The 56,408-nt window shown below is 72.0% G+C and carries 54 protein-coding genes (2 of these 54 cut by a window edge); 31 read left to right on the top strand and 23 right to left on the bottom strand.

The window, feature by feature from the left end:
* The 4 genes in view from truB to AAD528_RS15130 are tightly spaced (at most 47 nt apart) and all read left to right on the top strand, a layout consistent with a single transcriptional unit that may run on beyond the window.
* A protein-coding gene (truB, locus tag AAD528_RS15145) for a tRNA pseudouridine(55) synthase TruB (RefSeq protein ID WP_345752916.1) crosses the window boundary here: on the top strand, positions 1-392 show its 3' end. It extends 508 nt beyond the left edge of the window; only the last 392 of its 900 coding nucleotides appear in the window; its start codon lies off the left edge, out of view; its stop codon occupies positions 390-392.
* Positions 389-757 (top strand): hypothetical protein, encoded by a 369-nt coding sequence (locus AAD528_RS15140; protein WP_345752915.1) that lies wholly within the window; start codon positions 389-391, stop codon positions 755-757. Before truB ends, AAD528_RS15140 begins: the two co-directional genes overlap by 4 nt.
* Positions 758-804: 47 nt before the next feature.
* The gene (locus tag AAD528_RS15135) at positions 805-1,287 is read left to right on the top strand and encodes a hypothetical protein (RefSeq protein WP_375339636.1); all 483 of its coding nucleotides are present in this window, start codon (positions 805-807) and stop codon (positions 1,285-1,287) included.
* Entirely contained in the window at positions 1,284-2,261 is a 978-nt protein-coding gene (locus tag AAD528_RS15130; protein WP_345752914.1) for a bifunctional riboflavin kinase/FAD synthetase, read from the top strand. Before AAD528_RS15135 ends, AAD528_RS15130 begins: the two co-directional genes overlap by 4 nt.
* A gap of 167 nt (positions 2,262-2,428) precedes the next feature.
* On the opposite strand, the gene deoC is transcribed toward AAD528_RS15130, so the two are convergent.
* A complete protein-coding gene (deoC, locus tag AAD528_RS15125; RefSeq protein ID WP_345752913.1) occupies positions 2,429-3,148 on the bottom strand; it encodes a deoxyribose-phosphate aldolase in 720 nt (239 codons plus the stop codon).
* 88 nt (positions 3,149-3,236) lie between these two features.
* Here deoC and AAD528_RS15120 point away from each other — a divergent pair, with 88 nt between their 5' ends.
* The 4 genes from AAD528_RS15120 to AAD528_RS15105 all read left to right on the top strand — a co-directional run bounded on the left by AAD528_RS15120 (position 3,237) and on the right by AAD528_RS15105 (position 9,864).
* Positions 3,237-5,519, top strand: a complete 2,283-nt coding sequence (locus AAD528_RS15120; protein WP_345752912.1) for a heavy metal translocating P-type ATPase — start codon at positions 3,237-3,239, stop codon at positions 5,517-5,519.
* A 78-nt stretch (positions 5,520-5,597) separates the two neighbouring features.
* Positions 5,598-6,275, top strand: a complete 678-nt coding sequence (locus AAD528_RS15115; protein WP_345752911.1) for a hypothetical protein — start codon at positions 5,598-5,600, stop codon at positions 6,273-6,275.
* A 303-nt stretch (positions 6,276-6,578) separates the two neighbouring features.
* Complete coding sequence (locus AAD528_RS15110) at positions 6,579-8,723, top strand: DEAD/DEAH box helicase (protein WP_345752910.1); 2,145 nt, start codon at positions 6,579-6,581, stop codon at positions 8,721-8,723.
* Between the two features lie 115 nt (positions 8,724-8,838).
* Positions 8,839-9,864 (top strand): 6-phosphofructokinase, encoded by a 1,026-nt coding sequence (locus tag AAD528_RS15105; RefSeq protein ID WP_345752909.1) that lies wholly within the window; start codon positions 8,839-8,841, stop codon positions 9,862-9,864.
* 168 nt (positions 9,865-10,032) lie between these two features.
* Here the strand turns inward: AAD528_RS15105 and AAD528_RS15100 are convergent, their stop codons facing one another.
* Both AAD528_RS15100 and AAD528_RS15095 read right to left on the bottom strand, forming a co-directional pair.
* Positions 10,033-10,971, bottom strand: a complete 939-nt coding sequence (locus tag AAD528_RS15100) for an endonuclease domain-containing protein (RefSeq protein ID WP_345752908.1) — start codon at positions 10,969-10,971, stop codon at positions 10,033-10,035.
* 219 nt (positions 10,972-11,190) lie between these two features.
* Complete coding sequence (locus tag AAD528_RS15095; protein ID WP_345752907.1) at positions 11,191-13,335, bottom strand: S9 family peptidase; 2,145 nt, start codon at positions 13,333-13,335, stop codon at positions 11,191-11,193.
* Between the two features lie 197 nt (positions 13,336-13,532).
* Between AAD528_RS15095 and AAD528_RS15090 the strand changes: the two genes are divergently transcribed.
* From AAD528_RS15090 to AAD528_RS15075, 4 genes are all read left to right on the top strand, one after another.
* Positions 13,533-14,798 carry an inorganic phosphate transporter gene (locus AAD528_RS15090; protein ID WP_345752906.1) on the top strand — a complete coding sequence of 422 codons (1,266 nt, stop codon included), beginning with the start codon at positions 13,533-13,535 and terminating at the stop codon, positions 14,796-14,798.
* A complete protein-coding gene (locus tag AAD528_RS15085; protein WP_345752905.1) occupies positions 14,795-15,121 on the top strand; it encodes a peptidase in 327 nt (108 codons plus the stop codon). Before AAD528_RS15090 ends, AAD528_RS15085 begins: the two co-directional genes overlap by 4 nt.
* A gap of 28 nt (positions 15,122-15,149) precedes the next feature.
* Complete coding sequence (locus AAD528_RS15080; RefSeq protein ID WP_345752904.1) at positions 15,150-16,061, top strand: phosphodiesterase; 912 nt, start codon at positions 15,150-15,152, stop codon at positions 16,059-16,061.
* Between the two features lie 88 nt (positions 16,062-16,149).
* Positions 16,150-17,607, top strand: a complete 1,458-nt coding sequence (locus AAD528_RS15075) for an aspartate ammonia-lyase (RefSeq protein WP_345752903.1) — start codon at positions 16,150-16,152, stop codon at positions 17,605-17,607.
* A 4-nt stretch (positions 17,608-17,611) separates the two neighbouring features.
* On the opposite strand, the gene AAD528_RS15070 is transcribed toward AAD528_RS15075, so the two are convergent.
* The 4 genes from AAD528_RS15070 to AAD528_RS15055 all read right to left on the bottom strand — a co-directional run bounded on the left by AAD528_RS15070 (position 17,612) and on the right by AAD528_RS15055 (position 21,962).
* Positions 17,612-18,262 carry a response regulator gene (locus AAD528_RS15070; protein ID WP_345752902.1) on the bottom strand — a complete coding sequence of 217 codons (651 nt, stop codon included), beginning with the start codon at positions 18,260-18,262 and terminating at the stop codon, positions 17,612-17,614.
* The gene (locus tag AAD528_RS15065) at positions 18,259-20,268 is read right to left on the bottom strand and encodes a sensor histidine kinase (protein ID WP_345752901.1); all 2,010 of its coding nucleotides are present in this window, start codon (positions 20,266-20,268) and stop codon (positions 18,259-18,261) included. The genes AAD528_RS15070 and AAD528_RS15065 overlap by 4 nt, the downstream gene beginning before the upstream one ends.
* Before the next feature lie 22 nt (positions 20,269-20,290).
* Positions 20,291-20,953 (bottom strand): hypothetical protein, encoded by a 663-nt coding sequence (locus AAD528_RS15060; RefSeq protein ID WP_345752900.1) that lies wholly within the window; start codon positions 20,951-20,953, stop codon positions 20,291-20,293.
* 139 nt (positions 20,954-21,092) lie between these two features.
* Positions 21,093-21,962 (bottom strand): fumarylacetoacetate hydrolase family protein, encoded by an 870-nt coding sequence (locus tag AAD528_RS15055; RefSeq protein ID WP_345752899.1) that lies wholly within the window; start codon positions 21,960-21,962, stop codon positions 21,093-21,095.
* Positions 21,963-22,069: 107 nt separating this feature from the next.
* On the opposite strand from AAD528_RS15055, the gene AAD528_RS15050 reads away from it, so the two are divergent.
* From AAD528_RS15050 to AAD528_RS15025, 6 genes are all read left to right on the top strand, one after another.
* A complete protein-coding gene (locus AAD528_RS15050) occupies positions 22,070-23,272 on the top strand; it encodes a PrsW family intramembrane metalloprotease (protein ID WP_345752898.1) in 1,203 nt (400 codons plus the stop codon).
* 189 nt (positions 23,273-23,461) lie between these two features.
* Positions 23,462-23,833: an FKBP-type peptidyl-prolyl cis-trans isomerase gene (locus tag AAD528_RS15045; protein ID WP_345752897.1), complete on the top strand. Its 372-nt coding sequence runs from the start codon at positions 23,462-23,464 to the stop codon at positions 23,831-23,833.
* 135 nt (positions 23,834-23,968) lie between these two features.
* Positions 23,969-24,517 (top strand): YceI family protein, encoded by a 549-nt coding sequence (locus tag AAD528_RS15040; protein WP_345752896.1) that lies wholly within the window; start codon positions 23,969-23,971, stop codon positions 24,515-24,517.
* 129 nt (positions 24,518-24,646) lie between these two features.
* Positions 24,647-25,012 carry a YciI family protein gene (locus AAD528_RS15035; protein ID WP_345752895.1) on the top strand — a complete coding sequence of 122 codons (366 nt, stop codon included), beginning with the start codon at positions 24,647-24,649 and terminating at the stop codon, positions 25,010-25,012.
* Positions 25,009-25,362 (top strand): YciI family protein, encoded by a 354-nt coding sequence (locus tag AAD528_RS15030; RefSeq protein WP_345752894.1) that lies wholly within the window; start codon positions 25,009-25,011, stop codon positions 25,360-25,362. The genes AAD528_RS15035 and AAD528_RS15030 overlap by 4 nt, the downstream gene beginning before the upstream one ends.
* A 17-nt stretch (positions 25,363-25,379) precedes the next feature.
* Positions 25,380-26,600 (top strand): RNA polymerase sigma factor, encoded by a 1,221-nt coding sequence (locus AAD528_RS15025; protein WP_345752893.1) that lies wholly within the window; start codon positions 25,380-25,382, stop codon positions 26,598-26,600.
* Here AAD528_RS15025 and AAD528_RS15020 read toward each other — a convergent pair.
* Positions 26,573-27,871, bottom strand: a complete 1,299-nt coding sequence (locus tag AAD528_RS15020) for an MFS transporter (RefSeq protein ID WP_345752892.1) — start codon at positions 27,869-27,871, stop codon at positions 26,573-26,575. The two genes, AAD528_RS15025 and AAD528_RS15020, sit on opposite strands and share 28 nt — an antisense overlap.
* 186 nt (positions 27,872-28,057) lie before the next feature.
* On the opposite strand from AAD528_RS15020, the gene rpsO reads away from it, so the two are divergent.
* The 4 genes from rpsO (at position 28,058) to efeB (ending at position 32,257) form a co-directional block, all read left to right on the top strand.
* Positions 28,058-28,327: a 30S ribosomal protein S15 gene (rpsO, locus tag AAD528_RS15015; protein WP_005048780.1), complete on the top strand. Its 270-nt coding sequence runs from the start codon at positions 28,058-28,060 to the stop codon at positions 28,325-28,327.
* A gap of 414 nt (positions 28,328-28,741) precedes the next feature.
* Complete coding sequence (efeU, locus tag AAD528_RS15010) at positions 28,742-29,659, top strand: iron uptake transporter permease EfeU (protein ID WP_345752891.1); 918 nt, start codon at positions 28,742-28,744, stop codon at positions 29,657-29,659.
* Between the two features lie 35 nt (positions 29,660-29,694).
* Positions 29,695-30,957 (top strand): iron uptake system protein EfeO, encoded by a 1,263-nt coding sequence (gene efeO / locus AAD528_RS15005; RefSeq protein ID WP_345752890.1) that lies wholly within the window; start codon positions 29,695-29,697, stop codon positions 30,955-30,957.
* A gap of 1 nt (position 30,958) precedes the next feature.
* Complete coding sequence (gene efeB, locus AAD528_RS15000; RefSeq protein ID WP_345752889.1) at positions 30,959-32,257, top strand: iron uptake transporter deferrochelatase/peroxidase subunit; 1,299 nt, start codon at positions 30,959-30,961, stop codon at positions 32,255-32,257.
* Between the two features lie 12 nt (positions 32,258-32,269).
* Here efeB and surE read toward each other — a convergent pair whose 3' ends face one another.
* From surE to AAD528_RS14980, 4 genes are all read right to left on the bottom strand, one after another.
* Positions 32,270-33,013 (bottom strand): 5'/3'-nucleotidase SurE, encoded by a 744-nt coding sequence (gene surE, locus AAD528_RS14995; protein WP_345752888.1) that lies wholly within the window; start codon positions 33,011-33,013, stop codon positions 32,270-32,272.
* Complete coding sequence (locus tag AAD528_RS14990; RefSeq protein ID WP_345752887.1) at positions 33,010-33,912, bottom strand: PfkB family carbohydrate kinase; 903 nt, start codon at positions 33,910-33,912, stop codon at positions 33,010-33,012. Before AAD528_RS14990 ends, surE begins: the two co-directional genes overlap by 4 nt.
* 332 nt (positions 33,913-34,244) lie before the next feature.
* Positions 34,245-35,258: an isopenicillin N synthase family dioxygenase gene (locus AAD528_RS14985; RefSeq protein ID WP_345752886.1), complete on the bottom strand. Its 1,014-nt coding sequence runs from the start codon at positions 35,256-35,258 to the stop codon at positions 34,245-34,247.
* A 68-nt stretch (positions 35,259-35,326) separates the two neighbouring features.
* The gene (locus tag AAD528_RS14980) at positions 35,327-36,472 is read right to left on the bottom strand and encodes an acyltransferase family protein (RefSeq protein ID WP_345752885.1); all 1,146 of its coding nucleotides are present in this window, start codon (positions 36,470-36,472) and stop codon (positions 35,327-35,329) included.
* A 142-nt stretch (positions 36,473-36,614) separates the two neighbouring features.
* Here AAD528_RS14980 and AAD528_RS14975 point away from each other — a divergent pair, with 142 nt between their 5' ends.
* A complete protein-coding gene (locus AAD528_RS14975) occupies positions 36,615-37,952 on the top strand; it encodes an LLM class flavin-dependent oxidoreductase (RefSeq protein WP_345752884.1) in 1,338 nt (445 codons plus the stop codon).
* Between the two features lie 19 nt (positions 37,953-37,971).
* The gene (locus tag AAD528_RS14970) at positions 37,972-38,619 is read left to right on the top strand and encodes a CE1759 family FMN reductase (RefSeq protein WP_345752883.1); all 648 of its coding nucleotides are present in this window, start codon (positions 37,972-37,974) and stop codon (positions 38,617-38,619) included.
* A 1-nt stretch (position 38,620) separates the two neighbouring features.
* Here AAD528_RS14970 and AAD528_RS14965 read toward each other — a convergent pair whose 3' ends face one another.
* From AAD528_RS14965 to AAD528_RS14955, 3 genes are read right to left on the bottom strand one after another with little or no spacing between them, the layout of a single operon-like run.
* Entirely contained in the window at positions 38,621-39,907 is a 1,287-nt protein-coding gene (locus tag AAD528_RS14965) for an MFS transporter (RefSeq protein ID WP_345752882.1), read from the bottom strand.
* 60 nt (positions 39,908-39,967) lie between these two features.
* The gene (locus AAD528_RS14960) at positions 39,968-40,555 is read right to left on the bottom strand and encodes a DedA family protein (protein WP_345752881.1); all 588 of its coding nucleotides are present in this window, start codon (positions 40,553-40,555) and stop codon (positions 39,968-39,970) included.
* A 43-nt stretch (positions 40,556-40,598) separates the two neighbouring features.
* On the bottom strand, positions 40,599-41,801 hold the full coding sequence (locus AAD528_RS14955) for a MalY/PatB family protein (protein WP_345752880.1): 1,203 nt from the start codon (positions 41,799-41,801) through the stop codon (positions 40,599-40,601).
* 167 nt (positions 41,802-41,968) lie between these two features.
* Here AAD528_RS14955 and AAD528_RS14950 point away from each other — a divergent pair, with 167 nt between their 5' ends.
* Positions 41,969-43,921 carry a GDSL-type esterase/lipase family protein gene (locus tag AAD528_RS14950; RefSeq protein ID WP_345752879.1) on the top strand — a complete coding sequence of 651 codons (1,953 nt, stop codon included), beginning with the start codon at positions 41,969-41,971 and terminating at the stop codon, positions 43,919-43,921.
* A 5-nt stretch (positions 43,922-43,926) separates the two neighbouring features.
* Here the strand turns inward: AAD528_RS14950 and AAD528_RS14945 are convergent, their stop codons facing one another.
* Complete coding sequence (locus AAD528_RS14945) at positions 43,927-44,109, bottom strand: hypothetical protein (RefSeq protein ID WP_345752878.1); 183 nt, start codon at positions 44,107-44,109, stop codon at positions 43,927-43,929.
* A 361-nt stretch (positions 44,110-44,470) separates the two neighbouring features.
* Between AAD528_RS14945 and AAD528_RS14940 the strand changes: the two genes are divergently transcribed.
* The 4 genes from AAD528_RS14940 to AAD528_RS14925 all read left to right on the top strand — a co-directional run bounded on the left by AAD528_RS14940 (position 44,471) and on the right by AAD528_RS14925 (position 49,209).
* Positions 44,471-46,732, top strand: a complete 2,262-nt coding sequence (locus AAD528_RS14940; RefSeq protein ID WP_345752877.1) for a polyribonucleotide nucleotidyltransferase — start codon at positions 44,471-44,473, stop codon at positions 46,730-46,732.
* 176 nt (positions 46,733-46,908) lie between these two features.
* On the top strand, positions 46,909-47,934 hold the full coding sequence (locus AAD528_RS14935) for an aldo/keto reductase (protein ID WP_345752876.1): 1,026 nt from the start codon (positions 46,909-46,911) through the stop codon (positions 47,932-47,934).
* A gap of 178 nt (positions 47,935-48,112) precedes the next feature.
* Positions 48,113-48,715: a histidine phosphatase family protein gene (locus AAD528_RS14930; RefSeq protein ID WP_345752875.1), complete on the top strand. Its 603-nt coding sequence runs from the start codon at positions 48,113-48,115 to the stop codon at positions 48,713-48,715.
* Positions 48,716-48,855: 140 nt separating this feature from the next.
* Entirely contained in the window at positions 48,856-49,209 is a 354-nt protein-coding gene (locus tag AAD528_RS14925; protein ID WP_345752874.1) for a hypothetical protein, read from the top strand.
* A gap of 58 nt (positions 49,210-49,267) precedes the next feature.
* Here AAD528_RS14925 and AAD528_RS14920 read toward each other — a convergent pair whose 3' ends face one another.
* Together AAD528_RS14920 and AAD528_RS14915 are read right to left on the bottom strand one after the other, a co-directional pair.
* Positions 49,268-50,812, bottom strand: a complete 1,545-nt coding sequence (locus tag AAD528_RS14920) for a P-loop ATPase, Sll1717 family (RefSeq protein ID WP_345752873.1) — start codon at positions 50,810-50,812, stop codon at positions 49,268-49,270.
* A 73-nt stretch (positions 50,813-50,885) separates the two neighbouring features.
* On the bottom strand, positions 50,886-51,362 hold the full coding sequence (locus AAD528_RS14915; protein WP_345752872.1) for a GNAT family N-acetyltransferase: 477 nt from the start codon (positions 51,360-51,362) through the stop codon (positions 50,886-50,888).
* Positions 51,363-51,449: 87 nt separating this feature from the next.
* On the opposite strand from AAD528_RS14915, the gene dapB reads away from it, so the two are divergent.
* Together dapB and AAD528_RS14905 are read left to right on the top strand one after the other, a co-directional pair.
* Complete coding sequence (gene dapB / locus AAD528_RS14910; RefSeq protein WP_345752871.1) at positions 51,450-52,256, top strand: 4-hydroxy-tetrahydrodipicolinate reductase; 807 nt, start codon at positions 51,450-51,452, stop codon at positions 52,254-52,256.
* Positions 52,253-52,696 carry a hypothetical protein gene (locus AAD528_RS14905; RefSeq protein WP_345752870.1) on the top strand — a complete coding sequence of 148 codons (444 nt, stop codon included), beginning with the start codon at positions 52,253-52,255 and terminating at the stop codon, positions 52,694-52,696. The genes dapB and AAD528_RS14905 overlap by 4 nt, the downstream gene beginning before the upstream one ends.
* A gap of 12 nt (positions 52,697-52,708) precedes the next feature.
* Here the strand turns inward: AAD528_RS14905 and AAD528_RS14900 are convergent, their stop codons facing one another.
* The 5 genes from AAD528_RS14900 to AAD528_RS14880 form a co-directional block, all read right to left on the bottom strand.
* On the bottom strand, positions 52,709-53,587 hold the full coding sequence (locus AAD528_RS14900) for a TIGR01777 family oxidoreductase (protein ID WP_345752869.1): 879 nt from the start codon (positions 53,585-53,587) through the stop codon (positions 52,709-52,711).
* Between the two features lies 1 nt (position 53,588).
* On the bottom strand, positions 53,589-54,011 hold the full coding sequence (locus AAD528_RS14895; protein WP_345752868.1) for an OsmC family peroxiredoxin: 423 nt from the start codon (positions 54,009-54,011) through the stop codon (positions 53,589-53,591).
* 78 nt (positions 54,012-54,089) lie between these two features.
* Entirely contained in the window at positions 54,090-54,668 is a 579-nt protein-coding gene (locus AAD528_RS14890) for a DUF4395 domain-containing protein (protein ID WP_345752867.1), read from the bottom strand.
* Positions 54,661-55,101, bottom strand: coding sequence for a TlpA family protein disulfide reductase (locus tag AAD528_RS14885; RefSeq protein WP_345752866.1), 441 nt, complete (start codon positions 55,099-55,101; stop codon positions 54,661-54,663). Before AAD528_RS14885 ends, AAD528_RS14890 begins: the two co-directional genes overlap by 8 nt.
* 105 nt (positions 55,102-55,206) lie before the next feature.
* On the bottom strand, positions 55,207-56,408 hold the 3' portion of the coding sequence (locus AAD528_RS14880; RefSeq protein ID WP_345752865.1) for an esterase-like activity of phytase family protein. It continues 1,090 nt past the right edge of the window; only the last 1,202 of its 2,292 coding nucleotides appear in the window; its start codon lies off the right edge, out of view; it ends in the stop codon at positions 55,207-55,209.

Raw genomic sequence — 56,408 nt, 5'->3', positions numbered from 1 at the left:
ACGCGACCGTCGACTGCTCGTCGGGCACGTACATCCGGGCCCTCGCGCGCGACCTCGGCGCGGACCTCGGCGTCGGCGGCCACCTCACGATGCTGCGGCGCACGCGGATCGGGCCGTTCCGCATCGCCGACGCGCACGACCTCGACGCCCTCGCCGACCGGCCCACTCTGCTCGAGCCCGCCGAGGTGGCCGCGCGCGTGCTGGGGCGGCTCGACGTCACGGCGGACGAGGCCCGCGACCTGCGTCACGGCAAGCGCCTCGACGGCGCCGCGGAGCGGATCGCGGGCGGCAACGCGGCCGCGATCGATCCGGACGGCGTGCTCGTCGGGATCGTGGAGCGCCGCGGCGACGCGCTCAAGAGCGCCATGAACATGCCGGAGGTGCGGGCATGATCCTGTGGTTCACGATCGTCCAGCTCGCGGTCGCGGTCGCGGCGGGGCTGCTGGCCGTCGTCCTGGGACTCGCGGGCCGGCGCCCCAGCGATCTCACGGTAGGCGCCCTCGCGCTCGTCGAGCTGCTGCTGATCGCGCAGGTCGTGGTCGCGATCGTGGCGCCGCTGGCCGGCAACCCGCCCACGGGCAGCGCGCTGGAGTTCTGGACGTACCTGGTCTCGGCCGTGCTGCTGCCGGCGGCGGGCGTCGTGTGGGCGCTGATCGAGCGCAGCCGCTGGAGCACCGTGATCATGGGCATCGTCGCGCTGTCGGTCGCGGTGATGGTGTGGCGCATGCAGGTGATCTGGACGGTCCAGGTCGCCTGATCGGCCCGGCTGATGCGCGGACGCGCGCGCCTAGACTGGAGGGCGCTATGAGTGCCCCGTCTTCCTCGAACACGTCTTCCGCGAACGACGCGGCGCCGTCGCGCCGCATGACCGGCATCGGCCGGGTCCTCGTCATCGTGTACGCCGTGATGGCGCTCGCGGCCACCGGCCGTTCGTTCGTGCAGATCGCGGAGCGGTTCCACGAGGCGCCGCTGGCGTACTCGCTGTCGGCGGCGTCGGCCGTCGTGTACATCCTCGCCACCCTCGCGCTGGTGTTCTCGCGCCGGCCCGGCTGGTACGCCGTCGCGTGGGTCGCGATCTGCTTCGAGCTCGTGGGCGTCCTCGTCGTCGGCACGCTCTCGGTCGTGCTGCCCGAGCTCTTCCAGCACCCGACGGTGTGGTCGCAGTACGGCATCGGCTACGTGTTCATCCCGCTCGTGCTGCCGTTCTTCGGGCTGTGGTGGCTGGTCACGCACCGCGCCGCGCCGACCGGCGCCCGCGACGAGACGCCCGCCGAGGCTGTCCGGTGATCCTGTTCGAGGACGTCGCGGACGTCCCCGCCGATTTCGGGCCGACCGTCATCGCGATCGGCAAGTTCGACGGCGTCCACGCGGGCCACCGCGCGCTGATCGAGAAGATGCTGGTCGATGCGGCGTCGACGGATGCGCGCACGGTCGCGGTCACCTTCGACCGCAACCCGCTGTCGATCATCGCGCCCGAGCGGTGCCCGCGCTCGCTCGTCGGCGTGACGCAGAAGGTCGAGCTGCTGGGCCGCACCGGCATCGACGCCACGCTCATGCTGCGCTTCGACGAGGCGCTCGCGTCCGAGGAGGCCGAGACGTTCGTGCGGCGCGTGATCGTCGCGGGCCTGCGCGCGCAGCGCGTGCTGGTCGGCAGCGACTTCCGCTTCGGCCGGGGCGGTGCCGGCGACGTCGAGCTGCTGCGCCGGATGGGGGATGAGCTCGGCTTCGCGGTCGACGAGGTCGCGGACGTCGCGAGCGCCGACGACGGGCGCCGCGTGTCGTCGACCTGGATCCGCGAGCTGCTCGACTCCGGCGACGTCGAGCGCGCGGCGAAGCTGCTGGGCCGGTACCCCTCGGTCTCCGGCGAGGTCGTGCACGGGCTCAAGCGCGGACGCGAGATGGGCTTCCCGACCGCCAACCTCTCGCCCCAGGCGGAGGGCTACGTCCCGGCCGACGGCGTCTACGCCGGCTGGCTCATCGAGCGCTCGCCCGAGGGCGTCCTGCGATCCGGCGTCCGCTACCCGGCCGCGATCTCGGTCGGCACGAACCCGACGTTCGACGACGTCGACGTGCCGCAGGTCGAGGCGTACGTGATCGACGAGGCGGACCTGGACCTGTACGACCGCCGCGTCGAGATCGAGTTCGTCGCCCGGATCCGCGGCATGGTCGCGTTCGAGGGCGTCGAGAAGCTCATCGAGCAGATGACGGACGACGTGGTCCGCGCCCGCCTCGCCCTGACGGAAGCGACCTCCGGCCGCTGATCTTCTTCTTCCTCGCACGCTTCGGGGCACGGGGATGAGATGCGCTCACTCGTCGGTCGCCGCGCTCGGTCGTCGGGGCCGCGGGGTACGAGGGGACGCGTGGGGCTCAGGCGTCTCGTCCGCCCCGCCGATCCGACGACCGAGCAGCGGATCCGACGAGCAAGCGCTCAGTAGCTGCTGTCGTCCTCCGCGCCGGAGGCGGTGCGACCCTCGGCGCGGGCGCGCAGCTCACCCAGGATCGTCGCGCTCGCGCTGGTGCCCAGGCGCGTCGCTCCCGCGTCGAGCATCGCGATCGCGGACTCGAGGCCGCGGACACCGCCGGAGGCCTTGACCTGGACGGCCGGGGAGACGCTGTCGCGCATGAGCTTCACGTGCTCGACGGTCGCGCCGCCGCCCGCGAAGCCCGTGGACGTCTTCACGAACGTCGCGCCGCCGGCCTCCGTGAGGCGGCTGCCGCGGGCGATCTGCTCGAGGTCGAGGTAGCTGGTCTCGAGGATGACCTTGCTGACGGAGCCGGCGGCGGCCTCGACGACCGCGGCGATGTCGGCCGTGACGAGGTCGTCCTCGCCCGAGCGCAGGCCGCCGATGTGCACGACCATGTCGAACTCGACCGCGCCGTCGTCCTTCGCGCGCCGCAGCTCGGCGACCTTCGCGGCGGTCGAGGTGGTGCCGTGCGGGAAGCCGATCACGGTGCCGACCGCGACGCCCGTGCCGTCGAGGCGGCGGACGGCGTAGGGGATGTCGGACGGGCGCACGCACACGCTGAACACGCCCCACTCGGCGGCGATGTCGAGCTCGCGATCCACGTCGGCGCGCGTGAAGTCCGGCTTCAGGATCGCGTGGTCGATGGTCGCGGCGACAGCCGCCTCGGTCAGCTCGATGCTCATGGCTCCAGCCTACTTCGCGTCTCCCGTGGGAATACCCCAGGGGGGTATCATGGTTCGCGACTGGTGAACCCACCGGAAGGGGACATCCATGAGCCACACCGTGCAGGACGACCGCCGCGACGTCGTCCTCGAGATCCAGGGCATGACGTGCGCGAGCTGCGTCGCTCGCGTCGAGAAGCGCCTCCAGCTCGTGCCGGGCGTCGACGCCGCCGTGAACCTCGCGACCGAGTCGGCCAAGGTGCAGGCGCCCGCCGGCATCGCGGACGAGGCGCTGGTCGAGGCGGTCAGGTCGGCCGGCTACGACGCGACCGTGCGCCAGGCGGCGAGGCCGCATGCGCACGACGCGGGCGACCACGCCCACGCGGATCGCGGCGCCCATGAGGCACACGGCGCCCACGAGGAGCACGGCGCCCACGAGGAGCATGGCGGCCACGTCCACGACGTCGAGGACGCGCCGGGCGAGACGCCGCTGCGCATCCGCCTGATCGTCGCCGCCGCGCTGAGCGTGCCGATCCTGCTGATCTCGATGATCATGCCGCTGCAGTTCCCCGGATGGCAGTGGGCGTCGCTCGCGCTGAGCCTGCCGGTCGTGCTCTGGGCCGGGTGGCCGTTCCACCGCGCGACGCTGCGCAACGCGCGCCACGGCGCGGCGACCATGGACACGCTCATCACGCTCGGCACCATGGCGGCGCTGCTGTGGAGCGCGTGGGTCACGATCACGGGCGGCATGCACGTGTACTTCGAGGTCGCGGCGGTCGTGACGACCTTCCTGCTGCTCGGGCGGCTCATCGAGCAGCGCTCCAAGCGACGCGCGGGTGCGGCCCTGCGCGCGCTGATCGATCTCGGCGCGCGCGAGGTCGTGCTGGCAGACGCGGACGGCCGCGACGGCACCACGGTCCCGGTGGACCGCCTGCAGCCCCGGGACCGCTTCGTCGTGCGGCCCGGTGGCACGATCGCGACGGACGGGGTCGTGGAGCACGGCGAGGCCGCGGTCGACGCGAGCATGCTCACCGGCGAGTTCGTGCCCGTGGCGGTCGGCCCCGGCGCGGTCGTCACGGGCGGCACGATCGCCACGGACGGGCGCCTCGTGGTGCGCGCCACGGCGGTCGGACCCGACACGCGCCTCGCGCGCATCGCGGCGCTCGTGGAGGACGCCCAGGCCGGCAAGTCCCGCATCCAGCGCCTCGCCGACCGGATCTCCGGCGTCTTCGTGCCCGTCGTGATCGGTCTGGCGCTGCTGACGCTCGTCGGCTGGCTCATCGCGGGACAGGGGCTCGAGGCGGGGTTCATCGCGGCCGTGGCGGTGCTGATCATCGCGTGCCCGTGCGCGCTCGGCCTCGCGACGCCCGTCGCCATCCTCGTGGGCACGGGGCGCGGCGCGCAGCGCGGCATCCTGATCACCGGTCCCGAGGCGATCGAGAGCGCCGGGCGGATCGACACGGTCGTGCTCGACAAGACCGGCACCGTCACGAGCGGTCGGATGAGCGTGCACGACGTCGCGCTCGGGCGCGGCGCAGACCACGACGAGGTGCTGCGGGTCGCCGCGGCGCTCGAGTCCGGATCGGAGCACCCGATCGCCCGGGCCGTCACGGCCGCCGCCGAGGGGCTCGAGCTGCCCGCAGTCTCGGGCTTCCGCAGCCACGCCGGGCACGGCGTGACCGGCACGGTCGCCGGCCGCGACGCGTTCGCGGGCAGCCTGGCGCTCGCCGCCGGCCGTGGCGCGCGCGTGCCGGACGAGCTCGCCGCGGTCGCGCGGGACGCCGCCGCGACGGTCGTGATCGTCGGATGGGCCTCGGCCGCGGGCATGAGCGCCACGGCGCGCGCCGTGATCCTGGTCGCCGACACCGTGCGCGACGACAGCCCCGCCGCGATCGCGGGGCTGCGCGACCTGGGGCTCGACGTCGTGCTGCTCACGGGCGACGGCGAGGGCGTCGCCCGGGCGGTCGCGGACGAGGTCGGCATCCGGACCGTGATCGCGGGCGTCTCGCCCGAGGGCAAGGTTGCCGAGATCCGCCGGCTCCAGGGGGAGGGGCGCCGGGTCGCGATGGTCGGCGACGGAGTGAACGACGCCGCGGCGCTCGCGACGGCCGATCTCGGCATCGCGATGGGCGGCGGCACCGACGCCGCGATGCACGCGAGCGACATCACGCTCGTGCGCGAGTCGCTCGCCGCCGCGGTCGACGGCGTGCGGCTCTCGCGGCGCGTGCTCGCGATCATCCGCGGCAACCTGTTCTGGGCGTTCGGGTACAACGTGGCGGCGATCCCGCTGGCCGCGCTCGGCCTGCTGACGCCGATGATCGCGGGCGCCGCCATGGCGTTCTCGAGCGTCTTCGTGGTGCTCAACAGCCTGCGGCTGCGCACCTTCCGCTGATCCGCGGCGGGCGGGCGTCGGGCGCCCGTCGGCGTGCCCGCCCGCATGACGGCGCGGACGGTGAGGCAGGATGGGGCCATGCGCCCCGCTCGTCTCGCCGCCCGCGTCTCCGTCCTCGGGACGATCGGCCTCGCCGCCCTCGCGCTCGCCGCGTGCCAGCCGACGCCCGAGCCCGTCGAGTCGCCCGTGCCGACCAGTGAAGCGCCGAGCGAGGCGCCGAGCGACGCCCCCAGCGCGTCGCCCTCGGCCGTGCCCGAGCCGAGCACCTCGGCCGAGCCGAGCCCCGAGCCGACCGAGTCCGCCGAGGCCGGCGCGCTGCCCGCCGAGTGCGAGGCCGCCTACTCGCCGGAGATGACCGACTGGCTGTACGACTCGTTCGGCCAGCTGAACCCGGCCGAGGCCGATCCGGTGCCCAGCTCGAAGGTCGTGGACCTGCTCGACGTGATCCAGGGCGCCGAGAACCTCAACTGCTACTGGACGCCGCCGGGCGAGACCGCCCTGGTCTCCAACGCCGCGATCGTCCCCGCCCAGCACGACCAGTTCGTGCGCGACGTCCTCACGCAGAACTTCCCGGGGTGCGACGCGAGCGGCGAGGTCGTCGACTGCGAGCGGCAGGGCGAGCAGCAGAAGGGCATGGTCGAGATCGAGCACGTCGTGCTCCGCGGCGACCTGATGCTGACCACGTACGCGTTCAACGCGGACCCGGCGGTCGTGCAGTCCGCGGTCGACGACATGCTCGCGCACCTTCGCGGCTGATCCGGATCCGCGGACCGGGCCATCCGGGATTCCGTGCGATTCTCGCCATGGCGGGGCGGGGCATGCCCTAGACTGGGACACACAGGTTTCCGCCGCCCGACGCGTCGTCGACGTCAGAGAGATCCTCTCGCAGGCCGGCGCACGTGCGACGACCGGGAACCGCGTCCGCTTCGTCGTGTCGCGCGTTCAGCGCGGCACTGTCAGCCCGCGATGTCGCTGCGTCGCAGGCCCGGCGGACGCCAGCACGACTCCGACCGCAGGCCGATACGCCTCGGTCGCGACGGTCTCTAGCTCAGGAGGAGCATGCCGACCACGGCACCCGCGCGACAGCGCAGAAAGTCCTCGTCCGCGCGCCGCGACGACGAGGCCCCCCTCATCCCGATCCTCGCCCGCAAGGTGCGCGAGGTCGAGGCGAAGGCCCAGCGCGGAAAGCTGGGCCCCACCAACCGCACCAAGTTCCAGGTGATCGCGTTCCTCGTGCGCGAGGAGCGCGCGCGGGTCAAGGCCGACACCGAGGTCACGGACGCCGCGCGCGCCGAGCTGCTGAAGCGGCTCGACGGCGTCGCCACGATCCTCGCCAAGACGGCCGCGCGCGACACCTCGCTCATCCAGCTGCTCGAGGTCGACCAGGCCACGTCCCCCGTCGCGCGCCGCATGCGCCGCGACTGGCTGCTCGAGTCGGGCGCGGAGCTGGCGCCCGAGGAGCTCGTGATCGCCGACGTCAAGCCCGTGCTGCAGACGACCCTGGTGCCCCCGGCCGCGGCCGAGCGCCAGGTGACACCGCCGCAGATCGAGGCGCGCGTCGAGTCCAACCCCTTCCTCGCGCCGGACCTGGCGCACCGCGACGGCGGCGCGACGCCGCGTCGTCGTCTGGACGGCTGGGAGCTGATGGGCCCGCTGTACAAGGCGTTCGAGCAGGGCGCCGGCGGCGGCGCGGCCACGATGCCGCTGCCCGAGGTCCCCGAGTTCGACCGGCTCTCGCCCAAGGGCCTCGAGGTCATGGCGCACCAGTCGCGCTTCCTCGAGGCCGTCCGCGCCGGGCACCGCACGTTCCTGCTGGCCGATGAGCCGGGCCTCGGCAAGACCGCCGAGTCGGTGCTCGCAGCGTCCGTCGCGAACGCCTACCCGCTGGTGGCCATCGTCCCGAACGTCGTGAAGATGAACTGGGCCCGCGAGGTCGAGCGCTGGACGCCGCACCGCCGCGCCACCGTCATCAACGGCGACGGCCAGGACATCGACGCGTTCGCCGACGTGTTCATCGTGAACTACGAGATCCTGGATCGGCACCTCGGCTGGCTCGCCAAGATCGGCCTGCGCGGCATGGTCGTCGACGAGGCGCATTTCATCAAGAACCTCACGTCGCAGCGCTCGCAGAACGTGCTCGCCCTCGCGTCGAGCATCCGGGAGTCGACGCCGGGTGGCGACCCGCTCCTGCTGGCCCTCACCGGCACCCCGCTCATCAACGACGTCGAGGACTTCGACGCCATCTGGCGCTTCCTGGGCTGGACCACGGGCGACAAGCCAGGGCCCGAGCTGATGGAGAAGCTGGACGCGACGGGCCTGACGCCCGCCGACAAGTCCTTCTACCCGGAGGCGCGCGACGCGGTGATCTCGATGGGCATCGTGCGGCGCCGCAAGAAAGACGTCGCGAAGGACCTTCCCGACAAGCTCGTCGCCGACCTGCCGGTGCAGCTGGACGACGAGTTCGGCCGCAGCATCCGCGAGGCCGAGCGCGAGCTCGCGGCACGCCTCGTGGCCCGCTATCGCCGGATCATCGAGGCCCGCGGCGAGCGGGGACTGGCGCCGGGCGAGATCGACGAGGACATCGTGCGCCTCGTCGCCCAGGGCGAGCTCGACGAGTCCAAGGCCGCCGGCGGCGACGGCTCCAACGTATTCACGATGGTGCGCCGGATCGGCCAGGCGAAGGCCGGCCTCGCGGCGGACTACGCCGCGCAGCTGCAGCGCTCGGTCGGCAAGGTCGTCTTCTTCGCGAAGCACATCGACGTGATGGATCGGGCCGAGGCGCACTTCGCGGCCGTCGGCGTGAAGAGCGTGTCGATCCGCGGCGAGCAGAGCTCGACCGCGCGCCAGGAGGCGATCGACGCGTTCATGGGCGACCCCGAGGTCGGAATCGCGGTCTGCTCGCTCACGGCGGCGGGTGTCGGCGTGAACCTGCAGGCCTCGTCGAACGTCGTGCTGGCCGAGCTCAGCTGGACCGCGGCCGAGCAGACGCAGGCGATCGACCGCGTGCACCGGATCGGTCAGGACGAGCCCGTCACCGCGTGGCGCATCATCGCCGCGCACACGATCGACACCAAGATCGCCGAGCTCATCGACCAGAAGCAGGGCCTCGCGGCGCGGGCGCTCGACGGCGAGGCCGTCGACCCGACGTCGAGCGACTCGGTGCAGCTGGCCGCGCTCATGCACGTGCTGCGGAGTGCTCTCTAGTCTCACGAGTCTCACGCGGGCGCACGAGCGCCCGCATGCTCGCGCCGGCGCGCTCGCACGGCGGTGATGCGCCGACCGGCTTCGGCATCGTCGGCGATCGGCTAGCGTCGGGATCATGAAGATCGGAATCCTCACGTCCGGGGGTGACTGCCCCGGACTGAATGCGGTCATCCGCGGCATCGTCCTCAAGGGCACCACCAGCTACGACCTCGAGTTCGTCGGAATCCGCGACGGCTGGCGCGGCGTCGTCGAAGCGGACTTCTTCCCGCTCACCCGTCACGAGGTCAAGGGCCTCGCGAAGGTCGGCGGCACCATCCTCGGCACGAGCCGCACGAACCCCTACGAGGGGCGCGGCGGCGCCGACAACATCAAGGCGACCCTCGCAGAGCACGGCATCGACGGCATCGTCGCGATCGGCGGCGAGGGCACCCTGGCCGCCGCGGACCGGCTCTCGAAGGACGGCGTGCCCGTCTTCGGCGTGCCCAAGACGATCGACAACGACCTCGGCGCGACGGACTACTCGTTCGGCTTCGACACGGCCGTGAACATCGCCACCGAGGCCATGGACCGCCTGCGCACCACGGGCGACTCGCACCAGCGCTGCATGGTGGCCGAGGTCATGGGCCGTCATGTCGGCTGGATCGCCCTGCATGCGGGCATGGCGGCCGGCGCCCACGTGATCTGCATCCCCGAGGTGCCGCTGTCCATCGAGGAGATCACGGCGCAGGTCACGTCGGCGTTCGAGCGCGGTCGCGCGCCGCTCGTCGTGGTCTCCGAGGGCTTCAAGCTCAAGGGCCAGGAGGAGGCGTACAGCGACAAGGGCCTCGACGCCTTCAACCGCCCGCGCCTGGGCGGCATCAGCGAGGTGCTCGCGCCCGAGATCGAGCGCATCACCGGCATCGAGACCCGCGCGACCGTGCTGGGCCACATCCAGCGCGGCGGATCGCCGTCCGGCTTCGACCGCGTGCTCGCCACCCGCCTCGGCCTGCACGCCGCCGACGCGGTGGTGCAGCAAGCGTGGGGCGAGATGGTCGCCCTGCGCGGCACCGACATCGTCCGCGTGCCGTTCGCCGACGCGCTCGGCGAGCTGCACACGGTGCCGCAGTCCCGCTACGAGGAGGCAGCGGCCCTCTTCGGCTGAGCCTCGACGACGGAAGCCCCTCGGTGCGTGCGGCGCCGAGGGGCTTCCGTCGTCCGTGGCCAGTGCCTGCGGACATGTCCCACTTGGGGCCGGTATGCGCTCATCCGCGTCCCAGTTCGCGCCGAATCGCGGCCGAAAGCGGCCGGAAATGGGACACGGACCGGCGGATCAGCCGGGCCAGCCGCATTCGCGCAGCGCGTCGCGCACCATCCGCACCGCCGCGGGGCGCGGGCCGCGGACATGGTGATCGAGGAGCCGGATGTGACGCCATCCGGTCTGCCGGATCGCCTCCCAGCGGTCGGCATCCTTCGCGAACTGCGACGGATCCGCGTGGTGCCGACCGTCGTATTCGAATGCGAGCCCGTACTCGGGGTACGCCGCGTCCAGGCGGGCGACGAAGCGTCCGCGCGCGTCGAGCAGGCGGTACTGCAGCACGGGTTCGGGCAGCCCGGCGCGGGTGATCAGCAGTCGCGACCGCGTCTCGCCGGCCGACTCCGACCCGATCCGCACCTCTCGGAGCGCGCGCGTCAGCCGACCGTCGGTCACGTCTCCCATGAGCTCGACCTCCGCTTCGAGTTCGCCGATGGTGGCGAGGCGGTTCTTCGGCAGGACGAGGAAGTCGGCGGCGGCGATCAGGTCATCGAGCGCCCAGAGGGTGCCCGTCTGACGCCACGCACGGACGGCGTCTTCGACTCGGAAGCCGGCGGGCGTCGTCACCCAGGCCAGTTCGCGCACCTGCAGCCGGTGGCCGATGACGCCGCCGATGCGGGGCTCCCGGCGCGGCCGATGCGCCGATACGTGGAGCTCGACCGAGGACGCCGGTTCGGGGCGAGGCGCGCCCTGCAGGGCGAGCGAGGTCGCGTGACTGTAGAACTGCCATGGCTTCAGGCGGGGTGCGTACTTCCAGGCGGCCACCGCCAGTTCGTTGCGCCGTCCGTCGTAGGGCTCGGTGAAGAAGACGGGGATCTCGCCGGCGATCCGCACGCCCCGGTAGGGGACCTCCAGGTCTCCGGCCCGCAGGCGCTTCGCGCTGATGCCGCGCTCGGCGGCGTCCGACACGAGGAAGCGAGCGGGAGCACCAGTGGGCAGCGGGGCGGGAGTGCGCATGGCGACGAGCCTTGCGGCCACGGTGAGTCGAGAGTCCTCGATTCACCGATCTGGGAGCTCACTCGCACCGGGAGGGGGTTGTGGACGAGGCGCCGCGCGGCCGTGTCCCACTTGGCGCCTGAATACGCTGCGGGAAGGGCGGCAAGTGGGACACGGATGACCGCAGACGGGCGCCACGTGGGACACGCCCCGGGGTGGACCGGGGATCAGGCCCGGGGATCAGGCGTCCGCGACGCCGAGCACGTCGAACAGCCACGCGAGCTGGAAGGCGCGCTCGCGCCACGCGTTGTAGCGGCCGCTGACGCCGCCGTGGCCGGCCACCATCTCGCACTTGAACAGGGCGTTCGCGCCCACGTCGCGCAGGCGCGCGACCCACTTGGCGGGCTCGACGTACAGCACGCGCGTGTCGTTGAGCGACGTCATCGCCAGGATCCGCGGGTACGTCACGCCCTCGCGCACGTTCTCGTAGGGCGAGTACGACTTCATGTACTCGTAGACCTCCGGGTCGTGCAGCGGGTCGCCCCACTCGTCCCACTCGATCACCGTCAGCGGCAGGGACGGATCCAGGATGGTCGTGAGCGCGTCGACGAACGGCACGTCCGCGAGCACGCCCGCGAACAGCTCGGGCGCGAGGTTCGCGATCGCGCCCATCAGCAGGCCGCCGGCCGATCCGCCCTCCGCGACCAGGCGATCCGGCGCCGTGTATCCCTGGGAGACGAGGTGGCGCGCGACGTCCACGAAGTCCGTGAACGTGTTGCGCTTCGCGCGCAGCTTGCCATCCTCGTACCACTGCCGGCCCATCTCGCCGCCGCCGCGCACGTGCGCCACCGCGAAGACGATGCCGCGGTCGAGCTCGGACAGACGCGCGACCGAGAACGCCGGGTCGATCGAGTGCTCGTACGAGCCATAGCCGTACAGGTGCATGGGCCGGACGGCCGCACCCGGCTCGCCGAACGAGCGCTTCCACACGAGCGAGACGGGGATGCGGGTGCCGTCCTGCGCGGGGGCCCACACCCGGGCCTGACCGTACTCCTCGGGGTCGTAGCCGCCGAGCACCTCGACCTGACGACGCAGGATCATCTCGCGCGTCTCGAGGACGTACTCGAACACGGATCCGGGCGTGGTGAAGGAGCCGTAGCCCAGGCGCAGCACGGGCGGGGCCCACTCGGGGTTGCTGCCGAGGCCCGCGGCGAACAGCGGCTCGTCGAAGTCGATCTCGGTGAGCGCGTGCGTGCGGTAGTCGAGCAGCGCGACGCGGGGGAGCCCGTCGCGGCGGTACTCGACCACGGCGAAGTCGCGGAAGCAGTCGATGTCGAGCAGGCGCCGACCCGGCTCATGCGCCAGGACGGTCTCGACCACGTCGGGCGCGCCGACGCGGGCGCGCACGAGCTCGAAGTCGAGCGCGCCGTCGTTGTGCAGGATGTAGAGCCAGTCCTCGCCGTCGATCACCGCGTGGTCCACGCCGTACTCGACGCCCTCGCGACGCGGCCACACCACCTGCGGTGCGGCATCCGGATCCGTCGCGACGGTCGCCGCGTCGAGCAGCGAGACCTCGCTCGTGATGCTCGATCCGGACTCCACCACGAGGAAGCGGTCGCTGCGCGTCACGCCCGCGCCGACCCAGAATCGGTCGTCCGCGTCGTGGTAGATCTCGCGGTCGTCGTCGCGGCTCGCCGAGCCCACCGGGTGCAGCCAGGCCCGATCCGGGCGCCACGCGTCGTCGACGGTCGTGTACACGATGTGCGTGCCGCCGGGCAGGAAGGCCGCCCCCGACGAGGTGCCCTCGATCACGTCGGGCAGGATCGCGCCGGTGCGGAGGTCCTTGATCCGGATCGTGTAGCGCTCGTCACCGGCGACGTCCACCGCCCACAGCATGAGCGCGCCGTCCTTGGACACGTCGAACGATCCCAGAGAGAAGAACTCGTGGCCGTCGGCCTCGGCGTTGGCGTCGAGCAGCACCTGCTCGCCCGGCACCTCGACCTCGGGGCTGAGCACCGGGGGAGTCCAGTCGTCGGGGCCGGCGATGGGCGCGCGGCACTGCAGTCCGTACTGCTTGCCGGCGATCGTGCGGCCGTAGTACCACCAGCCGTCGCGGCGGCTCGGCAGGCTCAGGTCGGTCTCGCGCACGCGTCCCTTGATCTCCTGGAACACGCGCCCGCGCAGCGGCTCGAGGTGGGCGAGCGCCGCGTCGGTGTGGGCGTTCTCGGACTCGAGGTGCGCGATGACCTCGGGGGAGTCCTTCTCGCGCAGCCACTCGTACGGGTCGTCGAAGGTGTCGCCGTGGTGGGTGCGGGCGGACGGGCGCCGGTCGGGGCGCGGGGCGGGGACGGAGGAGGCGTTCGGGGTGGACGCGCTGGCGATCATCCGACAACGCTATCCGCCGCACGGCCGGGACGGCCCCATCGCGCGGGCGACGTGCGCGCGATGGGGCCGCGGTTTGACCGCTTCCGCCGCCGGTGCGAGGATCGGTGACTGTCTGGTTGCCAGATCGTGAACACACGGCGAACTCTTCGTTCGCGCTTCTCGGATCCCTCGGATCCCCGCATCACGGAAGGCGGACGGTGGAAACCGCAGCCCTCATCGTCGCGCTCGTCATCGCGCTGGCGCTCTTCTTCGACTTCACCAACGGCTTCCACGACACCGCGAACGCGATGGCGACCCCCATCGCCACGGGCGCGCTGAAGCCCAAGACGGCCGTCGCGATCGCCGCCGTCCTCAACCTGGTGGGCGCGTTCCTCTCGACCGAGGTCGCCAAGACCATCTCGGGCGGGATGATCCGCGAGGACCAGATCTCGGGCGCGGTGTTCCCCTCGCTGGTGTTCGCGGGCCTGATCGGCGCCATCACCTGGAACATGCTGACGTGGCTGCTCGGCTTGCCGTCGAGCTCCTCCCACGCCCTGTTCGGCGGCCTCATCGGCGCCACGATCGTCGGCATCGGCGCGCAGGGCATCGACTTCGGCGTGGTGGTCTCGAAGGTCGTGCTGCCCGCCGTGCTCGCGCCGCTCACCGCGGGGATCATCGCGTACATCGTGACCAAGATCGCCTACGTCGTCACGCGCCGCTACGACGGCAAGCCCGACGGCCGCGACGGCTTCCGCTGGGGCCAGATCTTCACGTCCTCGCTCGTCGCGCTCGCCCACGGCACGAACGACGCGCAGAAGACCATGGGCATCATCACGCTCGCGCTGATCGCCGCGGGCTGGCAGGACCATCCCGAGCCCGAGTGGTGGGTCATCCTGTCGGCCGCGGCCGCGATCGCGCTCGGCACGTACGTGGGCGGCTGGCGGATCATCCGCACGCTGGGCAAGGGCCTCACGGACGTCAAGCCCGCGCAGGGCTTCTCGGCGGAGACCTCCACGGCCGCGACGATCCTCGCCTCGAGCCACCTCGGATTCGCACTGTCCACGACGCAGGTCGCCTCGGGCTCGGTGATCGGATCGGGCCTCGGACGTCGCGGATCGGAGGTGCGCTGGCGCACGGTCGGCCGGATCGCGGTGGGCTGGCTGCTGACGCTGCCCGCGGCGGGCGTCGTCGGCGCGCTGGCGGCGCTGCTCGTGGTGTGGTCGCGGTCGCTCGGTCTCGGCGCGACGGGCGTCGTGATCGACGCGATCATCGCGTTCGCGATCATCCTGTTCCTGTTCCTGCGCTCGCGCCGCGACGAGGTGCACGCGGGCAACGCCATGAGCGAGGTCGCCGCGTCCGGTCACGCCGTCAAGGTCGACGAGAACCCGCCGCCCACGCCCCGCCAGCAGCGCGCGATGTCCGAGAAGGCACGCCAGAAGGCGGCGGCGAAGCAGCAGGGCGGCCGCGAGGGAGACGACAAGTGACCATCGACTGGAGCGCCTTCGTCCTCGTCTTCGCCGCGGCGCTGATCGGCGCGGTCGTCGTGGTCGGCTTCTACGCCCTCGGCCTGCGGTTGCTCGCGCGCAGCGGCCGCGTGCCCGTGGTCGCGCCCGCCACCTTCACCGACGCGATCACCGTGCTGTCGCCCAAGCAGATCGCCAAGGCGGCGAAGGCCGCCGCCAAGGCCGCCGCGAAGAGCCCGCTGACGGACGCGCAGAAGCGCCTCTCGCTGCTCGGCGCGTACGCGTGCTTCGTGCTGTGCGCGCTCGCGGTGGCCTCGGGCATCTTCCTGATCGTCCTGGGCTGAGGTCGCTGGGCCCACCTAGTCTGGAGCCATGCAGTTCGGTCAGCACGCGCCCGCCCACCGGACGATCGTCCATCTGAGCGACACCCATCTGCTGGCGCGCAACGCGCCGCTCGGCGGACGGTACGACACCGAGGCGAACCTGCGGCGCACGCTCGAGCGGCTCGAGCAGCTCGCCGCCGACGGGGCGGTCCGACCCGACGCGCTGGTGTTCACGGGCGACCTCACCGACCTCGGCGAGCCCGAGGCCTACCTGCGCCTGCGGGAGCTGGTGGAGCCCGCGGCGGCGCGCCTGGGCGCGCCGATCGCATGGGTCGCGGGCAACCACGACGAGCGCCCGGAGATGCGCCGCGACCTGCTCGGGCTCTCGGCCGACGAGACGCCCGTCACCGGCGTGTGGGACCTCGGCGGCCTGCGCCTGATCGCCCTCGACAGCTCGGTGCCGGGATGGCACCACGGCGAGATCGACGCGGCCCAGCGCGAGTGGCTGCGCGAGGTGCTCTCGACGCCCGCCCCGCTCGGCACGATCCTGGCCCTGCATCATCCGCCCCTGCCGAGTCACGTGCCGCTGTTCGGCATCCTCGAGCTGCGCGATCAGGCCGCGCTCGCCGAGGTGATCGCCGGATCCGACGTGCGCGCGATCCTCGCGGGGCACCTGCACTACTCGATGAGCGGCACGTTCGCGGGCGTCCCCGTGAGCGTCGCCTCCGCGTCCTGCTACACGATGGACGTCGCGCGGCCGCCGCTGCGCGTGAACGGGATGGACGCCGGCCAGAGCTTCCACCTGGTGCACGTGTACGACGACACGATCACCCACACGGTCGTCCCGGTCGACGCCGACGATCCGGCCGGCTTCTTCACGCCCGAGTGGTACGAGCGGATGGCGCAGCTGACGCCGCAGCAGCGCCTGGAGGCGTTCTCGCGCAAGCCGCCCCGCGCGTGACCCGGGTGCGGGCCAGGGGCGTCGCCTAGGCTCGACGGGTGGCCTCCTCGACGGCGAGGAGGCTGGCCGCGAACCCACAAGGAGCACGATGGCTGACAGCTCGACCACCCGCATCGAGACCGACTCGCTGGGATCCATGGAGATCCCCGCCGACGTCCACTGGGGCATCCACACCGCCCGTGCGATGGAGAACTTCGACATCTCGAAGCGTCCCATCGCGGTGTACCCCGAGCTCGTCGTCGCGCTGGCGATGGTGAAGCAGGCGGCGGCGCGCGCGAACCGGGAGATCGGCGTGCTCGCGCCGGCGAAGGCGGATCTGATCGACCGCGCCGCGCAGCGCGTGATCGACGGCGAGTTCCACGACCAGTTCGTCGTCGGGGTGATCCAGGGCGGCGCCGGGACGTCGACCAACATGAACGCGAACGAGGTCATCACCAACATCGCGCTCGAGCTGGCGGGCCGGGAGAAGGGCGACTACGCCTTCCTGTCGCCGATCGACCACACGAACCGCAGCCAGTCGACGAACGACGTCTATCCGACCGCCATCAAGGTCGGCATCTCGCTCGTGCACGTCTCGCTGCTGACGGAGATCGACCTGCTGCGCCGCGCCTTCCTCGCGAAGGCGCGAGAGTTCCACGACGTGCTCAAGGTCGGCCGCACGCAGCTGCAGGACGCCGTGCCGATGACCCTCGGGCAGGAGTTCCACGGCTTCGCCACGACGCTGGGGGAGGACCACCAGCGCCTCGCCGAGAACTCGTCGCTGCTGACGGAGATCAACCTCGGCGCCACCGCGATCGGCACGGGCGTCACGGCCCCGCACGGCTACGCGGAGGCGGTGCGCCGCCACCTGTGCGAGATCTCGGGCCTGCCGCTGACGACCGCCACCGACCTCGTCGAGGCCACCAGCGACACGGGCGCGTTCATGTCGTTCTCCTCGTCGCTCAAGCGCAACGCCATGAAGCTCTCGAAGATCTGCAACGACCTGCGGCTGCTGTCGTCGGGCCCGCAGGCGGGCCTCGGCGAGATCAACCTGCCCGCGCGCCAGGCAGGGTCCAGCATCATGCCGGGGAAGGTGAACCCGGTCATCCCGGAGGTCGTGAACCAGGTCGCTTTCTCGGTCGCGGGCGCCGACATGACGGTGACCATGGCGGCCGAGGCCGGGCAGCTGCAGCTGAACGCCTTCGAGCCGGTGATCGCCCACTCGATCCTGCAGTCGATCACGTGGATGCGTCAGGGCATGCGCACGCTGCGCGTCAACTGCGTCGACGGGATCACCGCGAACCGCGAGCGCCTGGGCGCGATGGTGGGATCCTCGGTGGGCGTGATCACGGCGCTCACGCCGTTCATCGGCTACGCCGCGGCGGCCGCGCTCGCCAAGGCCGCACTGCTGACGAACCGCAACGTCGCCGACCTGGTGGTCGAGGCGGGCCTGATGGACCGCGCCGAGGTAGACAAGCAGCTCTCGCCCGCGCGCCTGTCCGGCATCGAGGCGATCACGGCCGCGCTCCCGATCATCTCGCCGGAGGACATCCCGACGACATCCTGAGGAGTCAGGACCCAGGGGCGCTGGCGCCCAGGCCCGCGTCGCGCGCGAGCGAGATCGCGTGCGCGCGGTCGCGGGCTCCGAGCTTGAGGAAGATCGACGACACGGAGTTCTGGACGGTCTTCACGGAGACGCCCAGCAGCTCCGCGACCGCCTGGTTCCCGAGCCCGCGAGCCATCCGCTCCAGCACCTCGTGCTCGCGGTCGGTGAGCGCGGGGAAGACGCGCGAGCGACCGGAGTCCGCGTGTGACAGGGCGATCTGGGCCGCCCCGGCGTCCAGGACGAACTGGCCGTCGGCGACGGCGAGGATCGCGTGGATGATCGACTCGGGCGGGGCGTCCTTCGACAGGAAGCCGCGCGCACCGGCGCGCAGGGCCTGTCGCACGTGGAGGCCGTCGGAGTACATGGTCAGCACGATCGCGGCGGTGGCCGTCCCTTCGGCGGCGAGCCGCGCGATCACGGATGCGCCGCCCTCGCCCGGGATGCCGAGATCGACGAGAGCGATGTCCGGTCGAAGCGCCGCCGCCGCCGCCACCGCGGCTTCGGTGTCGGCGGCCTCGCCCACGACCTCGATCTCGGGCACCTGCGCGAGGAGCGCCTTGATCCCCTCCCGGAACACGGCGTGGTCCTCGACCACGAGGAGACGGACCGGGGTCACGGCGTCGCCCGGATCCGCGCGCGCACGGTCGTGCCGCCGCGGTCTGCGCTGTCGATCGCGAACGCGCCGTCCAGCTCCTCGACCCGTCGCCGCATCGAGGTGAGCCCCATGCCGCTCACGTAGGGAGACGGCATCCCGCGGCCGTCGTCCGCGACCTCGACGACGAGATCGTCCGCGTCGCGCACGAGCGACACGAGGACGCGGGTCGCCTCCGCATGCCGGATGACGTTCGCGAGCGCCTCGAGAACGACCAGATGCGCCGCCTGCTCGACCTCGGGCGGCAACGGCCGATCACATGCCGCCTGCAGCGAGATCCGCGGGCCCCCGGCCGCGTTGAGGGCGTCGACGTGCTCCGCAGTCGCGCCGACGAGGCCGGCCTCGGCGACGGGACTGCGCTGCATGTCGTGGGCGAAGCGGCGCGCATCGCTCGCCGCGAGACGCAGGCGCTCGGCGAGACGCGCGGCCGACTCGGCTTCGGGCGTCCCGGCGGGCAGCGATCGCCGCAGGGCCTCCGCGGTGAGTCCGGCGCCTGCGAGCAGCGGCGCGAAGCCGTCGTGCAGATCGCGGCCGATGCGCGCGCGCACCTCGGCGGCGCCGCGGATCGCCGCCTGGCGCGCGGCCGTCAGCTCCGCGTCGCGCCGGACGCCGAAGATCACGACGGCGGAGTGCTCGGCGAGGTGCGCGAGGAGGACCTCGTCGCCCCTCGTGTAGCGCTCACCGGGGGAGCGTCCCGCGAGCCTGACCTCGCCGAGCCGTTCGCCGCGGTGCTCCAGCGGCAGCACGATGACGGGCTCGGTCGGCGTCCCCGCGGCGGCGACCTCGACGAGCCGCCCGTCGCGATGCAGGTGCAGGCTCCCGGAGGTGGCGCGGACCGCGTCGATGAACGTCATCAGGATGGCCCGGCCCACGGCCGGCTCGTCTCCGTGATCCGTCGACTCGCGCAGCCGGACGATCGCGTCCAGTGGGGAGCCGCGCGACCCGACGATCGCGCGCTCCAAGCGGCGCTGGAGGCCCCGGCGGACGGGCTCCGCGAATGCCGCGACCGCGAGGGCGCCGGTGACCGCCGCGGCCCAGGGCTGCGCCGGGGCCGGAAGGGCGGCGAGGAGCGACGAGCCCGCCAGGTACGCGATCGCGAACAGCGCGCCGAGAACGATCGTGAGCAGCGAGTAGACGGCCAGCCGGTTGACGACGACCCGGACGTCGTACAGCCCGTGCCGCACGACGGCGACGGCGATCGCCGCGATCAGTGCGAGCGGCCAGATCGTCATCCCGAGCTGGAACACGGGCTCGGGCACGGCGCCGTGCGCTGCGTTGAAGGCGAGACCGCTGACGAGCACCGCGGCGAGGACGCCGACCTGGCGACGCAGCGGAGCGCCGCCCCGTACGCAGCGCGCCACCAGCACCGCGGCGGAGGCGATCACCGCGGGAACGGCGATCGCGATCCCGACGACCGCGGCGGCCTCCGAGACGGCGGGCGAGGCGAGAGGATTGGGCATCGCCGGGTCGCTCGCCGCGATCCGCTCGGCCGTGATCTCGGCGACTCCCAGCGCGATCATCGCGATGATCGTCGCGGCCTCGACGATCCGCCACCCGCGCCCCCGCGGCGGTCCCGCGGGGAAGGCCGCGGGAAGGAAGGTGATGAGCGGCAGGATGTGGATCGGCCACAAGGCGCCGGACGCGAGATGCAGCGGGACGGCCGCCGCCCAGCCGGCGCCGAGCGCGAGGTCTCCGAGGCCGTTCGCCAGCACCGACGCCGCGCCGCCGGTCGCGGCCGCCAGGAGGACGGTCGCGACCGGCGCGGCCGCGGGAGCGTGCGCCAGGCCGCCGGCGACGGCGGCCAGCGCGAGGGTCAGCGAGACGTTCTGGACGAGCTCCCAGGTCAGCGCGGGTCGATCGGCGGCCAGAGCGGCCGCGACCATCGCGGCGGCTCCCACCAGGACGGCCACTGCGGCGACTCCCCCGAAGCGGGCCAGCAGTGCGGATGAGCGACTCTCCTGCGCTCCCACGGCGCCCTCCTCACGATGCGCGTCACGATAGCAGCGGCTCTCGCGGCGCGACACCGCGCGGTGCGCGCCGCCGCAGGCTCGTGGCGACGATGATCACGCCGAGCGCGGTGTACGTCACGGTGATGCCCCACGGCACGACGTAGCTGAGCACGAATCCGAGGAGCATGAGGACGCCGACGAGGCGGGGCATGCCGCGGTCGCGCAGGAACGCGATCGTCAGCAGGACGACTCCGGCGTACGCGACGTAGACGAGGTCCTCGATGCGTGCGAACGGCCCCGCGATGTCTCCGCGGCCGAGGACGAGGCCCCAGACCAGCGTGCCGATCGTCAGGACGACATGCACCACCGGGAGCACCGCCACCATCGACGCGGCGATCGCTCCCAGGCGCCGCTGCGCGGCGGCGCGCCTCGCCCACAGCGAGAGCACGGCCACGGGGATGAAGAGGTTGCCCATCATGATCGTCGTCCGCGCGAGCCATTGCGGCGGCTCCTCCGCGCCGGTGGCGGCGAGGGACAGGATCACCATGGTCTGGATGTCGAAGAGGACCGCACCCAGCACCAGCAGGAGCGCGACGATCGGCAGGGGGAGTCGAGCGAGGAGGTGCACGATGCCGAGGCGGCTGCGGAGCGGTGGAGACTCGGTGCCCTGGGCTCGGGGACGTGCCGGGGTGTCGGGGATGGCCATCTGATTCTCGCTTTCGTGTCGAGCCGGATATCCGGTCATCGACACGTTCGCACCGGGCATTCCCGGGAATCAGGGGCGCCGTGCCCCGTCCTGCCGGGAAGATCCCGGCAGGCAGGGGCGCGGCGACGCGTCGCCGACCTCAGTCGACGACGCGGCAGTGCGTGGTGAGCTCGCCGATGCCGTCGATGCCGACCGTGACGGTCGAGCGGTCGCGCATCAGCACCTGCGGTGTGCGCGAGTAGCCGGATCCGCCGGGGCTGCCGGTCGAGATCAGCGTGCCGGGAAGCAGCGTGATGCCGCGCGAGAGGTGGGCGATCAGCTTCGCGACCGAGCGCACCATCGTGCCGGTCGTGGAGTCCTGCATGGTGTGTCCGTCGAGCACGGTCCAGATGTGCAGATCCTGCGGATCCGGCACCTCGGCCGCCGTGACGACGTACGGACCGACGGGCGTGAAGCCGTCGAACGACTTCGCGCGGCACCACTGCGCCTCTGAGTACTGGATGTTGCGCGCCGTGATGTCGTTGACGACCGTGTAGCCGAACACGTGGTCGAGCGCGTCCTCCTCGCTCACGTCGCGCGCGGGCCGGCCGATGATGACGCCGAGCTCCGCCTCGTAGTCGACGGCCTCGCTGAGCGAGCGCGACCACGTGGCGGTGCCCTCGTGCGCCGCGATGGAGTTCGGCCACAGGGTGAACACCGTCGGGGTGTCGTCGGTCTTCAGGTTCAGCTCGCCGGCGTGCGCCGAGTAGTTCAGCCCGATCGCCATGATCGTCGGCGGCATCAGCACGGCCGGGGCGAACGTCGTGTCGGCGATCGCGACGCGCTGACCTGCGAAGCCCGCGGCCGCGTCGCGGACGGCGGTCTGCAGCGCCTCGCCGCCGGCGATCAGCTGCTCGAGCGTGGCGGGCCCCTCCGGCAGGAGCGCTGGCACCGGGATCGCGTCCTGGCCGTCGACGAGGACGAGAGTGGGGGAGTCGCCCCCGGGCAGCACGACGTGGGCGAAACGCATGGCTCCAGGCTACCGGCACCGGATGCACTCGCCTCTCGCGCCCGAGGGCCCGGCAATATGATGACCGGGATCGCGGTCGCGCGCGCCGCGGCGATGGGGGAGAGCACGTGACGCATGACACCGGTTCACCGCACGAGCAGTCGTTCGCGACCGCCCTCGCCCAGCCCGCCTATGGAGCCGGGGCGGCGATCGCGCCCGCGCCGGCGGCCACCGCGACGCTGCCCGTGCAGTCCCGCCAGGGCCGTCGCGCCTGGGTGTGGCTGTGGCCCGTGCTGGGTCTTCTCGCCCTCGCCCTGATCGCGTACTTCGTGACGTTCCTCGGTCCCGCGGCATCCGTCGTGGGTCTCGTCGCGGCTCTCATCCCCTATGCCGTCGTGATCGCCACGGTGGTGCTCATCGACCGCTGGGAGCCCGAGCCCAAGGGCCTGGTGTTCTTCGCTCTCGCGTGGGGCGGCGTCGGATCCATCGCCTTCACGCTGCTGTTCGACCTCGCCCTGACGATCGTGCTGCCGTCCCGCGGCGACTTCCTCACATCGGTGATCCAGGCCCCGCTCGTGGAGGAGGGTTTCAAGGGCATCGGACTGCTGCTCGTGTTCTGGATGGGCCGCCGCGCGCTGGACGGGCCGGTGGACGGCGTCGTGTACGGCGCCATGATCGGCGCGGGCTTCGCCTTCACCGAGAACATCCAGTACTTCGCGATCTCCACGATCGAGGGCGGCGCCGGCGCGCTCGGCTTCACGTTCTTCCTGCGCGCGATCCTGTCGCCCTTCGCGCACGCGATGTTCACGGCGTGCACCGGCTTCGCCCTCGGCCTCGCCGCGCGGCGCGGGCTCGGCTCGGGCCCCGCGCTGGGGCTCGCGGCCGTCGGCTACGTCGCGGCGGTGCTGCTGCACGCGCTGTGGAACGGCGCCTCGTTCGTGGTCGGCGGCGGGCTCGTCGGCTTCCTCGGGTACTACGTGGTGCTGCAGGTGCCGATCTTCGCGCTCTTCGTCTGGGGCGTCGTGATGCTGCGCCGCGAGGAGGCGCGCCTGACGCGCGAGCGCCTCGGCGACTACGCGGCCGCCGGCTGGTTCACGCCGCAGGAGGTCGAGATGCTCGCCACCGCGGCCGGGCGCCGCACGGGCAGGGCGTGGGCGGCCGGGCTGCCCGGAGACCGCAGCCGGCTGATGACCGTGTTCATCCGGGACTCGGCCTCGCTCGCCGCCGCGCGCCAGCGGGCGATCTCGGGCCGCGATCCACAGGCCGCGCACGACGAGCACGTGCTGCTGGCGCGGATCACCGCGACGCGTCGGGCGCTGCTGTCGCACTGAGCCGGCCGGGGGTCTTGACACCCGCGACCCCTCCGGCGCATCCTCTTAGTAGATCAACTCAGCGCCCGGAAGACTCGCAGGCATCGCCGCAGCCCGGGCGCTGAGTGCTTTCTGGACGGTGTCACGCTCACGGCGTAATCATCGCGAGCGCTTGCGCGCGGTCGCGCGGTTCGTGGTTCGATGGATCGCATGAGCGCAGATCGCACCAAGCCCGAGTTCGACGCACCCCAGGGCCCCGCGCCCTCCGAGCTCGCCATCCGCGACATCATCGAGGGCGATGGCGCCGAGGCGAAGCCCGGCGACACCGTCACCGTGCACTACGCGGGTGTCGAGTACGACAACGGCGAGGAGTTCGACTCGTCCTGGAGCCGCGGCGAGAGCATCCAGTTCCCGCTGCGCGGCCTGATCCAGGGCTGGCAGGACGGCATCCCCGGCATGAAGGTGGGTGGCCGCCGCGAGCTGGTCATCCCGCCGCACCTGGCCTACGGCCCCGCCGGCGCCGGCCACTTCCTCAGCGGCAAGACCCTGATCTTCATCATCGATCTGATCGACGTCGCCTGACACGCACCGAAGCGCCCTCCACGCGGGGGGCGCTTCGTCGTTTCCGCAACATTCACGCGCGCGTCGGGAATATATGCACGCGCATGCGTATTGTCATCGTTATACCGCCGTCAAGGCACGACTTCGAGGAGAGCAATGACCATCGAGATCCCCGGCTACCGTCCCGGCACCTACGTCATCGACCCCGCGCACAGCGAAGTGGGCTTCAACGTCCGCCACATGATGATCTCCAAGGTGAAGGGCACGTTCCACGTGATCGAGGGCACGATCGTCGCCCCCGAGAACCCCCTCGAGGCGAAGGTCACGGCCAAGGCCGACGTCGCGTCGATCAACACGAAGGACGAGGGTCGCGACCAGCACCTGCGCTCGGCCGACTTCTTCGACGCCGAGAGCCACCCCACGATCGAGTTCGCCTCGACCGGTGTGCGCGAGGAGAACGGCGAGTTCCTCGTCGACGGCGACCTCACGATCCGCGGCATCACGAAGCCCGTCACCTTCACGATCGAGCTGGGCGGCTTCGGCGTCGACCCGTACGGCAACTACAAGGCGGGTGCGACCGGCAGCACGACGATCGACCGCGAGGCCTTCGGCCTGACGTGGAACGCCGCTCTCGAGACCGGCGGCGTGCTCGTCGGCAAGGACGTCACGATCACGCTCGACCTGCAGGGCGCCCTGCAGGCGTAGTCCTCAGGACCGAAGGGGCGGGCGGCCGGTCGGCACCCGCCCCTTTCGCGTGTCCGGATCGAGACTGTCGAATCCTCCTGTCGTCGCACGTCATCCCAGTGACAGAATCCCCACGACAGGAGGAACGCCATGACCCAGTACGCCATCCTGCTCCCCGGCGACGAGGGGGCCTGGGAGCGCGCGAGCGACGAGGAGCGCGCAGCGGTGTACGCGCTGCACGGCGACTTCGCGCGTGCGCTCGCCGAACGCGGGCACCGGATCACCGGGGGCGCGGAGCTCGAGCTCTCGCACGGCGCCAAGACCGTGAGGAGGGGACCCACGGGAGAGGTGCTCATCACGGACGGCCCCTACGCCGAGGCCGCCGAGCAGCTCACGGGCTTCTACCTCGTCGAATTCGACGACCTCGACGATCTGCTGCAGATCTGCGGCATCCTCGCGCACGGTGAGAACATCGAGGTGCGCGCCGTCGTCGAGCGGGAGGGACAGGAGCCGTGAGGTTCCTCATCCTGCTGGCGGGCGAGGACCACTTCGAGAAGTGGGACGCCGCGGACGACGCCACCAGGGACGCCGCGTTCGCCGCGTACCGGGCGTTCGCCGAGGCGGTCGCGCGGCGCGGCAGGATCATCGAGGGCGACGCGCTGTCGCATCCCGACACCGCACGAACCGTGCGCGCCGGAACTCCGGCGAGAGTCACGGAAGGGCCCTACGCCGAGACCGTCGAGCAGCTGGGCGGCTTCTACCTGATCGACGTCCCGTCGTGGGACGACGCGGTCGAGCTCGCGGGCCTGCTGCCGGGCGACGATCATCGCGAGGTGCGCCGGGCGCTCGGCGTGGGGGTCGTCTGACCGCGGTCGAGCGGATGATGCGCGACGAGTGGGGCCGCCTGCTCGCGCTCCTCGCCGCGCAGCATCGGCGACTCGATCTCGCCGAGGACGGCCTCGCGGACGCGTTCGAGGCCGCGGCGCGCACCTGGCCGATCGACGGGATCCCCGTCAACCCGCCCGCGTGGCTGCTCGCGGTCGCGCGGCGGCGCATCCTGGACCGCCTGCGCTCCGAGGCCGTCGCCGCGCGGCGCCTGCCGCTGCTCGCGGTCGAGGCCGACCTGCGGGAGCGGGCCCAGCGGGTCATGGTGGACGCGGGGGAGGTCGTCGTGGACGAGCGGCTGCGTCTCGTGCTGCTGTGCGCGCACCCGCGACTGTCGCGCGAGGCCGCCGCGGCGCTCGCGCTGCGCCTCGTGCTGGGCGTCGCCACGGAGGACATCGCGCGACTGTTCCTCGTGCCGCACGCGACCATGTCGGCTCGTCTCACGCGCGCCCGCGCCAGGGTCGCGGGGGAGCGGTTCGAGGTGCCGTCGGGGGACGCGCTCGCGGCGCGCGTGCAGACCGTGGCCGATATCGCGTACCTGGCCTTCACCGCGGGATATGCCCCGGGATCGGGCCCCGACGCGGTGCGCGCCGAGCTCGCGGGCGAGGGGATCCGGCTCGTGCGGGTGCTGCGCGAGGTGACGACCCGAGCCCCCACGCACGCCGTCGACCTCGACGCCCTGCTCGCGCTCATGCTGCTGCAGCACGCCCGACGGGACGCCCGGGTGCGGGATGGATCCCCGGTGCTGCTGCCCGACCAGGATCGCTCGCGGTGGCGCCACGACGAGATCGCCGAGGCGCTCGCGCTGCTGCGTCCGCGGCTCGCCGGCCCGCCGACGCCGTACCTGCTGCAGGCGCTCATCGCGGCGGAGCACGCCGTCGCGCCCACGGCGGCCGACACGGCGTGGGACCGCGTGGTGGCTCACTACGACGAGCTGCTCGCGCTCGGCGAATCGCCCGTGGTGAGGCTGAACCGGGCGGTCGCGCTGGCGGAGCGGGACGGGCCGGCCGCGGGCCTCGCCGCGCTCGCCGGCATCGCGCTGCGCGGCCACCGGCTGCCCGCCGTGCGCGCCGAGCTGCTCGGGCGGGCGGGTGAGCACGCCGCGGCCCTCGAGTCGTTCGACGCGGCGATCGCCCTCTGCGCGAACGACGCCGAGCGCGCGCACCTCGAGAGCCGTCGCGCCGCGCTGGCTCAGGGCACGGGGTGCTCGGCGTCGTAGGCGCGGAAGCGCGTCGCGAAGCGCAGGACCACGCCGACGATCACGATGATCGCGACACCGCCAGCGAGCGGCGGGAACCACAGGGCGATGGCCGAGAGCGTGCCGGTGAAGAACGCGCCGATGCGCGGACCGCCGGCGACCACGACCATGAAGATGCCCTGCAGCCGGCCGCGCACCGCGTCGGGGACCGCGGACTGCAGCATCGTCTGGCGGAAGATCGCGCTGATGTTGTCCGCCGCGCCCGTGAGCGCCAGGCACGCGCAGGCGAGCACGATCAGCAGGATGTCCGGATGCGCGGCGTCGACGCGCCCCGCGGGCGTCCAGCCCGCGGCCGCGGCGAGCAGCACCAGGCCGAACAGCGCGGTCGCCAGGCCGAACGCCTGGATCGCGCGGGCGATGCCGACGCCCTGACGCCGGACGGATCCGACGCGGCCCGAGAACAGGCTCGAGACGAGCACGCCCACCGCGATCGCCGCCATCAGGATGCCCGAGGTCACCTCGCCGCCGCCGAGGAGCAGCACGCCGAGCGCGGGGAACAGCGCGATGGGCTGCCCGAACGTCATCGCGATCACGTCGAGGATGAACTGCATCCGGATGTTCGGCGCGATCTTCAGGAACGCGAGGCCGTCGACGATCGACTTCAGCCCCGGGCGGTCGGTCTGGCCCTCGGGTGCGAGGGGCGGGAGCGTCGCGAGCCCCAGGAACAGTGACAGGGTCAGGATCGCGTCGATCGTGTAGGTGATCGGGTAGCTGAACGCCGCCACCAGCACACCGCCCAGCGCGGGCCCCGCCATCACCATGACGCCGGTCGTGATGCCCGTCAGCGCGGCGGCCGCCGGGATGAGGTGCCGGCCCACGAGCTTGGGCGTCATCGCGGCCTTGGTGGCGCCCGCGACCGTGCTGGCCGAGGAGTTGACGATGGAGAGGCCGTACAGCCACCACTCGTTGACGTGGCCGGTCCACGCGAGCACGGCGAGCAGGACGGTCGCGCTCCACCCGATGGTCGCCGCGATCAGGGCCACGAGGCGGCGGTCGAAGTGGTCGGCGAGCATTCCGCCGTACAGCCCCGCGACGACCATCGGGACGAGCCCGGCCACCGCGATCATCGAGACCGCGAACGTGTCGTGCGTCAGGGCGAACATGTGCAGCATCACGGCGGTGACCGTGAGCTGCGCACCGAGCCCGCCGAGCAGGGTGCCGACCCACAGGCGCGCGAAGGCAGGGCTCTCGGTGAGGGGGCGGAGGTCGATGAGATGGCCGCGCGAGCTCACGCGCGGAACCTGCTGGTGTGACGCACGGATCGAGGCTATCCGGTGGGCGGCGCGGGGGCGCCGCGCGGCGGCGGAGGCCGCCGATCACTGGTAGAGTGTTGTGGTTGCCGTTCGATCGGCCGCGGATAAAGAGAGCTCGCGCATCAGGCGTCGGGCGCCGCGCAATGAGGAGAGAGGGGATCACCTATGGCACTGGAAGCAGACGTCAAGAAGGCGATCATCGAAGAGTACGCGACGCACCCCGGTGACACCGGATCCCCCGAGGTGCAGGTCGCGATGCTGACGCAGCGCATCAAGGACCTCACCGAGCACCTCAAGGAGCACAAGCACGACCACCACTCGCGTCGTGGCCTGTTCCTGCTCGTCGGTCAGCGCCGCCGCCTGCTGGGTTACCTGCAGGACATCGACATCAACCGCTACCGCTCGCTCATCGAGCGTCTCGGTCTGCGTCGATAAGCAGCAGAGCGCACCAGCGTTCAATCGTCTTCTCGAAGGCCCGTCCCAGGTGTGGGACGGGCCTTCGGTCTTTCTCATAGCTCGCTTCGCTCGCGTCTCGCACGCTCGCGCCGACGCTTCGCGCCGGACACTCGCGAGCGAGGGCGCTGTCGCTTCGCTCCATCGCCGGCAGCGCTTCGCGCTGCGGGGTCGCTTCGCTCCACGCTCGCTGCGCTCGCACCGGGGGCCGGGGTTCGCTCATGCGGGAGTCCCGGGCTGCTCGTGCGGGAGTGGGGTGTCTTCGACGTCGAAGCAATGCCGTCGGAGGAGTTTGCGCGGTTCGGTCGGCGGGGGTAGTTTCTTTTCTTAGGTGAGCCTTACCTACCAATGCGGCCGTCGGTCGCGCATCCCTTCCCCGATTGCGAGTCATCCCGCGTGTTCGCGAGCTTCCTGATCGGCCTGCGCGAGGGCCTCGAGGCCGCGCTCGTCGTCGGCATCCTGGTCGCCTACCTCGTCCGCGCGGGGCGGCGGGACGTGCTGCCGCGCCTGCTCGCCGGCGTGGGCCTCGCGGTCCTGCTGGCGCTCGGGATCGGCGCGATCCTCACCTTCGGGGCGTACACGCTCAGCTTCGAGGCGCAGGAGATCATCGGCGGCGGGATGTCGCTGCTGACCGTGGTCATGGTGACGTGGATGGTCTTCTGGATGCAGAAGGTCGCGCGGACCATGAAGGCCGACCTCGAGGAGCACGCCGAGCGCGCCCTGGTCAGCGGATCGCTGTGGGCGATCGTGGCCGTCGGGTTCCTCTCCGTCGCGCGCGAGGGCATCGAGACCACCCTGCTGCTGTGGTCGATGGTGCGCTCGTTCGGCGATGCGCCCCAGGCGCTCGCGGGCGCCGTGCTGGGTCTCGTCGCCGCGGTGCTGCTCGGCTGGCTGCTGCAGCGCGGCATGGTGCGCCTCGACCTGCGCCGTTTCTTCACGTGGACGGGCGGCGTGCTCGTGGTCGTCGCGGCCGGCGTGCTCGCGTACGGCGTGCACGACCTGCAGGAGGCCGGCGTGCTGCCGGGGCCGTTCGGCGCACTCGCGCCCATCGACCCCGCCGGCGGCCACGTCGTGGTGGGGCCCGCCGGCTTCCCGTTCGGCTACGCGTTCGACGTCGGCGCGGCCATCGCCCCCCGCGGGACCCTGGCCGCCGTGCTCCAGGCGACCATCGGGTTCACGCCGGTGATGACCTGGCTGCAGGTCATCGCCTGGGCGGCGTTCCTGGTCATCGTCGGCACGATCTTCGTGCGGCGCGTCCGTCGCCGCCGGTCCGCCCCCGCCGCCGAACGCGCGCCGGTCGGCTCCTCCGTCTGATCCCACCCTCCCCACCGAACCGAAGGACCCCGCTGATGTCGCACAGGCCCCTCCGCCCCCGGATCGCCCGCCCCTCGATCGCGCTCGTCGGCGCCGCGCTCGGCGCGGTCGCGCTGAGCGGCTGCGTGCCCAACAGCGCCACGGCGCCCGGCGAGGCCGGGCCGGGCGCGCTCGCCGTCACGTCCACCGACGAGGCGTGCGAGGTCTCGGCCGCGACCGCGACCAGCGGCACGCTCGCGTTCGACGTCACCAACGACGGCTCGCAGGTCACCGAGTTCTATCTGCTCGCCGAGGACGGGCTGCGGATCGTCGGCGAGGTCGAGAACGTCGCCCCCGGCGCCTCCCGCACGCTCACGGTCGTCGCCCAGCCCGGCGACTACTTCACGCTCTGCAAGCCCGGCATGGTCGGTGACGGCGTCGGCCGGGCGGCGTTCGCGGTCGAGGGCGAGGCCGTCGCCGCGACCGGCGAGGACGCCGAGCAGAAGCAGCACGCCGTGGACCTCTACGCGGCGTTCGTGAAGGATCAGGTCGAGCAGCTCGTGCCCGCGATCGACGAGTTCACCGCCGCGTACGCCGCGGGCGACGATGCCACGGCGCGCGAGCTGTTCCCGCAGGTGCGCACGCACTACGAGCGGATCGAGCCCGTCGCCGAGTCGCTCGGCGACCTCGACCCGCGCATCGACTACCGCGAGGTCGACGCCGTCGCGGAGGGCCTGGACTGGACCGGCTTCCACCGCATCGAGAAGGACCTCTGGGTGCCGGAGGAGGACGCGCTGAACGCCGACGGCGAGACGCCGGCCTGGCAGGACTGGCAGCCCTCGACCACCGCGCAGCGCGCCGACTTCGCCGCGCAGCTCGTGGCGGATGTCGCCGAGCTCGACGACTACGTCCACTCCGACGACTTCCAGACCGCGCTCGACGCGCAGGGTGTGGCGGGTCTCAGCAACGGCGCGATCGCGCTGCTCGACGAGGTCGCCACGGGCAAGATCACGGGCGAGGAGGACTGGTGGTCGGGCACCGACCTGTGGGACTTCGCGGCCAACGTCGAGGGATCGAAGATGGCGTTCGACCTCTCCCGCGACTTCGCGGCCGCGCAGGGCGAGGAGGGCGAGGGCCTCGTCGAGGACATCGATGCGGGCTACACGCGCCTCGGCAACGCGCTGCAGGCCTTCGGATCGCTCGAGGACGGCTTCGTCGGGTACACCGAGCTCACCGAGGACGACCGCCGCGAGCTGAGCGACCAGCTCAACGCGCTCGCCGAGCCGCTGTCGCAGCTCACCGCCACGATCCTGGAGTGAGATGACGCAGGACCGCCCCGAACCGGCCGAGCCCGCCGAGCCGCACGACGCGGCACGCGGGCTCAGCCGGCGCGGCCTGTTCGGCCTGGCGGCCGGCGCCGGGGCGGCGGGTCTCGCGCTCGGGGGCGGCGCCGGCTACGGGATCGGACGTGCGGCGCCCGCGGCGGCCGCCGCCGGCGATCCGTTCGCGTTCTTCGGCCGGCGGCAGGCGGGCATCACGACGCGCGTGCAGGACCACCTGCACTTCGCGACGTTCGACATGAACTCGTCCGCGACGCGCGACGACCTGATCACGCTGCTGCAGGACTGGACCTACGCGGCCTCGCGGATGACGCAGGGACTGGACGTGAGCGCGACCGGCGCGGTGGGCGGGCCACCCGAGGCGCCGCCGGACGACACCGGCGAGGCCGTCGGCCTGGGCGCACACGGCCTGACCATCACGATCGGCGTCGGCCCGACGCTGTTCGAGCGCGACGGCGCGGATCCATTCGGCCTCGCCGACCGGCGCCCCGCGGAGCTCCGACGGCTGCCCGCGTTCCTCGGCGACGACCTGGATCCGAACGCGGGCGACGGCGACCTGTGCATCCAGGCCTGCGCGGACGATCCGCAGGTCGCGTTCCACGCCATCCGGAACCTCACGCGCATCGCGTTCGGGCGGGCGCGGATGCGCTGGTCGCAGCTCGGATTCGGGCGCACATCGAAGACGACGGCGACACAGGCGACGCCGCGCAACCTGTTCGGCTTCAAGGACGGCACCGCGAACATCCTGGCGGACGACGAGCGGGCGCTGCGCGAGCACGTCTGGGTCGCCGACGACACGCAGCCCGCCTGGCTCGCGGGAGGCTCGTACCTCGTGGTGCGCAAGATCGCGATGCTCATCGAGACGTGGGATCGGACGCGCTTGGCCGAGCAGCACCGGATCGTCGGGCGCGACAAGGGAGAGGGCGCGCCGCTGTCGGGCGGCGACGAGTTCACCGCCCCGGACTTCGCGCACGGGGGAGGCGCCCCGTCGATCGACCCCGCGAGCCACGTGCGCCTGGCGCACCCGGATCACAACGGCGGCGTGCGCATCCTGCGCCGCGGCTACAACTACGTCGACGGCACGGGCGAGCTCGGCCGGCTCGACGCGGGCCTGTTCTTCCTGTCGTACCAGCGCTCGCCCGAGCGCTTCGTGACGCTGCAGCGCGCGCTGTCGACCGACCTCATGAACGAGTACATCCGCCACGTCGGATCGGCCGTCTTCGCGATCCCGCCGGGCGCGGCGGAGGGTTCCTACGTCGGTGCGGGGCTCTTCTCCTAGCTCGGCGGGCGCTCAGCTGCCGTAGCCGAGGGGGCGGTGCGAGACCGGCTCGATGCCCGTGAGGGTCGCGTAGCCCTCGGCGAGCAGCGCGGCGTCCGTGCCCGGATCCGGCACGTTCGGCAGGTCCTCGACCGCGAGGCGGATGTGCGTGTCGCCGCGCTCGCTCAGCGTGGTCTGGACGATGCCGAACGGCGCGAGCGGAGCCTCGCGCACGCCCCGGTGCTCGGGTGAGTTCGGGATGTTGAGGTTCACGACCGAGCCGCGCTCGAGCGACATCAGGAACGGCAGCACGCCCAGCGCCGTGGCGGCGCCCGCGTCCCACTCGAAGACCTCGGGGCGCATGCCCACGTCCAGGGACACGGCGAGCCCCCACGCGCCGTTCAGCCCGCCCGTCAGCGCCGCCCCCACCGTGCCGGAGTGCAGGATGGCGCGCCCCACGTTCGCGCCGTGGTTCACGCCCGACAGCACCACGTCGAACGGGTCGCCGAACGCGCCGTGCGCGGCGATCAGCGCGATCAGGCCAGGCCCGCCGCGCACCGCGTACGAGGGCAGCTTCTCGAGCCCCGCGATCGTGCGGGCCTCCATCGCGATCCGGCCCTCCTCCTCGCCCGCGACGATCGACGCGCTCGCGCCGCTCGACTGGCGCTCGGGCGCCGCGATCGTGACGTCGAGGTCGTGCGCGACCGCGGCGCGCGCGAGCGCGTGCAGGCCCGGGGCCTCGATGCCGTCGTCGTTCGTGACGAGCACACGGGTCATGCGTCCTCCTCGGGGCGCTCGGCGGCCGGCTCGGCGAGGGCGGCGAGCCCGTCGGGGCTGACGCGGCCGTGACTCTCGTCCGGGTCCGCACCGGGCGCGGGGAGCTCCCGCACCTCGACGCTGCCGCGCAGCCGGTCGATCGTCTCCATGTCGCCGGTGCCGAGGCCGTGGCGCGTCACGTTCATCGCGCCGGCGGCGGCGCCCGTGACCACGGCGTCGCGCAGCGACTGCCCCGATGCCAGGCCCGCGCACACGCCCGCGGTGAGCGAGTCGCCGGCCCCGCGGTGATCTGCGATCTGCAGCTGCGGGGGAGTGACCTCCAGGGACGCGGCGCCGTCGCGCACCACGAACGGGCTCCCCGCCCGCGTCACGATCACGTCCTGCGCGCCCCGCCGGCGCAGCTCCTCGATGGCGTGCAGGATCGCGCCGGTGTCGTCGCCCTCGGACAGCAGGCCGTCCGCGCGGAGCTCCTCATCGCTGACCTTCAGCAGGTCGACGCCGCCCTCGAGCGCGGCGAGCATCCGGTCTCCCGCCAGATCGACCACGACGCGCACGTCGTTCGTGCGCAGGTCGGCGGCGAGGCGCCGATACGTGTCGGCCGGCAGCACGCCGTCGCCGTCCGGGCCGCTCAGGATCGCCAGGCCCGCGTCGATGCCCTCCCGCAGCATCGCGCCGTAGAGCTCGTCGAGCTCGTGGCGCCCGAGCGGCTGGCCCGGCGTCTCCGCGACCGCGGTGCGCTCGCCGTCGCGGCGGTCGTGCACGTAGGCCGCGCCGCGCCCCTCGCGCTCCACTTCCACGACGTGGAAGCCCTCGTCCTCCAGCAGCCCGCGCATGACGCGGCCCAGCTCGCCCGTGAGCGCGCAGCACAGCGTGACGTCGACGCCCAGCCGGCGCAGCATCCGCGCCTGCCACACGCCCTGCCCCCCCCGGCGTGCACGTGGATCTCGGGCTCGCCCCCGTCGCCCTCCAGGCCGTGGTCCTCGATCATCACGGTGAGGCTCGGGGAGGGGGCGAAGACGGCGATGTCGGGCATGCTCCCGACGCTACGAGCGCACGCCTCCCGCATCAGCCCCCTTGTGAGCATCGCAGCCAGGCGCTAAGCCTGTGCGAGCGAAGCGAGCGTGCCGCGAAGCGGCCCCCCGCAGCGCGAAGCGCCGCCGCGATGGAGCGCAGCGACAGCGCTCGCTTCGCGGAGCGGTCCGCGAAGCGGGCCCGACGCGTGTGACCGTTTCTAGAGAGAACGGGCGGCGAGCAGGTCCGCGTGCCACCGCTCCGCCACGTCCGGGTGGGCGCGCAGCCGCGACTTCAGCGCGTTCTCGCCGTACAGCGAGTGGATCGGGTTCGACGGATCCTGCTCGACGCCGCGGGCCTGCGCCGCGAGCTCGGCCGGCAGCTCCAGGATCGGCAGGCGCGCGTCGAGCGCGGGATTGAAGAAGAACGGGATCGAGATCCGATCCTGCGGCAGGCGGGGCGAGAACACGCGGTGGTTCGTCGCGCGGAGGTAGCCCTGCGTGGCGTACTCGAGCATCTCGCCGATGTTGACCACGAAGGAGCCCGGCACCGGCGGCGCATCCACCCACTGGCCGTCCCGCTCCACCTGCAGGCCGCCGCGCTCGGGCTGCACCCACAGCAGCGTCAGCACGCCCGAGTCCTTGTGGATGCCCACGCCCTGCTGGGGCTCCTCGCCCTCGACGCCCGGGTAGCGGACGATCTTGATCAGCGTGGCAGGGTCGCCGAAGTGTCTGTCGAAGTAGTCCTCGTCGGCGTGCAGCGCGAGCGCCCACGCACGCAGCAGCTTGCGCGAGATCTCCGTCAGCCGGTCGTGCCACTCCGTGACGACCTCGCGCAGCTCCGGCAGCGCGTCGGGCCAGAGGTTGGGGCCCTGCAGCCGGAAGAAGTCGGCCGCCTCCGGATCCGTCACCGGCTCGCGCTCGGGGCCGATGTCGATCTGCTCGCGCCAGTCGACCCTGCCCTGCGTGCGCTCGCCGCCGATCCGCGTGTAGCCGCGGAAGTGCGGGCTCGTGACGTTCTCGATCGCGAGCTTGTCGGCCTCCGGCAGGTCGAAGAACGCCCGCGAGACGCGGTGCACGCGCTCCTCCAGCTCGGGCGAGACGCCCGTGCCGACGAGATAGAAGAAGCCGACGTCGCGCGTCGCGGCGGCGAGGTCGTCGCGGAAGCGCGCGGCCGCCTCGGGCCCCTGGTCGAGCTGCGAGAGGTCGAGGATCGGCAGGTTCAGATCTGTCATGGTCACGACGGTACGAACCTGACCGGATCCGCGCGACACGCGCGGCGAAATATGACGAACGCGCGGCGTCAGCGGCCGGATCCGGGCCGATCCGTAACCTGCGGGCGCCGCGATCCGGTGGGGTCGACCGCACGGCCCGCCTGCGGCGTCACGGACGGGTCGGCGAACAGCCACCGCGAGCGCGGCTCGACGAGCGGCCGGAACACCCACCGCACGGGCTTCGAGGCGAGCACGATCGCGATGGCGACGGCCAGGACGCACACGGTCGGCAGCCACAGCCACGTCGGCTCGAGGTCGCGCAGCACGCCCGACTCGCGGAAGGGGTACAGCACGAACGAGTGCAGCAGGTAGACGTACATCGTGTACGTGCCGAGCTTCGTGAAGGCGAACTGCCCGCGCGGGACGATCACGAAGAACGCCGCGCACAGGATCACCGCGATCGCCATCAGGATCAGCCGCACGCCGCCGGCCCACCACGGCACGTCGCCCAGGAAGTGCGCGTAGTCCTGGTCGTAGAACAGCCAGTTGCGCATGTCCATCTCGTGCCAGCGGTCCAGGCCGGCCCAGGCGACCCAGCCGGTGAGGGCGAACACCGCGACCGCGCTGACCCGCGCCCACCACGCCTTGCGCGCCAGCAGCCGCAGCCGGTCGACGATGTCGTGCTCCCGCAGCCACCAGCCGAGCGCGAAGAACGGCAGGAAGCCCAGCGTGCGCGCCAGCGAGAACGTGCTGTCCACGTTCGGCAGGTAGCCGACGCCGATCGAGATCACCACGGTCCACAGCAGCGGCCAGCGCAGCAGCGCCAGGTACGGCAGGATCAGCCGGAAGATGCCGAGCGCGAGCAGGAACCACAGGGTCCACGACGGCTGCGTGAGGTTCGGATCCGGATCGCCCTCGACCAGGCCCTTCATCAGCCACCACAGGGCCTCGAAGATCACGTACGGCACCAGGATGTCCGTGATCACACGCGCCATCTGCCGACGGGACGGCGGATCCGACTTCGAGAAGTAGCCGGAGATGATCGCGAACGCGGGCATGTGGAACGCGTAGATCACGAGATACAGCGCGTATGCGATGTCGGAGTCGTACGTGAGGCGCTGGATCGCGTGCCCCAGCACCACGAGCACGATGCAGGCGAAGCGGGCGTTGTCCCAGTACGGGACGCGTCTGCGCTGACGGGGGACCGATCCGGTCGCCGGCGGTGGCGTGCTCATCCCGACAACGCTACCGCCGGGGACGGGAGGACCATGGGAATAGATCTCACGCGGCGGCGTTGCACCGACTATATTCAGACGCATAGAAATGCGGATGACCAGTGACCCCGCCGGGACGACGGGACGGAACGGAGAAGCAGAGATGAGCGAGACGACCACCGCGCCGTCGCAGACCTCGGGAATGCAGTTCGGCATCTTCTCGGTCAGCGACATCACCACCGACCCCACGACAGGGCGCACGCCGAGCGAGGCCGAGCGCATCCGCGACATCGTGACGATCGCGACGCATGCCGAGGAGGTGGGCCTGGACGTCTTCGCCCTCGGCGAGCACCACAACCCGCCGTTCTTCTCGTCGTCGCCCACGACGACGCTGGCGTACATCGGCGCGCAGACGACGGACCTGATCCTGTCGACCGCGACCACGCTCATCACGACCAACGACCCGGTGAAGATCGCCGAGGACTACGCCATGCTGCAGCACCTCACGGGCGGCCGCGTCGACCTCGTGATGGGACGCGGCAACACCGGCCCCGTGTACCCCTGGTTCGGCCAGGACATCCGCCAGGGTCTGCCGCTCGCGATCGAGAACTACGCGCTGCTGCGCCGGCTGTGGGATGAGGACGTCGTCGACTGGGAGGGCAGGTTCCGCTCGCCCCTGCAGGGCTTCACGGCGACGCCGCGCCCGCTCGACGGGGTCGCGCCGTTCGTGTGGCACGGGTCGATCCGGACGCCGGAGATCGCCGAGCAGGCCGCGTACTACGGCGACGGCTTCTTCGCGAACAACATCTTCTGGCCCAAGGAGCACTACCAGCGCCTGATCGCGCTGTACCGCCAGCGCTACGCCCACTACGGCCACGGCACGCCCGAGCAGGCGATCGTCGGTCTCGGCGGCCAGGCGTTCATGGCGAAGAACTCGCAGGACGCGGCGAGCGCGTTCCGCCCCTACTTCGACAACGCCCCGGTCTACGGCCACGGCCCGTCGATGGAGGACTTCACCGAGATGACGCCGCTGACGGTCGGATCGCCGCAGCAGGTCATCGACCGCTACGCCGCGATGCGCGACCACTACGGCGACTACCAGCGCCAGCTGTTCCTGATGGATCACGCCGGCCTGCCGCTGAAGACAGTGCTCGAGCAGCTCGACCTGCTCGGCGGCGAGGTCGTGCCGGTGCTGCGCCGCGAGCTGGCGAGGAACCGTCCCGCGAACGTGCCGGATGCGCCCGCTCACGCCGCGCGCGTGAAGGCCGTGCACGGCGACGCCGAGCCGCGCCAGGCCCGGCCCACCGCCGCGGGGGGCAACAACCTCACCGTGGGCGGCCCGTACCAGGACACGGTCGTCTCGCCGGCTGCGCCTGGTGGCGTCTCGCCGGCTGCGCCTGGTGGCGTCTCGCCGGCTGTGCCTGGTGGCGTCTCGCCGGCTGCGCCTGGTGGCGTCTCGCCCAAGGCCGGATCCGCGTTCGGCGCGGCCGCGACCCGCTGACATCCGAAGGAACAGGAACATGACCGACACCCGTCGCATCGCGGTGGTCTCCGCGGGCCTGTCCACGCCGTCCTCGAGCCGCATGCTCGCCGACCGCCTCGCCGCCGCCACGGTGGCGGGCCTCGGCGAGCGCGGCATCGAGGCGACCGCGGAGGCGTTCGAGCTGCGCGACTACGCGCACGACATCACCAACAACCTGCTGGCGGGCTTCGCGCCGCCGGAGCTGGAGATCATGCTGACGCGGATCGCGACGGCCGACGCGCTGATCGTCGTGACGCCGATCTTCTCGACCAGCTACTCGGGGCTGTTCAAGTCGTTCATCGACATCCTCGATCGCGAGTCGCTCACCGGCAAGCCCGTGCTGATCGGCGCGAACGCCGGCACCGCGCGGCATTCGCTCGCGATCGACTACGCGATCCGCCCGCTGTTCGCGTACCTGCACGCCGAGCCCGTCTCGACCGGCGTGTTCGCCGCCTCGAGCGACTGGGGCGGCAAGGAGGACGACGTCGCGCCCCTCAGCGCGCGCATCGACCGCGGCGCGCGCGAGCTCGCCGCGGCCATCGCCGCCAAGCCGCAGCGCGTGGAGGCCGATCCGTTCGATCCCGACACGTACCTCGGCTCCGGCAAGGGCTTCGGGCACCTGCTGGGCGGACTCGCGGGGGAGTGAGTCAGGCCGCGCTGGGTGCCGCATCCTCGTGATGCGGCACCCAGCGCGCGTACGACAGCACGAGCCCGATCAGCAGCAGCCCCGCCGTCAGCCAGAACGGCCACGTGCGGTCCATGCCGGACAGCCAGCCGGAGATCCATCCGAACGGCGCCGCCGCGAGCATCACCACCGTGCGCTGCACCGCCATGACGCGGGAGCGCTCCGCCTCGTCCACGTGCAGGGCGACGAGCGACTCCGACAGCATGAACACCAGCCCGGCGCCGAAGCTGTCCAGCAGCAGGCACACGCCGAGCAGCGCGTACGTCCCCGCGTCCGCCTGACCCTGCGCCGCGGGGATCAGGACCAGCACGAGCTGACCCGCGAGGTACACGCCGAAGCCCCACATCGCGGCGGCCCTGAGGTCGACGCCCGTGGTCAGGCGGGGGATCACCGTGAACAGGAACACGATCGACAGGATCGACCGCACCATCGGGAAGAACGGCAGGAGCGGATCGGGCACGTGCAGGTGCGCACTGGCCACGACCTGCCAGAACGTGCCGTTCACGAGCGTGACCGCCGCCACGAGCGCCGCGATCATCAAGGCGAGGATCGAGCCGCGTGAGCGCAGCAGCAGGCCGACCGCGCCGCGATACCCCGCGAGCAGGCGCCATACGCTCACGCCGCGCGTCTGCGCCATCCGGATCTCGCCCTGTCGCGTCTCGCGCGACCAGCGGTACAGCCAGATCACCTTCGCGGACATCACGACGGCCGCGTTGACGAACAGCACCCGCACGGCGACATCCAGATCGAGCTGGAGGACCAGCACGGCGGCGATCGGCGCGAACAGGGCCGAGCAGTCGGCGGCGACCCGCACGAGCGAGTAGATGCGGGTGAGCTGGCTGCGTTCGGCGTCCTCGACCATGAGGCAGTCCCAGGCGTTGGCCGTCACCTGCATGGCGCCGTTCACGACAGCCGCCGCGAGGAAGAACCAGAAGTTCTGCGCGAACGCCCAGATCACGCACGGGATCACCCACGCGATCACGTCGAAGACCGCCGTCGTCCACCGCCGGCCGAGGCGGTCGGTGATGATGCCGCCCGCGAGCCCGAACGCGACCTGGGACACCATCCCGATCGACGCGATCAGGCCGATCTGCGCGTCGTGCACGCCCTGCGACAGCATGAACACCGACAGATAGGGCAGCACGAGCGCCATCGACAGCCCCCACAGCGGCTCCGTCCAGACGCACGCGCGCGGGTTGCCGCGCAGCCGGATCAGGGTCTGCCAGAGGTCGTTGCCCGTCCGTGCCACCGGAGCAGTCAACCAGGTCGCCGGCCCCCGGCCGCGTCGAACGTGCAGGTTCGGCGCGTCTCAGGCGATCGGCCGGATCCGCCCCATCACGAAGTCGACCGTCCAGCCGACCGCGAGCGCGACGGCGATCGAGACGATCACGGCGACGACCGTGCCGCCGGGGACGACCGACGCGATCGCCGCCCCGACCAGCGCCTGGAACGCCGCCCACGCGAGCGCGGCGGCCCCGGCGATCGGCAGATAGCGCAGCGCCGGGACGCTCGCGGCCCCGGCGGAGATGTTCACCGCGAGGCGGCCGAAGGGGATGAAGCGCGCCGTGAACACCGCGGTGGCGGCATGCGTGCGCAGCCGATGGGACGCCCAGTCCAGCGCCCGCTGCACGGTCGGGCGCTGCAGCGGGCGCCACGTGCGGGGATGCAGCAGCCGCCCGATCAGGTAGCAGCACACGTCGCCCGCGAACGCCGCGAGACCGCCGATCAGGATGACCGACCACAGCGGCGGCAGCCCGTGCGCGACCGCCACGGTGCCGAGTGCGGTGACGGCGACCTCGCCCGGCACGACCACCAGGAACGCGTCGGCGAACACGACGCCGGCGAGCACGACCAGCGCCCAGGGGTTCGCCGCGAGTCCCGCGATCAGCTCGTCCACGACACGTGTGTACCCGCCGCCGGTGAACGGCCGGTGTCGCGCGTCAGCGGGCGCGCAGCGCCTCGCCCATCGCGGCGACCGCGCGCTCCAGGATCGGACGCGGCATGGCGAAGTTGAACCGCGCCGCCGTGGTCCCGACGTCGCCGCACAGTGCGCCGTCGGTGAGGCTCACGCCCGCGCGCTCGCCGAAGAAGGTGGCGGGCGCCTCCGGCAGCGCGAGCGCGGCGCACTCCAGCCACGCGAGGTACGTCCCGTCCGGCGCGGCGTACTCCACTCCCGGGAGGTGCTCGGCGACCAGCTCGGCCAGCCGTCCGCGGTTGCCGTCGAGGTATCCCACCACGTCGTCGAGCCACGCGCCGCCCCGCGCGTACGCCGCGGTGTTCGCGATCACGCCGAGATTCGCGGCGCCATGGCCCCACGTGGCGCCGTCCTTCCGCCACCGCTCGCGGTCGGCCGCGTTCGACACGACCACCTGCGCGGCCTTCAGGCCCGGCAGGTTCCATGCCTTGGACGCCGAGGTCGCCGTCAGGGTGTGACCCGCCGTGATCTCGTTCACCGACGCGTAGGGCACGTGCCGGCGCCCCGGATAGACCAGCGGGGCGTGGATCTCGTCCGAGAACACGCGGCCGCCGTGGCGTTCGACCACGGCGCCGATCGCGGCCATCTCCTCCGGATCGAGCACCTTGCCGATCGGGTTGTGGGGGTTGCAGAGCACGAGCAGACCGCCGCCGTCGGCGAATGCCCGGTCGAGCGCGTCCAGGTCGTAGGCCCAGCCCGCGCCGTCGCGCGCGAGCGGCATCTGGATGATCCGGCGCCCGTGGGCGAGCGGAACCGTGAGGAACGGCATGTAGGCGGGCGTCGGCACGATGATCGCCGATCCGGGGGTGCTGAAGTGCGCCATCGCGACGTCGAGGGCGCTGATCACGTCGGGGAAGGCGTGCACGTCCGCCGGATCCACGCGCCAGCCGTAGCGCTCCGCCGACCAGCCCGCGAAGGCTTCCGCCATCGACACGGCATCGGCCGTCGGCAGGTATCCGAACGCGCCGCGGTCCACGGCGGCGTGCAGCGCCTCGGTGATCGGCGGCGCGATCCCGAAGTCCATCTCCGCGACCCACGCGGCCAGGCGATCCGGGAACGCGGTCCACTTCAGGCTGCCGACCTCACGCAGCGACTCGACCGTGATGTCGTCGAAGGGATGGCGGCTCTGGAACACGCGGGGCTCGCTTTCGTCGGGGCGTCCGTCCATCCTGCCCTCCCGACGCGGGCGGCGGCCGATGCGCCGTTCCCGTGACGCGGCGGGGGAGCGGGGGTGAAGGTTTCGGTGACCTCGGATGAACGGTCGGGGAAGCGGCGCGTCCCGTGCGGCTGCGGGCGGGTCGGCCCCGTCACGCTGGAGTCATGAGGGTCGCACTGGTGGCAGAGTCCTTCCTCCCGCACATGAACGGGGTCACGCACTCCGTTCTGCAGATGATCCGTCACCTCGAGCGCCGCGGTCACGAGACGCTCGTGGTCGCCCCCGACGGCGGCGGCAAGGAGCGCGCGCCGCACGGCCGGACCGAGCTGCTCCCGTCCGTCCCGATGCCCTCCTACCCGGACGTCCGCGTGGCGTACCCGACCACGGCCCGTCTCGCGCGCGTGCTGCGCGACTTCCACCCCGACGTCGTGCACCTCGCGTCGCCGTTCGCGCTCGGATGGAAGGGGCAGGTCGCCGCCGACGCACTGCGGCTGCCGAGCGTCGCGGTCTACCAGACCGACGTGATCGCCTACACCGAGCGCTACGGCGTCCCCGGCGCGGTGCCGCTCGCCTCGGCGCACGTCGCGCGCCTGCACAGGCGCGCGACGCTGACGCTCGCGCCGTCCTCCGCCTCCGAGACGCAGCTTGCCGCGCTGGGCATCGACCGGCTGCGTCGCTGGGGGCGCGGCGTGGACGCCGAGCGCTTCCGCCCCGACCGGCGCAGCGACGCGTGGCGGGCGAGGATCGCGCGCGGCGAGCTGCTGGTCGGCTACGTCGGGCGCCTCGCGGCCGAGAAGCAGGTCGAGGACCTGCGCGTGCTGTGCGGGATCCCCGGGGTCCGACTCGTGATCATCGGCGACGGCCCCGAGCGCGAGCGCCTGGAGCGGCAGCTGCCGGGCGCGGTGTTCACCGGGTTCCTCGGCGGCGACCAGCTGGCCAGGGCGCTCGCGAGCCTCGACGTGTTCGTGCACCCGGGGGAGAGCGAGACGTTCTGCCAGACCGTGCAGGAGGCCCTCGCCAGCGGCGTGCCGGTCGTCGCCACGGGACGCGGCGGCCCCCTCGACCTCGTCCGATCCAGCGTGGACGGCTGGCTGTACGCGCCCGGCGACCTCGACGACCTGCGCGAGCGCGTCCTCGACCTCACGGGCGACGACGCCAAGCGCCGCTCGTTCGGCGCGGCCGCGCGCGAGAGCGTCACGGCCCGCACGTGGGAGTCGCTCGGCGACCAGCTCATCGAGTACTACCGCGAGGCGCAGCGCCTGCGGCCGCTCGACGACGCCTCGCGCGTGCGCGCCGCTGCCCGCCCCGAGGCCGTCACGCCGCCGCAGTCCAAGCAGTGGAGGCGCTACGTCGCGCTCGGCGACTCGCTCACCGAGGGCCTGTGCGACACGTCGCGCATGGCGGACGGCCAGTACCGCGGCTGGGCCGATCGGCTCTCGAGCATGCTCGCGCAGGCTCCGGGCCGCTTCCACTACGCCAACCTCGCGGTCCGCAGCCGCCGCGTGCGCGACCTCGTGCGCGAGCAGGCGCCGCAGGCCCTCGGGATGGACCCGGACCTCGTGTCGGTGTTCATGGGCTCGAACGACCTCGTGAGCCACGGAGCCGACCCGGCGCGGCTCGCGGCGCACGTCGAGAAGGTCGTGCGCGACATCCGCGCGACCGGCGCCGACGTGCTGCTGGTCACGCCGTTCCTGCCCGAGCGGCCCGCCGCGCGGATCTTCGCGCGCCGTTTCGCGCTGTACGCGATGGAGCTGCGGCGCATCGCGGCGGCGACGGACTCGTACCTGCTGGACGCGGCCGCGCTGCCGGCGCTGGGCGACCGCACGATGTACGCCGACGACATGGTGCACCTCAGCTCGCGCGGGCACCGCTACCTCGCCTACCGCGCGGCCGAGGCGCTCGGCATGCCCGACGCCGAGACCCTCGGCCAGCTGGACGACGCGCTGCACGGCTTCGATCCGTCCGAGGACGCCGACCTGCTGCCGCAGGGCGACTGGCTGCGCACCCACGCGCTGCCGTGGGTGTGGCGCCGGATGCGCGGCCGCACGGCGGGCGACGGCATCGTCTCGAAGCACGCCGACTACGTCCTGATCCCCGGACGCGACGCACCCAAGCGCAGCACGCTGGGCTAGCGACCCTACTCGTCCAGGCCGCCGAGCCCGCGCGCCTCGTCCCGCTCCTGGTCCGCGAGCGGATCCGCCCGGTCCTCGATGCTCTCGTCCGCATCGAGCGTCGGCGGCGGCAGCTCGAGCTCGGCCTCGTCGTCCAGGTCGACGGGTCGCTCCTCGTCGGGAGTGCTCTGCTCAGGGAAATCGGTCACTTCGTCTCACTCCGTTCTCTCAGCACGACGCATGTCAGCAGGGTAGGCATGGGCACCTCTGCGCCGACAGAGCCTGACCGGATCGGGATGCCGCTGGTAGGGTGAGAGAGGCTCGCCTTCGGGTGGGCTCAAAATTCCATACGCACACGGAGCAGGCTGGCAGGAAGCTGGTCCCCTGAAGTGGTCTCCCAGACGACGGTCCGACGGATCGGTCTGGTGGATTTCTCCTGGTGGCCAGCGCAGGCGAGCGTGATCGATGGCGCTTCGCGAACCGAAGCGCTGCGCGCCCATATCTGCCTGTTCCCTGCTCCCGACGTGAAGTCCCGCTGTCTGCGGGCGAAAACAGAAGGAGAGAGACCTCTTGGAAGGTCCTGAAATCACCGCCGCCGAGGCCGTTCTCGACAACGGCCGCTTCGGCACGCGCACGGTCCGCTTCGAGACCGGCCGCCTCGCGCAGCAGGCGCAGGGCGCCGTCGCCGCGTACCTGGACGAGGAGACGATGCTCCTCTCGGCCACCAGCGCCAGCAAGCACCCCCGCGAGGGCTTCGACTTCTTCCCCCTCACGGTGGACGTCGAGGAGCGCTCGTACGCCGCCGGCAAGATCCCCGGCTCGTTCTTCCGTCGCGAGGGCCGCCCCTCGACCGAGGCGATCCTGGTCTGCCGCCTGATCGACCGCCCGCTGCGCCCGTCGTTCGTCGACGGCCTGCGCAACGAGATCCAGATCGTCGTGACGGTCCTCTCGATCGCGCCGGGCGAGTTCTACGACGCGCTCGCGATCAACGCCGCGTCGGCGTCGACCCAGATCTCGGGTCTGCCGTTCTCGGGCCCCATCGCCGGTGTGCGCCTCGCGCTCATCCCGGGCCACGGCGAGCACGCCGACCAGTGGGTCGCGTTCCCGAACGCCGAGCAGGTCTCGTCGGCCGTGTTCGACCTGATGGTCGCCGGCCGCGTTCTGGACAACGGCGACGTCGCGATCATGATGGTCGAGGCCGAGGCCACCGAGAACAGCTGGAACCTCATCAAGGCCGGCGCCGTCAAGCCCAACGAGGAGACCGTCGCCGGCGGTCTCGAGGCCGCGAAGCCCTTCATCAAGCAGCTCGTCGCGGCGCAGGCCGAGATGGCCGCCGCCTCGACGAAGGCGCCGCTGGAGTTCCCGGTGTTCCCGGCCTACAGCGACGAGACCTTCGCGTTCGTGAACGAGAAGGTCTCCGCCGATCTGGAGAAGGTGTACCAGATCGCCGACAAGCAGGAGCGCCAGAACGCCGACGACGAGGTCAAGGCCCGCGTCAAGGCCGAGCTGGTCGAGAAGGTCGAGGCGGGCGAGCTGCCCGCCGCCGCCCCGCTCGAGTTCGCCGCCGCCTACAAGTCGGTCACGAAGAAGATCGTGCGCGGCCGCATCCTCGCCGAGGGCGTCCGCATGGACGGCCGCGGCCTCGCCGACATCCGTCCGCTCGACGCCGAGGTGCAGGTCATCCCGCGCGTCCACGGCTCGGCGATCTTCCAGCGCGGCGAGACCCAGATCATGGGCGTCACCACGCTGAACATGCTCAAGATGGAGCAGCAGATCGACTCGCTGTCGCCCACGACGAGCAAGCGGTACATGCACCACTACAACTTCCCGCCGTACTCGACCGGTGAGACCGGTCGCGTGGGCAGCCCGAAGCGTCGCGAGATCGGCCACGGCTTCCTGGCCGAGCGCGCGCTCGTGCCGGTGCTGCCGTCGCGCGAGGAGTTCCCCTACGCGATCCGCCAGGTCTCGGAGGCGCTGGGCTCGAACGGCTCGACGTCGATGGGCTCGGTCTGCGCCTCGACCCTGTCGCTGCTGAACGCGGGTGTGCCGCTGCGCGCCCCCGTCGCCGGCATCGCGATGGGCCTCGTGACCGACGAGGTCGACGGCCAGACGCGCTACGCCGCGCTGACCGACATCCTCGGCGCCGAGGACGCCCTCGGCGACATGGACTTCAAGGTCGCGGGCACGAGCGAGTTCATCACGGCGATCCAGCTCGACACCAAGCTCGACGGCATCCCCTCCGAGGTGCTCGCCGGCGCGCTGACGCAGGCCAAGGACGCGCGCACGCGCATCCTCGAGGTCCTGAACGCCGCGATCGACGCTCCGGACGAGATGGCGCCGACCGCGCCGCGCGTCATCAGCGTGCAGATCCCGGTCGACAAGATCGGCGAGCTGATCGGCCCCAAGGGCAAGACGATCAACGCGATCCAGGACGAGACCGGCGCGCAGATCTCCATCGAGGAGGACGGCACGGTCTACATCGGCGCGACCGACGGCCCCTCGGCCGAGGCCGCCCGCGCCCAGGTGAACGCGATCGCCAACCCCACCAACCCGGAGATCGGCGAGCAGTTCCTCGGCACGGTCGTGAAGATCATCCCCTCGGGCGCGTTCATCTCGCTGCTGCCGGGCAAGGACGGTCGCATGCACGTGACGCAGATCCGCAAGCTCAACGGCGGCAAGCGCGTCGAGAACATCGACGACGTCGTCTCGGTGGGCCAGAAGATCCTGGTCCGCATCGCCGAGATCGACGACCGCGGCAAGATGGCGCTCGAGCCCGTGATCGACGAGGGCGCCGCCTCGGACGAGGCGGCGGAGGCCCCCGTCGAGGCGTAAGCCCCGTCGGTCCCGAACGGCCCGCTCCTCCCTCGGGAGGGGCGGGCCGTTCGGCGTCTGGAAATCCTGGCGTGACGAAAGCGTTACGGCGCGGTGCACCGGGGCGTCCGAGGCCTGACATACCCTCGAAGCACATGCGGTCGACGACCCGTAGGCCCGCGTGGAGGGGACAGGCCATGGAAGAGGCGCAGGCCGGCACGCTCGATCCGAGCAGACGAGCCGGCGCGCTTTCCGATCATCCCTCGGCCCCCATCCCGGTGCAGGGACCCGGCGTCGGCACGTTCGTGCGCGAGACGCTCGGCGACACGGGGCTCGAGATCTTCCCCGTCGTGCTGGGCGGCGCCGAATTCGGCTGGACCGTGGATCAGGATCGCGCGGACGCGCTGCTGGATCACTTCGCGGCCTCCGGCGGCAACGTCGTGCACACGGCCGACAGCTTCGCCGCGGGGCGCAGCGAGCACATCATCGGCCGCTGGCTCCGCACACGCCGCCTGCGCGACGGCATCGTCCTGGCCGTGCGTGTCGGCGACCACCCCGACAACCCGGGCGTCGGTTCGACGAACCTGGTGCGCGCGGTCGAGGCCTCGCTCACCCGCCTCGGCACCGACCGGATCGACCTGCTCTACCTCGACGCCACGGCCGAGCGCATCGCCTCGATCGAGGACACGCTCGCGACGGCCGAGTGGCTGATCGAGACCGGCAAGGTGCGCCACATCGGCGCCTACGGGTTCGGCGCCGAACAGCTCGTCGAGGCGCGCATCCTCGCCTCCGCGGGCTACCCGCGCGTGGAGGTGCTCGACGTGCCCTACAACCTGATGCGGCGCCGCGAGTTCGAGGGCGACCTGCGCCTGGTCGCGGGCGCCCAGGGCCTCGCCGTCACGCCCTCGCAGGCGCTCGAGCACGGCTTCCTGTCGGGGCGCCACCGCTCGCGGCAGGGCGTCGCGGCGTCCACGCGCGGGCGGCAGCTGGCCGGCAGTCTCAACCGGCGCGGCGTGCGCGTGCTGAAGGCGCTCGACGCGATCGCGGCCGAGCTCGGCGTGCCACACGCCGCGATCGCGGTCGCCTGGCTGCTCGCGCAGCGCTCGGTCGTGGCGCCCGTCGTGAACGCGTTCTCGCCGTCCCAGCTCGACGAGCTCGTGCAGGGCGTGGGCGTCCGGCTCACCCGCGCGCACCTGGCCGAGCTGACGCGCGCGACCGAGTGATCCGGATCCGTCCCGCCGATCGGGAGATCCGTGCCGCTCGGTGACGGCTCGCGACGGCGATCCCGGCCGGTGTCGGCGGCGTCACGTAGTGTGAGAGAGGACCGCGGGCGCCTCGGCGCAGCACGCAGGGTCCGAGACGATCTGAACGTGACGCGGTGAAGGACGAGGTGAGAAGGCGATGGCGCACTACATCTATCTCGTCCGTCACGGCGAGCAGATGGACGCCGAGCACGGCATGGAGGATGGCCCGCTCTCCCCGCGCGGCCGTCGTCAGGCCGAGCTGATCGCCGACCGGCTCTCGGGCATCCCGCTCGACCGGGTGTGGCACTCGCCGCTCGTGCGCGCGGACGACACCGCGCGGATCGTCTCCGAGCGGCTGCCCGCCGTGACGCCCGAGCCCCACGCGCTGCTGTTCGACTGCGTGCCGACCGGCATGACCGACGAGACCCCCGCCGCGTACGAGCCGTTCTTCGGCGGCGTCACCGAGGCGCAGATCGACGCGGGCAAGGCGCAGATGGCCGACGCCGTCGGCGAGTTCCTGGTCCGCAAGGCCGGCGACGTGCACGAGCTGCTCATCACGCACAACTTCGTGATCTCGTGGTTCGTGCGCGAGGTCCTCGGCGCGCCCGAGTGGCGCTGGATGACCCTGAACCAGGCCAACTGCGGCCTCACCGTGATCGGCCAGCGCCCCGGCCGCCCCTGGACCCTGCTGACGCACAACGACCTCGCCCACCTCCCGGCCGAGCTCCGCACGGGCCTCCCGGAGCCGCTGCCCGTCTGACCGCGGGCGTCGAGATTCTCCGGAGATCCCGGCTTCTCAGGGGCGGATCGGCGGTGCGGTTCCTGAGAACGCGGCATCTCCTGAGAACCAGGCATCCGCGTCGTCGCGCAACGCGGCACGCGGGCGAGTGGATTCGCGGCATGACCGACGTCGTCGCCCCGCCCCGATCCCGCGATCGCCTCCGGGGCTGGTCGGCGTCGGTGATCCTCGTGCTCGGCGTGTTCTTCGTCCCGATGGCGATCGCCTTCGCCCTGAACAGCTGGGATGCGCCCGACGCCGAGGCGTATGTACGGATGGCGTTCGCGACGGTCGCCGGTCAGACCATCGCGATCGCGACGGTGCTGGGCCTGCTCGTATCGCGGATCATCGCCCGCGCGGACGTCGCGACGATCAGCACGTTCGCGATCATCGCCCTCGTGGTGACGGGACTTGCGCTCTCGTCGATCGGATCCGCGGGGACGCAGCTGCTCCAGCGCCTCGACAGCCTGGGCTAGAGCGCCTTCCCGTACCAGCGCGTCGCATTGGGGTTGTCGTTGCGTCGAGTACCGCGACTCAGAGATCGAAGGGGATGTTCCATGCATGGCAGAGCGCGTTGTGCAGAACCATGCGCCCACGAGTGTAGACATCCGCATCGTCGCGGCGGTGGTAGAACTGGAGGTAGCTAGGGCGGTTACGCCGCTCAACAGAGTTGCCGATTGCGCCCGCGAAGAAGAGCAAGCGAAGCAGGCGGTCCGCCACTGCAGGATCTTCGACACCTTGTTGCGCAAGCGACTTCGCATACTGGGCACGGTCGAATAGCTGTCGGTTCATCGACTTGAGGGCGCGCATGCCAGATTGAGACTCCTGCGCTCCGAACTCGTAACCGGCAAACTCATTCTCGATAGCGCCAACAAAGTACTTAGTGGCGTACTGAAGTACGCCTTCTCTAATGGTCTCTTTCGAGAGTACACCTTTGCCAGAGGGCGGGAACATGCCGGACTCTTCGACCTTGCGGATCTCCTCGAATAGCCGAAGTAGGTCTCGTGGTGTGTGCCGAGTGAGGTTCAGCAGGTATTGCAGAGAATCCATGAAACGTGGCTCACCTCCGCGCGTGCCTCCGAGCTGAACGTTCTTCGGGAAGTAGGACAACACGTTCACGCGCTCGATGCCCAGAGCGCGGGCTGCCTTGCCGTTGACCAGTTGAAGCAGGGGCGCGTTGGATCCGGCAGCTCCAGACAGGACTCGCCAGTCTAGTTCGACGGCGAAGTCATCGCGCATCTTCTGGGAGTCGGGCAGGGTGAGAGCCACACGGTTGAACACGTCGTTCCGGAGGAGGAGGACGACGCTGCCTGTGGCACCGATATCCGCAAGCCTTTGATTTAGCGAGTACGCGGCCTGAACAAGAGAAGCGAGGCTTTCGTCATACTTGCTGTCATTAAGGAATATGGAGTCGAGCCCGTCGAGCAGGAGGACGTGCCGGTTTCCTGATCGGGCGTTGGTAGCCCAGTCTTCTAAATATGGGAGCAGCGAGTATATGTTCAGATTTGGGCTACTCTCCCGTTGATATACGTTGCCGAGTTTGGGGATTGGAATGGTGACCGTCGTTGTTGAAATGTTCAAAATGGCCCGGCCGGAGGCGTCTCCCATGAAACCGTACTGTCGCAACAGCTTTGTCACACGGTCAACCTCAGAACGGTTCTTCAGATGGCAGGACTGATCCTTCAGAAGTAACTCGAGGTAGTTGCAGAGGAGGATGAACTTCCACGCCGCAACAGTCCGCTCCGGACCCTGAGGTTGGCCCGTCTGCAGCCTGGGAATTTCCGCGAGCGGAAGGTAGCTCGCGTCACGCACGGAGGCAAGGTAGGCGGTTCCGAGCTGAGACGCATCGAGGTACCACGCCAGCGCCGACTTCCCCGTGCCCTTGGGACCAAGCACAAGCGTTCGCTGGCCGCTTACGACATGCCCTACAACGTCACGGAGGTTAACGAAGCTCCGGATGAAGTCCCCGCGCTCGTCATTCAGTTCATTGCGCGAGTCGCTTTTCCCAAAGTACAATGACGCGTAGAGGGGACGCTCATTGGCTGGCCCGCGGTGTTGCTCATCGGTCCCTGGTCTCATGCGGATGACTCTAGTGAGCCGACCACATCATCGCTGAACAGAAAGTCGGCGTGGTGCCGGACCACGCTGGCGGTTAACTTTGCTCTGGAAGAATCTTACGTAACCACACAGTCGCATTCGGGTTGTCGTTGTACGCCTCGATCGGCGCGAAGCCGGTGCGGGCGTAGAGGGCGGCGGCGGCCTCGAGCGTGTGGTGGGTGTCGAGCACGAGCTCGCGCGCGTCCCACTCGCGGGCACGGCGCTCGAGTTCGGCCATGAGCAGACGGCCGGCGCCCAGGCCGCGCGCGGCGGGGCGCGTGTAGACGTGCTTGACCTCGAAGCGCGCGCCGAGGGGGCCGTCCGCGATGCGGCGGATCGCGCCGCATCCGATCAGCCCGTGCTCCTCGTGCTCGATGAGCAGCAGGACGCCGTCCGGCGCGCGGAACGCGTCCGGGCCGGGCAGGGCGGGGCGGTAGTCGCCCGGGAATCCGGCCGCGCGCTCGGCGAAGTACTCGAGGATCAGCTCGTGGGCGTCGGGATCTGCGGGGGAGGCGGCGCGGAACGTGATCACGCCTTCGAGCCTATGACCGGATGCCGGATGGTCTTCGCGAAGTCAAGCCGCGGAGGGCGATCCGCGGCGGGAACCTAGGATGGGAGCATGACGACACGGATCGCCCTCGTCGGCGGCACCGGCAGGCTCGGCGGCATCATCCACCAGGTCATCGACGACCTCGACGGGTTCGAGGTCTCGGCGGTTCTCACCTCCCGCAGCGATCTGGCCGAGCTGGACGGCGCCGACCTCGTGGTCGACGCCTCGGTCCCGGCCGTCAGCGTGGACGTCGTGCGCGCCGCGATCGAACGCGGCATCAACGTGCTGGTCGGCACGAGCGGCTGGTCGGCCGAGCGGGTCGCGCTCGTGCGCCCGCTCGTCGACGCCGCGGGCACGGGCGCCGTGTTCATCCCGAACTTCTCGCTGGGCTCCGTGATCGGCAGCGCGATCGCGGCGGCCTCGGCGCGATTCTTCCCCTCGGCCGAGATCGTCGAGGCGCACCGCGAGACCAAGGTCGATTCGCCGAGCGGCACGGCCGTCCGCACCGCCGAGCTCATCGCCGCCGCCCGCCGCACGCCCGTGCAGGCGCCCCACGTGGATCAGCGCGCCCGCGGCCAGCAGGTCGCGAGCGTCCCGGTCCACTCGCTCCGGCGGCCCGGCGTGATCGCACGGCAGGAGACGATCCTGTCCGGCCCGGGTGAGGCGCTGTCGATCGTGCACGACACGACGGATCCGGCCGCGGCGTACGCCCCGGGCATCCGGATCGCGCTCGAGAACGCGGTCGACGCGCGCGGCGTCGTGATCGGCCTGGAGAACTTCATCGACATCGGCATCGGCGCGCCCCGGGCGACCGAGCCGCGCCCGGTCGCGGACGACGCGGTGTCGGGCCAGGTCGCGCAGGCGACGAGCGCGTGAGCGCCCGCATCGGCGTGGCCGTCATGGCCGTGCTGCTCGCGCTGTACATCGCCGTGGTCGGATGGCGCGCCGTGCAGCTCGTGCTGACGGGTGAGCCCGTCGGCATCGCGATGGGCGTCGCGCTCGTCGTGCTGCCGCTCATCGCGGCGTGGGCGCTGGGACGGGAGCTGTGGTTCGGCGTGCGCGCCGAGCAGCTGGCGAAGCGGCTCGAGCAGGAGGGCGGTCTGCCCGACGACGAGGTCGAGACGCTGCCGAGCGGTCGTGCGACGCGTGCCGCGGCCGAAGGGCTCTTCCCGCGCTACCGCGACGAGGTGGAGCGCAGCCCCGACGACTGGCGGGCATGGTTCCGCCTCAGCATGGTCTACGACGCGGCGGGCGACCGGCGGCGTGCGCGTCAGGCCGCGCGCGAGGCGATCCAGCGCGAACGCGGCACCCGCTGAGGGGCGGCCTCCTCAGGCGGGGACCGCGTCGGCGATCGCGTCTTCGACGGTGAGGTGCCGGAACGTGAATCCGGAGGCCGTCAGCGCCGCGGGCAGGACGTGCGCGTCCGAGAGCACCAGCCCGTCGACGAACGCGTCGCCCAGGACAGCACGCAGCGCGCGGGCGGGCGCCCGCAGGACATAGGGCCGGTTCAGGCGCCGCGCGAGGGCGAAGCCGATGTCGTCGGCCGTCGCGCGGACCGGGGCGGCGAGGTTGACGGGGCCGGTCAGGCCCCCGTCGATCACGTGCAGGATCGCCGCGACCTCGTCGTCCAGCGAGATCCACGGCCAGGACTGGCGGCCGGGCCCGAGCGGCCCCGACACCCCGGCGCGGGTGAGCGCGATGATCGGCTTCAGGACGGCCTCGGGATGCAGGATCGGCGCGGTGCGCAGCAGCGCGACGCGCTCGCCGGCGACGCGGGCGGCGTGCTCCCACTCGACGCAGAGGCCCGCGAGGAACGTGCCGCCGGGCCGAGACGCCTCGGTCAGCTCGCGGCCCGAGCCGTAGTAGCCGACGGCGCTGGCCGAGGCGAACAGGGGCCGCTCGCCGGGCGGGAGCGCCTCGATCGCCCGTGCGAGCGCGCGCGTCGGCGTGATGCGCGACCACAGCAGCCTGCTGCGGTAGGAGCGGGACCACGGCAGCCGGCCGATGCTCGCGCCGTTCAGCCCGACGACGGCGTCGGCCCGCGCGACCACGTCGGGTTCGAGGGGCGACCCGTCGAGCCAGCGCACCTCATCCGGAGCCTGCGGTTGGCGTCGGACCAGGCGCGTGACGCGGTCGCCGCGCTCGCGCAGAGATGCGACGAGGGCGCGGCCGATCAGACCGGACGCGCCCCCGACGACGATGTGCATGTCAGGCCAGCGTGGCTTCCAGCGTGATGTCGATGCCCGCGAGCGCCTGCGAGACCGGGCACCCGGCCTTGGCGCCCTCGGCGATCTCCTGGAACTTCGCGGCGTCCAGGCCAGGGACGACGGCGCTGACGTTCAGGTGGCTGCCCGTGATGCCCGTGCCCGGCTTGAACGTGACCGACGCGGTCGTGTCCAGCTTCTCGGGCGCCGTGCCGTTCTCGCTGAGCGCGTGCGAGAGGGCCATGCTGAAGCACGACGCGTGCGCGGCCGCGATGAGCTCCTCGGGCGTCGTGGTCGAGTCCGAGCCCTCGGAGCGCGCCTTCCAGTTGACCGGGAAGGATCCGATCCCGGAGGCGAACGAGACGGTTCCGGATCCCTCGGCCAGGCTTCCGGCCCAGGCGGTGGTGGCTTCGCTGGTGACGGTCATGCGGTCCTCCGTGTCGACGATGAGCGGTGTCGCGGCCAGCCTAACGGCCGGGGCGCGGGGCGTCACCGGAAGCGCGGATCACGCCGGTCGCGTGCGCCCGACGACGCCGGCGCGCTGCAGCAGCAGGTACAGCTGGCAGCCGAGGCACAGGCCGAACACGGCGTTGAGGAACGCCGCGACGAGCGCGGCGGCCGCGGCGATGGGCAGCGCCCACGGCACACCGATGAGGTGCAGGATGAGGCCCACGCCGGTCACGAAGAGACCTACGCCCTGTGCGAAGCGCGGCGGCCGCGGATCCTCGAGCTCGGTCGGCGGCGCCAGGCGCGGACGCACGAGGCGGCGGAACACGACGCCCCACGGCGCGGTGCGCGGCGAGGCCACGCCCCACACGAACAGCGCGGCGACGATCGCCACGGCGATGAAGCCGGGGTCGGCGAGGCGGGCCGCCAGCGGCGTGTAGGCCAGGGCGGCGCCGGGGAAGAAGGCGGCGTCGGCGAGCGGCTGATACGCGAACCAGCCGAACGATGCGGGCTCGCGGATGGTCGAGATCCCGACGAGCGACAGGTACGTCGCGACCAGCAGCAGCACGGTGGTGATCGCCGCGGCGAAGCGCGGTCCGCGCGGGTCGATGCCGGCGGGGGCGGGCGATTCAGGCACGGGCGTCCTCCAGGAGACGGTCGAGCTCACGGGTGACGTCGTCGGGGCGCGGCGCGCCGCCGATCCGGGCGCGCACGGCTCCCGTCGCGTCCACGATCAGCGTGGTGGGGGTCTGCAGCACGCCGAAGCGGCGGGTGAGGTCGGGACGATGCGTGAGGTCCACGTCCACGTGCGTCACGCCGTCGCGGTCCGCGGCGATGCCGCCGAGCACGCGGCGCGTGGCGGGGCAGCGCGTGCAGTACTCGGTGCTGAACTGCACGAGGGTGGCGCTCTCGCCGAACGCAGCGGCGTCCACCTCCAGCGCGGCGGGCGTCGCGAGCTGTTCGCTCGCGGTCTCCCGCACGCGGCCCTCGCGCCGGCGCACGACGATCCCGAGCACCACCGCGACGAGCACGACGGCGCCCAGCACGACGAGCGCGGCGACCGGATCCACGTCGGTACGATAACCCGGCTCCACGGGGCCGGGGGCCGCCGGAGACACCCCGCGTAACACGCGGAACGGCCCGCCCCCCTCGCGGGAGCGGGCCGTTCCTGTCGCCTACCGGGCGGCGGCGGGCTCGGCGGCCGTGGCGGCGCCGATGTCGGGGTTGTCGGTGAAGAAGCCGTCGATGCCCGTGTCGAGGAACACGCGGATCTCGCCGGCCAGGTCGCCGGGGGCGTTCGGGTCGGCGCTCGAGCGGAAGTCGGCGGCGAGGAACTGGTTCTCGACGCGGAACGTCCAGGCGTGCACGATCAGGCCGGCGCGGTGCGCGTCGCGCACGACGGCGCTCGGGGCGGCGAGCGTGGCATCCGCGTTGCGCGGGATGATCACGTTCTTCTCCGCGCCGATGCCGTCGGCGTAGCGCGCGATCTCGCGCAGGCCCTGGCGGGTCACGAGGTCGGCGTACGTGCGCGTGTCACCGGCGGCGACCAGGTCATACGGCGCTCCGGAGCCGTTGATGAGCTGCCCGAGCGGCACATCCGTCATCCGGTTCAGGTCCCGCAGGTTCCCGGTCTCGAAGCTCTGCAGGATGACCGGGGCGTCGCGCCTGTCGAGGCCGTTGCGGCGCAGCTCGGCGACCAGCGGCTCCTCGAGGGAGAGGCCGATGCCGTCGAAGTACGTCGGGTGCTTGGTCTCCGGGTACACGCCGACCGGCCGACCGTCGCACGTCACCGAGTGGCGCGCGAGATCCAGCACCTCGTCGAGCGTCGGAATCGGGTACAGGCCGTCGAACGCCGCGCTCTGCGGGCGCACCTGGGGCAGGCGCTCCTTGGCGCGCAGCGTCTTCAGCTCGGCGAGCGTGAAGTCCTCCGTGAACCAGCCCGTGATCGGCACGCCGTCGATCGTCTTGGTCGTGCGGCGCGCGGCGAACTCGGGGTGCGCGGCGACGTCGGTCGTGCCGCCGATCTCGTTCTCGTGGCGCGCGACGAGCACTCCGTCCTTGGTCGAGACGACATCCGGCTCGATGTACTCGGCGCACTGGGTGATCGCGGTCTCGTACGACGCGAGCGTGTGCTCGGGCCGATAGCCGCTGGCGCCGCGGTGGCTCACGACCGTCACGGCGTCGGGCCGCACGCGCGTGCGCTCGAGATCCACGATCGCGAACTCCGTGTCATCCGGCGTCCCCGTGATGCGCGCGTCGTTGCCGGGGAAGTTGTTGTCGTTGCCGATCAGCAGCCGGCCGTCGCGCAGCTGCAGGACGGTCTCGAACGACTGCACGGGCAGCGCGTACGTGTCGCCGAGGCCGTAGCCCTCGCCCG

It is taken from the genome of Microbacterium rhizophilum (assembly GCF_039605615.1).
Taxonomy (GTDB): domain Bacteria; phylum Actinomycetota; class Actinomycetes; order Actinomycetales; family Microbacteriaceae; genus Microbacterium; species Microbacterium rhizophilus.
The sequence above is the reverse complement of the archived record's forward strand: the minus strand, read 5'-3'. Positions and strand labels throughout refer to the sequence as shown.

What these genes read in the sequence shown, in the direction of transcription:
- AAD528_RS15140 (WP_345752915.1), top strand. Translation starts at nt 389, where the DNA reads ATGATCCTGTGGTTCACGATCGTCCAGCTCGCGGTCGCGGTCGCGGCG.
- AAD528_RS15135 (WP_375339636.1), top strand. Translation starts at nt 805, where the DNA reads ATGAGTGCCCCGTCTTCCTCGAACACGTCTTCCGCGAACGACGCGGCG.
- deoC (WP_345752913.1), bottom strand. Translation starts at nt 3,148, where the DNA reads ATGAGCATCGAGCTGACCGAGGCGGCTGTCGCCGCGACCATCGACCAC.
- AAD528_RS15120 (WP_345752912.1), top strand. Translation starts at nt 3,237, where the DNA reads ATGAGCCACACCGTGCAGGACGACCGCCGCGACGTCGTCCTCGAGATC.
- AAD528_RS15115 (WP_345752911.1), top strand. Translation starts at nt 5,598, where the DNA reads ATGCGCCCCGCTCGTCTCGCCGCCCGCGTCTCCGTCCTCGGGACGATC.
- AAD528_RS15110 (WP_345752910.1), top strand. Translation starts at nt 6,579, where the DNA reads ATGCCGACCACGGCACCCGCGCGACAGCGCAGAAAGTCCTCGTCCGCG.
- AAD528_RS15105 (WP_345752909.1), top strand. Translation starts at nt 8,839, where the DNA reads ATGAAGATCGGAATCCTCACGTCCGGGGGTGACTGCCCCGGACTGAAT.
- AAD528_RS15100 (WP_345752908.1), bottom strand. Translation starts at nt 10,971, where the DNA reads ATGCGCACTCCCGCCCCGCTGCCCACTGGTGCTCCCGCTCGCTTCCTC.
- AAD528_RS15095 (WP_345752907.1), bottom strand. Translation starts at nt 13,335, where the DNA reads ATGATCGCCAGCGCGTCCACCCCGAACGCCTCCTCCGTCCCCGCCCCG.
- AAD528_RS15080 (WP_345752904.1), top strand. Translation starts at nt 15,150, where the DNA reads ATGCAGTTCGGTCAGCACGCGCCCGCCCACCGGACGATCGTCCATCTG.
- AAD528_RS15075 (WP_345752903.1), top strand. Translation starts at nt 16,150, where the DNA reads ATGGCTGACAGCTCGACCACCCGCATCGAGACCGACTCGCTGGGATCC.
- AAD528_RS15060 (WP_345752900.1), bottom strand. Translation starts at nt 20,953, where the DNA reads ATGGCCATCCCCGACACCCCGGCACGTCCCCGAGCCCAGGGCACCGAG.
- AAD528_RS15055 (WP_345752899.1), bottom strand. Translation starts at nt 21,962, where the DNA reads ATGCGTTTCGCCCACGTCGTGCTGCCCGGGGGCGACTCCCCCACTCTC.
- AAD528_RS15045 (WP_345752897.1), top strand. Translation starts at nt 23,462, where the DNA reads ATGAGCGCAGATCGCACCAAGCCCGAGTTCGACGCACCCCAGGGCCCC.
- AAD528_RS15040 (WP_345752896.1), top strand. Translation starts at nt 23,969, where the DNA reads ATGACCATCGAGATCCCCGGCTACCGTCCCGGCACCTACGTCATCGAC.
- AAD528_RS15035 (WP_345752895.1), top strand. Translation starts at nt 24,647, where the DNA reads ATGACCCAGTACGCCATCCTGCTCCCCGGCGACGAGGGGGCCTGGGAG.
- AAD528_RS15025 (WP_345752893.1), top strand. Translation starts at nt 25,380, where the DNA reads ATGCGCGACGAGTGGGGCCGCCTGCTCGCGCTCCTCGCCGCGCAGCAT.
- rpsO (WP_005048780.1), top strand. Translation starts at nt 28,058, where the DNA reads ATGGCACTGGAAGCAGACGTCAAGAAGGCGATCATCGAAGAGTACGCG.
- efeO (WP_345752890.1), top strand. Translation starts at nt 29,695, where the DNA reads ATGTCGCACAGGCCCCTCCGCCCCCGGATCGCCCGCCCCTCGATCGCG.
- efeB (WP_345752889.1), top strand. Translation starts at nt 30,959, where the DNA reads ATGACGCAGGACCGCCCCGAACCGGCCGAGCCCGCCGAGCCGCACGAC.
- surE (WP_345752888.1), bottom strand. Translation starts at nt 33,013, where the DNA reads ATGACCCGTGTGCTCGTCACGAACGACGACGGCATCGAGGCCCCGGGC.
- AAD528_RS14990 (WP_345752887.1), bottom strand. Translation starts at nt 33,912, where the DNA reads ATGCTGCGCCGGCTGGGCGTCGACGTCACGCTGTGCTGCGCGCTCACG.
- AAD528_RS14985 (WP_345752886.1), bottom strand. Translation starts at nt 35,258, where the DNA reads ATGACAGATCTGAACCTGCCGATCCTCGACCTCTCGCAGCTCGACCAG.
- AAD528_RS14980 (WP_345752885.1), bottom strand. Translation starts at nt 36,472, where the DNA reads ATGAGCACGCCACCGCCGGCGACCGGATCGGTCCCCCGTCAGCGCAGA.
- AAD528_RS14975 (WP_345752884.1), top strand. Translation starts at nt 36,615, where the DNA reads ATGAGCGAGACGACCACCGCGCCGTCGCAGACCTCGGGAATGCAGTTC.
- AAD528_RS14970 (WP_345752883.1), top strand. Translation starts at nt 37,972, where the DNA reads ATGACCGACACCCGTCGCATCGCGGTGGTCTCCGCGGGCCTGTCCACG.
- AAD528_RS14955 (WP_345752880.1), bottom strand. Translation starts at nt 41,801, where the DNA reads ATGGACGGACGCCCCGACGAAAGCGAGCCCCGCGTGTTCCAGAGCCGC.
- AAD528_RS14935 (WP_345752876.1), top strand. Translation starts at nt 46,909, where the DNA reads ATGGAAGAGGCGCAGGCCGGCACGCTCGATCCGAGCAGACGAGCCGGC.
- AAD528_RS14930 (WP_345752875.1), top strand. Translation starts at nt 48,113, where the DNA reads ATGGCGCACTACATCTATCTCGTCCGTCACGGCGAGCAGATGGACGCC.
- AAD528_RS14925 (WP_345752874.1), top strand. Translation starts at nt 48,856, where the DNA reads ATGACCGACGTCGTCGCCCCGCCCCGATCCCGCGATCGCCTCCGGGGC.
- AAD528_RS14920 (WP_345752873.1), bottom strand. Translation starts at nt 50,812, where the DNA reads ATGAGACCAGGGACCGATGAGCAACACCGCGGGCCAGCCAATGAGCGT.
- dapB (WP_345752871.1), top strand. Translation starts at nt 51,450, where the DNA reads ATGACGACACGGATCGCCCTCGTCGGCGGCACCGGCAGGCTCGGCGGC.
- AAD528_RS14900 (WP_345752869.1), bottom strand. Translation starts at nt 53,587, where the DNA reads ATGCACATCGTCGTCGGGGGCGCGTCCGGTCTGATCGGCCGCGCCCTC.
- AAD528_RS14895 (WP_345752868.1), bottom strand. Translation starts at nt 54,011, where the DNA reads ATGACCGTCACCAGCGAAGCCACCACCGCCTGGGCCGGAAGCCTGGCC.